Here is a 56933-nt window from a genome sequence, read left to right as displayed (position 1 = left end):
GCAGTAGTGAGGCGGTATGAAAAGAAAAGCGGCAGGGCTGGGATTTTGGGGAGTTCTGTATCTATCGATACCGTGCATTGCAGTATTGGCGGTGCCCCTCTATAACCGCGCCACCCCAGTTCTGTTTGGGATTCCGTTTTTTTACTGGTGGCAGATCCTGTGGGTGCCCCTTTCCGGTTTCTTCCTCTACCTCGCCTGGCGACGTGTGGAACGGCGGGGCTGATTCTATGCACATCACCGCCACCATCGTTTTTGTCGCTCTCTTCGTGCTGATTGCAGTGCTGGGATTCCTTTCCGCCCGCTGGCAACGCGGTGATCTCGGGCATCTGCACGAATGGGGACTGGGCGGGCGCCGCTTTGGTAACTGGATCACCTGGTTCCTCATTGGTGGCGACCTCTATACCGCCTACACCTTCGTTGCTGTACCAGCCCTGGTATTCGGCGCCGGCGCCCTGGGTTTCTTTGCCCTCCCCTACACGGTACTGGTCTACCCGCTCGTGTTTTCCGTTTTGCCCCGGCTTTGGGTCATTGCCAAACATCACAATTTCATCACCGCCGCGGACTTCGTCGCCGCCCGTTATGATAGTCCAGCACTGGCCCTGGTGATTGCCCTGACCGGCATCGTCGCCACCATGCCGTACATCGCCCTGCAATTGGTGGGTGTGGAAGTCGTGATTGGCGGCCTCGGTTTTCCCAGCCACGGTATTGTCGGGGAGCTTCCCCTGATCATCGCTTTTGTGGTCCTGGCGGCTTTCACCTACACCAGTGGTCTGCGCGCGCCGGCCTCCATTGCCGTGGTCAAGGATCTGCTGGTCTATATCACCGTGCTCGCTCTGATCATTGTCGTGCCGTGGAAGCTGGGCGGCTTTGGCAAGATCTTTGCGGCGGTTCCCGCCGAGCATCTCTATCTGCCGCCCATCCACTCCGGAAATTTTGGCACGCAGTCCTTTTATCTGACCTTGGCTCTCGGGTCTGCCCTCGCGCTGATGCTCTACCCGCATGCCACCACGGCGGTGCTCTCTGCCAAAGGCCCCAAAACCTTACGCCGCAACTGGATCTTTCTGCCGGCCTATTCGTTTGTGCTGGGTCTGATCGCTTTGCTCGGTTACATGGCCTATGCGGCAAATTTACCCGACAATCCGGCGCTCGCGCCCTACTTTCATCGATATGGACCGCAGTTCGCCATGCCCGGTCTGCTGTTACGCTATTTCCCGGATTATTTTGTCGGGATCGGCTTTGCCGCGGTGGCCATTGGCGCTCTGGTTCCGGCAGCCATCATGTCCATTGCCGCTGCCAATCTGTTCACCCGCAATATCTATCGCGCCTACCTCCGCCCCGACTGCGATGCCAGGCGCGAAACGCAAATGGCGAAGCTGGTATCGCTGATGGTGAAATTTGGGGCCCTGCTCTTCATTCTGCTACTGCCTACCCATTTTGCCATCCAGCTACAGCTCCTGGGCGGCATCCTGATTTTACAAACCCTGCCGGCCATCGTCAGCGGCATCTACACGCGCTGGTTTGATCCCCGCGCCCTACTCATCGCCTGGGCCATTGCTTTGGGTTGGGCCATCTGGGCAGCATCCTTGACGGGCTTCCAGAAATCCGGTTACGCGCTTCATTTCTTTGGCTGGACCATTCCGGGCTACATCGGTTTGTATGCCCTGCTCCTCAACTTTTTGTTTGCCATCCTCATCACCTTGCTGCTGCGCGCTATCGGGCGTCATTCGTCAGCAGATCTTACCGATGCGGCGGCATATCAAGAATGAGATTGCTAGCGCTTGACAACGCGCAGTGGGCCCCGAACAATCTCCATCAATATTGTAGATCTTACCTATAGAAGGATCCCATGGACTCCCCAACTCGTCTCTTTGCTCCGCTCCCTTCTGCTGTTACGGAGGGCAGCAAATGACGGCGATTCGGATCGATGGCAAAGCGGTTGCAGGACGACTGCGTGAGCAACTGCGCGGCGGTGTGCAGGCGTTTCAGCGCCAGTACGGCAGGGCTCCGGGACTCGCAGTCATCCTGGTGGGCGAGGATCCGGCCTCGCAGATTTATGTGCAGCACAAGAAAAACGCCTGCGCGCAGGTGGGCATCCAGTCGTTCTCCCATACCCTGGCGGCCACCAGCAGCCCGGCGGAGTTGCTGCAGCAAATCGCCCGCTGCAATGCCGATGAGCAGATCGACGGCATCCTGGTACAGCTCCCGCTCCCCGCACAATTCGACGCGGAAAGCATGATCGAAGCCATCGCCGTAGACAAAGACGTGGATGGCTTTCATCCCTACAATGTCGGGCGTCTGGCCCTACGCGTGCCTACCCTGCGCTCGTGTACACCGGCCGGGATCATGACGTTACTGCAGGAATATGAAATCCCGATCAAGGGGAAGGAAGCGGTGATCGTTGGTGCCTCCAACATTGTTGGTCGGCCCATGGCACTCGAACTGCTGCTCGCCGGCGCGACCGTGACGGTTTGTCATCGCTTCACCCAGGATCTGCAGGCGCATGTGGCACGCGCCGACATTTTGGTCGCCGCTGCCGGCAAACCCGGCCTGGTGCGCGGCACATGGATCAAACCGGGTGCCGCAGTGATCGATGTCGGCATCAATCGCCTGGAGGATGGCAGTATCGCTGGCGATGTGGAGTTTGCGCCGGCGGCGGAACGTGCCGCGTGGATTACCCCGGTTCCCGGCGGTGTCGGTCCGATGACGGTGGCCACCTTACTGCAGAATACCTTACGCGCCGCGCTGCTACGTAGGGAGGATCGCCAGCTTGTCTGATCCCGCTACTCTTCCGGCGCTCAACGACCCCAGCCTGTATTTCAATCGCGATCTCAGCATCCTCGAATTCAATCGGAGGGTGCTGGCCCTGGCCGACGACGAGCGCGTCCCTCTCCTGGAGCGTTTGCGCTTCCTGACCATCGTTTCCAGCAACCTGGATGAGTTCTTCGAGGTACGCTTCGCCGGCGTCATGCAGCGACGCAAGTATGGGGCCGGCCCTCTCGGTCTCGATGGTCTCGGTCCGGATGAAGAAATGCGGGCGGTATCGCGGGTTGCACACGAGATCATCGCCGCCCAATACTCTTGTCTCAATGACCGCCTGATCCCTGCCCTGGCCGCAGAGGGTATCCATTTGCTGCGGCGGCGAGAGTGGAAGGCAGCGCAAAGGCGTTGGGTGGCGGAGTATTTTCGCAATGAAGTCTTGCCCTTGCTGACCCCCCTCAGCCTCGATCCCGCCCATCCCTTTCCCAAGGTGCAGAACAAGGGGCTGAATTTTGCGATTGTCCTGGAAGGAGATGATGCGTACGGGCGGCACAGCCCCATCGCCATCGTCCAGGCACCACGCATCCTTCCCCGGATCATCCAGATACCCAGAGAGATCGCCGGCCCAACGGATTTCGTGTTCCTCTCTTCGGTCATTCACGAGAATATCGCTCAGCTGTTTCCCGGTCTGGAGGTAAAGGGGTTTTATCAGTTCCGGGTGACCCGCAACAGTGAACTCTTTGTTGACGAGGAAGAAGTCGACAACCTGCTCGATGCGATTGTCGATGAACTCAGCACCCGGCCGTTTGGCGAGGCAGTGCGCCTGGAGGTGGCGAATAATTGCCCGGCAAATGTCTACGAATATCTATTGCGCCATTTCGATCTGCCGGCGGAAAACCTCTATACCCTGAGTGGACCGGTCAATCTGTCGCGGATGGCGGCAATCATCGATATGGTCCCGCGTCCGGACCTGCTGTACTCTCCCTTCGTACCGGGTCTACCCGATCGCTGCCTGCGCAGTGAGGAGATCTTTGCCCAACTGCGGCGGGGGTCGTTGCTCCTGCATCATCCTTATCAAAGCTTTACCCCGATCATCGATTTCGTGCGCCAGGCCGCCGCCGATCCGCAGGTCCTGGGGATCAAACAGACCCTATATCGCACCACCAGCGATTCCGCCATCGTCCAGGCCCTGATGGACGCGGCAGTGGCTGGCAAGCAGGTGACGGCAGTCATCGAACTCAAGGCACGCTTTGATGAAGCCAACAACATCCGCCTGGCTGAAGAACTGGAAAGTGTTGGCGTGCAGGTGGTATACGGCGTCGTCAAGCACAAAGTACACGCCAAGATGATCCTCGTCCTGCGCCGCGAGGAGGATGGAATTCGCCTCTATGGGCATCTCGGTACCGGCAACTATCATCCACGCAACGCGCGCATCTATACCGACTTCAGTCTGCTCACTGCCGATCCTGGCATCACCGCCGACATGAACGCCCTGTTCATGCACATCACCGGCATCGGTCAGGCGCCCCGCCTCAAACATCTCCTGCAGAGCCCCTTCAATCTGTTCAGTGCGATGCGCGAGCGTATCGCCGCCGAAACTGCCCTCGGACCACGCGGGCGCATCATCATCCGCGTCAATGCCCTCATCGATCCCGATCTGATCCGCGATCTCTATCAGGCCTCCCAGGCCGGGGTACAGGTCAGCCTCATCGTTCGCGGCGCCTGCGCCTTACGCCCAGGCATCCCCGACGTTTCGGAAAACATCCGGGTGGTTTCCATTGTTGGGCGTTTCCTCGAACACAGCCGCGTCTTTTTCTTCGGTGGAAATGGCAACCCAGAGGTTTGGATTTCCAGTGCTGACTGGATGGGACGTAACCTGTTCCGGCGTCTGGAAGTCGCCGTTCCCATTCGCGATCCCGATCTGAAAAAGCGCATCCGCCGCGAGGCACTGGACTATTACCTGCAAGACCACTGCAATGCCTGGGAGATGCAGTCAGACGGCAGCTATCGCTCGCTGCGTCAGATGGATAGCGATTGTTTCAGTGCCCAGCAAAGCCTGCTTGACCAATATGCGCGGGGCAGTAGCGGTGACTAAGTCGCAATGTCGCGTGCTGGTACTCAACAGCAAGGGAGGATCGGGAAAGACCACGATCTCGACCAATCTTGCCAGCCTCCTCGCCCTACGGGGATCAGTTCTGCTGGCCGACCTGGATCCCCAGGGCTCGAGCCTGAGCTGGGGAAAGCGAAGACCTGAGCATTTGCCGCGTATTGACCTAATTGATGACCCCGAGCGCGACTTTCGTGGCTATCCGCCGAGCGATTATGTAGTTTTTGACGCACCTGCGGGACTCAAGCGCGGGCGTCTGGAAGACATGCTAGGCGAAGTCGAGGTCTTGTTGGTGCCCATTGCCCCCTCGCCCTTCGATATGGATGCCAGCCAGCAATATCTGCAACGCCTGGAAGAAATCAAACGGTTTCGCAAGGGCAAGGTACGGCTCGGGGTCATTGCCAACCGCGTCAAACTGCGCAGCCAGGCGGAACGGATCCTGACGGAGTTCCTGCAAGAACTGGAACTGCCTTTGGTGGCCACTCTGCACGATAGCCAGATTTATGTTCGTGCCGCCATGCAGGGACTGGGACTGGCCGATCTGCGGGCGGCCGAGGCACGTAAGGAACTACCCCAATGGGCAAGGATATTGCGCTTTGTGGAAACCGGGGAGCGCTATGGAGCGTGAGATCAAGCTCGAGGTATTGCACCCGGAGCTGTGGGAGGAAATCCTGCGTCATCCCCTGGTAGACAGTGCCGACATCGCCGCTAAAGAGATGCACGCCGTCTACTATGACAGTGCGGATGGCGCCCTGCGCGCGGCAGGAATCGCGTATCGGGTGCGTAAAGAAGGCCGGGAGTGGGTTGCCACCATCAAACTTGCAGGAAGCGCTGAGGGAGGGTTACACCAGCGTCCTGAGTGGAATCTGTCGGTGCGCAGCAAGAAGCCGGATCTGGGCGTCTTTGCGACTGACGAGACCCTGCGCACGCTGCTCGCAGCACATCTGAATCTGGCGCTCGCGCCGGTCATCGAAACCGTTTTTCAGCGTCGGGAGCACGAAATCCGCTATCAGGATGCCCGAATTTTACTCGCTGCAGATTGGGGAGAGATTCGCGCTGCCGGTCAGGCACGAGCGATTCACGAGATCGAACTGGAACTGGTGGAGGGAGATCTTGCCGATCTCCTGCAGCTGGCCAGCGCCCTTTGCGCCAGTTTACCCCTGTGCCCGGATGATGCCAGTAAGCTGGCACGCGGCAGCGCGCTGGTCGGAAAAGAGATCCCCGTAGCGAAACCCAATCCACCCACCATTCGCGGGCGGGACAATGCGGGGGACGCTATTGGCCGTCTCCTCATCCACTCCGCGCAGACCATTCTCGGTGGCTTGGCATGGCTGCAGCTCGACGAGCACGACGCCCTGCACCAGTTGCGCAAAGAGGTGCGCGCGCTGCGTGCATTGTTGCGCTTCAGCAAGGGCACAGATCCCGAAGATCAACTGCGTGGTGTACGCAACGGTCTGGCGGTGTGGTTTCACGAACAGAGCCTGCAACGGGATCTGGACGCTCTCGCCGAGCATTGGCAAAGCATCGCCCCGCGTTTTTCTCTGCCCGCGACACCATTGCAAGAGATTCTGCGCGATGCACGCAAAACGACACGTGATCCCCGTGTCGATTCCCGGGCGCGGCTTGCCGCGGAACTTCTCGCCTTGTGGTCACAGGTTCTGCGCAACCCACTGCAGAGCCAGCAGACTTTGCGCAACTACGTGGAGGAGCGCCTGCGGCGGATGGATGAGCATTTGGTTTTTGTGGAGCCGGAGCAAATTGCACAATTCCATCGGCTGCGCATTGCGCTCAAAAATCTGCGTGATGTCCTGCGTCATGTTTCCGAACTCTGGCCAAGCAAAGATGGCAAGGCGTTCACCAAACAGTTACATGCCGTATTGGATGCAGCCGGAATCATCCGTGACGCACAAGTTGCCCACCAGGACTTGCCGCAGCTCTTTCCTGCGGAACGCCGCCATGACGCGTTGGATTTCAGTGCAGGGATCCTGCTTGGCTTTCTGGAGGCGCAGAGGGAGCGGGAAAGCAAGCGCTTTTACAAACACTGGGAGCGCTTCCGTCAGGCCCCCCGCCCCTGGGACTAAAACAGAAAATCCAGGGACTACTCAGCAGTTGCCGAGCTTCTCCCGGACCCTTTCCACCCGCCGCGCCAGCAAGGCGATTTTCTGTGCGAGGCAATACTCCGCATCACTAACTTCCCATTCCCGTGCTTGTTCCGCATCGACCTGCTGATTGGCGCAGATTTTCTGCAGCGTTTCACAATTGTTGCTATCAAAGAAAAAGCCCGCCAGTTGCGTTACTTGATCGTTTTTGTTGGCCCCACCCAAGACAGCATAGGCAGCATCCAGGCATTTTTCTTCTTTCAATGCCAAAGCTTTTTGTAACAGCTCGTCCCCTTCGATACCCATCTTCAGCTCCTTTTTTCCGATCCCCCGAGCGAACGCTCGAGAATTTCTCCCAAATCCCGAGACAACCTATCCTTGCCGAGCAATTCCTCCATGACGGTTCGCATTTGCCGCTGGTGCGCTTCGTCATAGCGTGACCAGCGACTGAAGACCGTTGCCAGACGTGCTGCGGTCTGTGGATTGAGATCATCCAGATGGCGGATCTGCTCGCCGTAAAAATGATAACCGGAGCCGTCCCGCGCATGAAAGACTGGTAGATTTGCAGCAAAGGCGGAAAGCACGGCGCGCACGCGATTGGGAACCCGCCAGGAAAATGCCGGATGCTGCAACAGCTCCTGTGCCCGTTGCAAGGTCTCAGGCACGGCGCGCCCGAGCTGCAGGGAAAACCAGCGATCGATGATGAGCGGATGAGATTGCCAGCGCTGGTAAAAATCATTCAGCAGCGGCATTGCGTCATAGTCCGGGGAAAAGGCCAGGAGCTGCAAGGCGGCAAGCCGGTCGGTCATATTGTCGGCACTACGATATTGCCGCTCGGCCCAACCTTGTGTCTCCTCCGCTTGCGCCGAGCTCATGGCATAGTACAGAGCCAGGTTACGTAGACGACGGCTGCCCATCGCCCGGCCATCCCGGCGGTAGGGAGCCGCCAGATCGTGATAGAGGCGGCGCCAATCCTCGGCGAATGTGTCCCCCAGGGCGCGACGCAGCGCCTCTCGTTGTGTATGGATCCCGTCGACGTCGATGGGATCCATTTGCTGCCCGATGGATTCTTCTGTGGGGAGGCTCAGGAGCTCGGCGGAAAATGCCGGATCATCGAGGGGTCGCGAGAGCGCCGCAGCGAAGGCGGCCTGGAGTTCTGGGCCGAGCACGCTACGCCCGGGATTGGCAATGCTCGCCAGTAAGGTCTTTTGCGCCAGACGTTGCAAGCTGTCCCAGCGGTTAAAGGGGTCGTCGTCATGTTGGGCAAGAAAGCAGTCCGCTGCCTCGGCATCACCACGTTCGAGCAGTACCGGCGCGGAAAACCCCCGCAGCAGCGACGGGAGGACCGGCTTGGCAAAGGGGCCAAAGGTCCATTCGCCAGACGCCTCTTCGAGCAGCAAAACAGTCTCTTCTTGTCCGTCGGGGAGCCGTGCGGGAGTACCGTCTTCGTGGAAAAAGGCCAGACGCACCGGAATAGGTACCGGCAGCTTTTCTTCCTGGCCCGGCGTTACCGGCGTGTGCTGCTGCAGGCGCAAATGATACCGGCCACTCTGTGCAGCAAAATGTCCATCGGCCTTGAGGCGTGGTGTGCCAGCCTGGGAATACCAGCGCAGAAAGCCGCTGAGGTCGCGGCCACTGCCGGTCGCCAGCGCGTCCAGCAGTTCTTCGATGCGCACCGCCTGTCCATCGTGGCGTTGGAAATAGAGGTCGGTCCCGGCGCGGAATCCTTCCACGCCGAGCAGGGTGTGCATCATGCGGATCACCTCTGCACCCTTCTCGTAGACCGTTGCCGTGTAGAAGTTATTGATCTCCTTGTAGGATTCCGGGCGCACGGGATGCGCCAGGGCACTGGCATCCTCGGCAAACTGGGCGGCGCGCAAGCGCCGGACATCGCCGATGCGCTGCACACCGCGGGAGTTCATGTCGGCGGAAAATTCCTGGTCACGGAATACCGTCAGTCCTTCTTTGAGACTGAGCTGAAACCAGTCGCGCAGAGTAACGCGGTTACCGGTCCAGTTATGAAAATATTCGTGGGCGATTACCGATTCGATTCCCTGATAATCTGCGTCAGTGGCGGTTTCCGGGCTGGCCAAAACATACTTGGAATTGAAGATATTCAATCCCTTGTTTTCCATCGCCCCCATATTGAAACTGTCGGTAGCGACAATCAGGTAGCGATCGAGGTCGTACTCCCGCCCGTAGACCTTTTCATCCCAAGCCATCGCCTTTTGCAGACTCTGCAGGGCCTGCTCGCAGGCGTCCCGATCCCGCTCTGCGACATACAACTCCAGGCCAATTTCACGGCCAGAGCCAGTACGGTAACGATCCCTGGCGACGTGAAAACTGCCACCGACGGCGGCGAAGAGATAACAGGGCTTGGGAAACGGATCTTCCCAGCGTGCCCAGTGCCAGCCGTTATCTGCGTCACCAGTTGCGACACAATTGCCGTTGGACAGAAGGATCGGACAGGAAACCTTGGGGGCATGCAGGGTGACGGTAAAACGCGCCAGGACGTCAGGGCGGTCCAGAAACCAGGTGATGCGCCGAAAGCCCTCCGCCTCGCACTGGGTCAGAAAGACCTCATCGGCATAGTAGAGGCCGGACAGGGCGGTGTTTGCTTCCGGCTGAATGCGCACCCGGGACTCCAGGACAAAGTGTTCGGGGACGTCTTTGACGCGCAGCTTTCCCGCTTCGCGGGAATGGCGATCGCTGGATAGATCTTTGCCGTCCAGGGAGAGAGACAAGAGCTCCAGTCCCTCGCCATCGAGCAGCAGATCCTTGGCACTGGGGTTCAGGCGCTGCAGTGTGAGGCGGGACCGCACTTCCGTGTCTTGGGGTCGAAGAAAGATTTCGAGTTCCACCGTGTCGATGGCAAAATCCGGACTGCGGTAGTTTTGACGCTGCACGAGCAACGTGTTATCGGCCGTCATTCACATTTACCCTCGGCATTCATCGAGGTAATCCCCGCAACAAAGGTATCGAGCTTTTCCGGCATACCATGGCTGATCTGCGCCTTACCGTTCTTGTCACAGTAGACGATAGTGGGCGTTGCCACCTCACCACTGTCCTGCAGGAGTTGGGTGTTTTTCTGCACCTCTGCCATGACTTCGGGGCTGGGGTTGGCATCTTGGGAAATCCCACCCTCCTCGCTTTCCTCATTGAAGCCCTTCTCATTTTTTGCCATTGCCGCTGCCGGATCTTTGGCCGATAGAATTGCAGCCGCCTTCCCAGCACTCGACGGCTTCAGAAATCCCGCAACCACATAGCGGACACGCAGCTTTCCTTCGGCAATCAGAGGCTTGGCGTCCTCATAAAACTTGTGACAGAAGATGCAGTTGGGATCGACAAAGGCGATCAGCTCCGGTCCCTTGGTACCCAAGACAAAAGACTTGGCCTGACTGGCCCGCTCGGCGAGTTTTGCCGCATCCATGGGCTTCGGCAGCAGACCCGCCTCCTCGGCGTCGTGCCGAATGACGTTATCGCCTTTGCTGTTGATGATGGCCTGCGCCAGGATCAGATATTTTCCATCCGGGCTGGCATAGGCAAGCGTTTTATGTCCCTGATCGGCGATGACGAGTGCGGTCAATCCTCCCGGCCCAGGGAGAACCTTCGTCACCTGGCCCTGATCATGGGTAACGCTGCTAACCAGCTCTTGCGCCCGATCTTTGGATAACACCTTGCCGTGCCCACCATTGTCGGAAACGGGATTACTTCCCGCACAACCGGAAAGTAAAAGAGCAGCAGCAAGAACCAGCAATCGAAAACGCATAAGAACACTCCTGGGCAACAGAAAAACCGCATCAAGCGGCCATGGTAAACAATTCGCCCGGACTGACGCCAGTCTCGGGCGAATTGCAGCACTTCTGACCCATTATCCAGGCAGGAGTTCGCCGCGAAAAACGAAATCGTCTTCCTCCAGATCGACGTGCAAGAGCGTGCCTCCCGTAAACTCGCCGCGCAGGAGCTTTTGCGCCAGCGGGTTCTCGATCTCCGCCTGGATGGCACGTTTCAGGGGCCGGGCGCCATAGACGGGATCAAAACCGATCTCCGCCAGGCGGTCGATGGCCGCATCGCTGAGCACGATGTCCATGTCCCGCTCACGTAGGCGTGCCCGCAGGCCCTGCATCTGGATTTCGCAGATCGCCCGCACCTGCCGGGCATCCAGGGGATGGAAGATCACGGTTTCGTCGATACGATTCAGAAATTCCGGACGAAAGTGCCCCTGCACTACCGCCATCACCGCGCTGCGCATGGCATCCTCGTCCCCAGAACGACTGTATTCCTGAATGCGGTCGGAGCCCAGGTTCGAGGTCATGATGATGACCGTGTTCCGGAAATCCACGGTACGCCCCTGGCCATCGGTCAGGCGGCCGTCGTCCAGAACCTGCAGGAGAATGTTGAAGACCTCCGGGTGCGCCTTTTCTACCTCATCCAGAAGTACGACAGAATAAGGCTTGCGTCGTACGGCTTCGGTGAGATAGCCACCCTCTTCGTAACCCACATATCCGGGAGGGGCACCGATCAGGCGCGCCACGGAATGCTTCTCCATGAATTCACTCATGTCGATGCGCACCATCTGTTCTTCGCTATCGAAGAGGAACTCGGCCAGGGCCTTGCTGAGTTCGGTCTTACCAACACCGGTAGGACCGAGAAAGAGGAAGGAGCCGTTGGGCCGCCGCGGATCGGAGAGGCCAGCCCGCGAGCGGCGGATGGCGTTGCTGACCGCCTGCACCGCCTCGCTCTGGCCAACCACCCGGGCCTGCAAACGTTCTTCCATCTTCAGGAGTTTTTCCTTCTCCCCTTCCAGCATCTTGGCTACGGGAATGCCGGTCCAGCGGGCGATCACTTCGGCAATCTCCTCTTCTCGCACCTCCGTGCGCAGCAAGGTAGGCGCTTTGCGTGCGGCACCCTCCTCCTCTTCCTCAGCCTTTTGCAAGCGGGCCTCGAGCTCGGGAATCAGACCATACTGGATCTGCGCCATGCGGTCGTAATCGGCGGCACGGCGGGCATTTTCGAGTTCCACACGCAGGCGATCAATCTCCTTCTGGATTTGCGAGGTACCTTCAATGGCCAGCTTCTCGGCCTTCCAGACTTCCTCTAATTCCTGAAATTTACGCTCCAACTCATTGATTTGCTCCTCCAGAATCTCCAGGCGCTTGCGGCTTGCCTCGTCCTTCTCCTTGGCCAGGGCCACCTTTTCGATGTTGAGTTGAATCAGGCGCCGCTCCAGTTCATCCAGGGCTTCCGGTTTGGAGTCGATCTCCATCTTGATCCGCGAGGCCGCTTCATCGATCAGATCGATGGCCTTGTCGGGCAAGTTGCGGTCGCTGATGTAGCGATGCGAGAGTTGCGCTGCCGCGACCAGGGCGGGGTCGGTGATGCGCACCCCATGATGAACCTCGTAGCGCTCCTTCAGGCCGCGCAGAATGGCAATGGTGTCCTCCACCGAGGGTTCATCCACCAGCACACGCTGAAAACGGCGCTCCAGAGCAGCATCCTTTTCAATGTACTGGCGGTACTCATCCAGGGTCGTGGCACCAATACAGTGCAGCTCACCCCGCGCCAAGGCGGGTTTGAGCATGTTGCCGGCATCCATCGCGCCCTCGGCCTTCCCAGCACCCACCAGGGTATGTATTTCATCAATAAAAAGAAGAATCTGCCCTTGACTCTTGGCAAGATCGTTGAGCAAGGCCTTCAAGCGTTCCTCGAACTCGCCGCGGAATTTCGCACCGGCAATCAGCGCACCCAGATCCAGCCCCAGCAGACGTTTGTTACGCAAGGATTCCGGCACTTCACCATTGATGATCCGTTGCGCCAGGCCCTCGACGATGGCGGTCTTGCCGACACCCGGCTCACCGATCAGCACCGGATTGTTCTTGCTGCGCCGCAACAGCACCTGAATGGTGCGGCGAATTTCGTCATCGCGGCCGATCACCGGGTCCAGCTTGCCCTGCGCCGCCCGCTCGGTGTAGTCGATGGTGTACTTCTCCAGGGCTTGGCGTTGCTCCTCGGCATTGGCATCGTTGATCTTTTCGCCGCCATGCAGTGCGGTGATCGCCGCTTCGAGGTCCTTGCTGGTAGCACCGCTCTCCTTGAGCAGACGACCCGCCTCGCCCTTATCCTCCATCAGCGCGAGCAGAAAATGCTCCGTGGAGATATAGCCATCACCCCGCTGCTGCGCGGTCTTGTCGGCTAGATTGAGCAGGTTGATGAGATCCCGGCCAAACTGCACTTCGCCGGGCTGCCCGCCATGAACCTTCGGCAAATTGTTGAGGGCACGGCCGAGTTCGTTGCGCAGGGCATCGACGCGCACACCCGCCTTACTGAGCAGAGGACGGGCGATACCGCCGTCCTGGTCGAGGAAAGCAATGAGCAGATGGACCGGTTCCACCTGCTGCTGATCGTTGCCCAGGGCGAGACTCTGGGCCTCCTGCAGGGCTTGCTGAAACTTGGTGGTGAGTTTGTCACTGCGCATCTGGCGACTCCCATATCGGATGATGACTGGCAGATGGGCGCTTCAGACCCACTTTTCAAGGGCGGATCGGGGACGAAACATGCCCAGCAACAAGAGTGTCGCCAGGGCAGCGAGGATGCCGGCAGCAAGAAAGGTAGCGCTGCCACCAATCTGCGACCAGGCCCAACCCGCCGCCAAGGCACCGATGCCGCCTCCCAACCCGTATACCAGGCTGGCGTAGAGGGCCATGCCACGCGCGCGCAGGGCCCGCGGGAAGCGCGCAAAGACCCAGTGAATGGCAGCTAGATGAAACGCGGCATAACTGGCCGCGTGCAGTGTCTGCACCAGAACGATCCAGACGAAGCCTGGCCACAGGGCGATCACTACCCAACGCAGAGCGGTGAGCAAAAAGGCACTGACAAATACCGTCATCGTCCCCCAACGGTGCAGGATGCGGTCGCCAAACCAAAAGAACAGTACCTCGGCGACCACTGCAAGGGCCCAGAGCAGACCGACGGTGCTGCTGTTGTAGCCATGGGCCTCCACGTAGATGGAATAAAAGGCGTAATAGACCCCATGACTGGCCTGCTCCAGCATGCCGGCGGCGAGAAAGAACCACAGACGGAAATCACGCAGCTCCGGCAAAAAAGCCGGCAGTTTCTGCGCTGTCGTGCCCTGTGGATCGCTGGCAAAGGGCAGGAAACGACTGACCCACCAGGTCAGGAATAAAAAGCCGGCGATGCCAGGCAAGAAACTACGCAGCCCCCAATGACTCACCAGGATCCCCATGCCAAGGGACAGAACGATAAAACCGATGGACCCCCAGAGGCGGATACGGCCATAGCGGCGCCCCTGCCGCTCCGCCCACGCCATACTGATGTTGTCTACCAGGGGTAGGGTGGCCGCCCAGAAGAAAGAAAACAGCAGGGTGATCAGGAGCAGAGCCCAAAAGTAGCCCTTCGCCCAGAACAGCAACAGAAAACTCAGGGCAGCAGCCAAGCCGCCGCCGCGAATCAACCAGCGCATCGACGTATGGTGCAGGAGCCAGCCCCAGACATTGGGGGCGAGCACCTTGCTGAATTGTACTGCCGCAGTGAGGAGACCGATTGCCAGGGCATCCTGGCCCACACTACGCAGCCACGGCCCCCAGTAGGGCATGAAGGCGCCAAGGGCGCAAAAATAGAAAAAATAGAACGCGACGAGGGCCTGCCCCTCGTGCCGCGCCTTCAGCATTGTCTGGGGATGGGGGCTACCGGTGGCGTGACATCCGCATTTTGTGCTCGATGACGCAGATAATGATCCATCAGGGTGATGGCCAGCATCGCCTCGACGATGGGCACAGCACGAATGCCTACGCAGGGATCATGACGGCCAGTGGTGACAATCTCGATTTCCTCACCCTGCAGGTTGATACTGGGCCGGGGGATGCGAATGCTGGAGGTTGGTTTGATGGCGACCGAGGCACGCAGATCCTGACCGCTGGAGATGCCGCCAAGAACCCCACCGGCATGATTGCTGGCAAAGCCCGCAGGGGTCAGCGCGTCGCCGTGCTCGCTGCCGCGTTGTTCAACCACGGCAAAACCGTCACCAATCGCCACTGCCTTCACCGCATTGATGCTCATCAGGGCCTTGGCGACATCCGCCTCCAGGCGATCAAAGACCGGCTCACCGAGGCCCACGGGCATCCCCGTGACCTGCACGTCGACGCGCGCGCCAATGGAGTCTCCGGCCTTGCGCAAGTCATCGAGATATTCTGCCATGCGCAGGGCCGCCTGCGCGTCGGGACAGAAAAAGGGGTTCTGATCGATCTGTGCGTCGTCGAACTGGGCCGCATGAATGGGCCCCATCTGCGCCAGCCAGGCGCGGATCTCGGTGCCCAGACGTTCGCGTAGGTATTTGCGGGCAATGGCGCCGGCGGCCACGCGGGTGGCGGTCTCCCGCGCCGAAGAACGCCCCCCACCACGGTAGTCGCGCAGACCAAATTTTTGTAGATAGGTATAGTCGGCGTGCCCAGGACGAAAGCGATCCTTGATCTTGCTGTAGTCCTGCGACCGTTGATCGGTGTTCCGTATCAGCAAGCCAATCGGCGTACCGGTCGTGACGCCTGCAAAAACACCGGAAAGGATTTCGACCTGATCCGCCTCCTGGCGTTGCGTGGTGTGGCGTGACTGCCCAGGCCGACGCCTGTCGAGTTCAACTTGGATATCGGCTTCCGTGAGGGCCAAGCCAGGCGGACAGCCATCGACGACGGCGCCAATGGCCGGGCCATGACTCTCGCCAAAGGTGCTAACGCGAAACAGCTCGCCAATGCTGCTGCCCGCCACGGATCAGTTCTCCCCCTCGATGAAGGCATAGGCAGAGTGATTGTGGATCGACTCGAAGTTTTCCGAGGCCACCGAATAGCGTCGGACCCGCGAGTCCTGCTGCAAACGCAGGGCGACATCGCGCACCATATCCTCGACGAACTTGGGGTGATCGTAGGCATATTCCGTAACGTACTTCTCGTCAGGCCGCTTGAGAACGCCGTAGAGCTGCGAAGAGGCCTCGCTTTCCACCAGATCGATCAGATCCTCGATCCACAGCGGGCTCCGCGCCTCGACCTGTACGCTGACCCGCGAGCGCTGATTGTGTGCGCCATATTCGGAAATGCTCTTGGAGCAGGGACAGAGGCTGGTCACCGGCACATGCACCAGAAGTTGCGAGCGGATCTCGTCGCCCGTGATTTCGCCACTCCACTCCACTTCGTAGTCGAGATAGCTCTCCACTCCGGAGACTGGCGCTTTTTTCCGCACGAAGTAGGGGAATTGCAGTTCAATGCGGGCGCTCTCGGCTTCCAGACGCTCCTGGGTCTGCACGAGTAGCCGATCGAAATTATCGACTCGCAGGGCTTCCTCTTGCTCTTGCAAGATCTGCAGGAAGCGCGACATATGGGTGCCTTTCAGATGTGCTGGCAAGCCGACATACATGTTGCAATATGCAGCAACCTGTTGTTGATGGCCTGCACGGTCCGCGATGCGCAGGGGATGGCGAACGGCCTTGACACCAACTCGCTGAATGGGGATGGCACGCGGGTCGGCGCGCCCCTGTACATCTTCCAACGTTTCTGCAGCGCAATCTCTCACTACGTTGAACCTCGTCGAATGCTTGACTGATTTAGTCAGATATTACGCGCCGCAGCCGTTACCAGCAAGGCGGGCAAGCAGTTCCTCGCCAGCGCGACGAATTCCATCGGCGTCCAGACCCAGCTCCGCAAGCCACAAAGAAGCCTCTCCGTGTTCGATGAACTGATCGGGCAAGCCAAGAATCTTCAGTAGTGGCCGCTGCCCCTGGTCGAGCAGGTATTCGGCCACTGCGCTGCCGGCACCGCCCATGCGCACCCCCTCCTCCACCGTCAGGAAGGCTTCATGATCGACGGCAAGACGGTCAAGCAGGGCATGATCCAGCGGTTTGACGAAGCGCATATTGACCACCGTGGCATCCAGCTCCCGTCCTGCTTGCAAAGCAGCTTCGGCACGGGTGCCAAAGGCAAGGATCGCCAGGCGTTTGCCCTCGCGCAGGATTTCCGCCTTGCCGATGGGGATCTGACGCTGCAAGTCTGCGTCGCCGATCCCACCCGCTGCGGCGCCACGCGGATAGCGGACAATGGCGGGACCGGGATAGGCGTAGCCGGTGTTGAGCATCTCGCGCATTTCCTGGGCGTCTTTGGGGGCCATAATGACCAGATTGGGAATGCAGCGCGCGTAGGCCAGATCGAAAGCACCCTGATGCGTGGCACCGTCAGCGCCGACCAAACCGGCACGGTCAACGGCAAAGAGGACCGGCAGGTTTTGAATCGCCACGTCGTGCAATAGCTGATCATAGGCCCGCTGCAGAAAGGTCGAATAGATGGCCACGACGGGATGAAAGCCCTCGCAAGCCAGGCCCCCGGCAAAGGTCACCGCATGTTGCTCGGCAATCCCCACGTCGAAGTAGCGCTCGGGATAGAGCTGTTCGTAGCGCACCAGACCGGAACCCTCGCGCATGGCGGGGGTTATGGCAACCAGCTTGCTTTCTTTGCCTGCCTTGTCGCAGAGCCAGTCACCAAAAATCTTGGTGTAACTGACCGTAGACGATTTGCGCATGGCACCACTGTCGCGATCAAACGGCGTCACACCGTGATAGGTGCACGGATCCTTCTCTGCCGGCGCGTAGCCTTTGCCCTTCTTGGTGATGACGTGCAGCAGGCGCGGACCGCGGATCTTGCGCAGATTTTCCAGGGTCGGAATCAAGGTATCGAGATCGTGACCATCGATGGGTCCGTAATAGTTGAAGCCCATTTCCTCGAAAAGCAGCCCCGGGGAGACCAGACCTTTGACGCCTTCTTCTGCCTTTTTTGCCAGCTCGCGCAAGGGCGGCAGCAGACTCAAGGCCTGCCCGGCACCCTCGCGCACGGTGTTGTATACCGGATTGGAGAGGAGCCGGGTGAGGTATTGGGAAACCGCCCCCACATTGGGGGAAATCGACATCTCATTGTCGTTGAGCACAACCAACAGATCGGCATCGAGGACACCGCCGTTGTTCAACGCCTCGTAGGCTAGGCCGGCAGTCATGGCGCCGTCGCCAATGATCGCCACTACCTGCCGGTGGGTATTATCGAGGGCAGAGCCTACCGCCATCCCCAAGCCCGCACTGATCGAGGTACTGGAATGCCCAGCGCCGAAGGCGTCATACGGGCTTTCCTCGCGCTTGAGAAATCCCGATAGGCCATCTTTTTGGCGCAGGGTCGGAAATTGTGCGCCACGCCCAGTCAACACCTTGTGAGGATAGGCCTGATGCCCGACGTCCCAGATCAGACGATCCTCCGGCGTATGGAAAACGGCGTGCAGGGCAACCGATAGCTCCACCGTCCCCAACCCGGAGGACAGATGACCACCTGTCTGACTGAGGGTTTCGATAAGAAACTGGCGCAGATGTTTGGCGACCTGCTTGAGTTCGCTGCGGGACATCCCCCGCAAGGTGTCGGGACCAGGAATTTTTTGCAATAGAGGATTCATCGGTTGCGCTCGACAATCAGGCGGGCCAGGGCACGCAAATGATCGGCTTCTTTGCCCCAGGTCTCCAGCTCGCCGAGCGCCTCGTCGAGCAGACTACGTGCATAGCCCTGCGCCTGTTTCAGGCCCAGCAAGGAGACAAAGCCCGGCTTTTGCCGCTCGCGATCGGCGCCCTGCTTGGCCTTACCAGTCTGCTCGATGTCGCCGATTTCATCGAGGATGTCGTCCTGCACCTGAAACGCCAGCCCCACCCGATCGGCATAACGAATCAGTGCAGATCCCTGGCGGGATTCTTCGGCGACGCCACTGGCCGCCAGCCCAAGCTGAATGGCACAGCGGATCAGCATGCCGGTTTTCAGCAGGTGCATCTGTTCGAGCGCCGGTTGCGCCAACTCGTGGCCCACTGCCGCGAGATCCACCGCCTGCCCGCCCACCATACCGTGGGAGCCCGCCGCCTGCGCGAGGGTTACCACCATCCGCAGCTGCTGCGTAGGACTGACCCCGAAAGGTTCGGCGAGCACGCGAAAGGCGTGGGTCAGCAAGGCATCGCCCACCAGAATCGCGGTCGCCTCGTCGTAGGCCTTGTGGCAGGTTGGACGCCCGCGGCGCAGGTCGTCATTGTCCATGGCCGGAAGATCGTCATGCACCAAAGAATAGGCATGAATCATTTCCAACGCCGCCGCTGGCCGGTCGAGCAGAGATTCGTGCACACCGAGGGCTGCACCCGTAGCGTAGACGAGCAGCGGGCGCACGCGCTTGCCACCGCCGAGCACACTGTAGCGCATCGCCTCATGCAGGCGCGCGGGGAAGGCATGATCCGGTGGAAGGAAGCTCTCCAGCTTTTCTTCGCTGCGCGCTACGATCCGTTCGCGGAAGGCCGCAAAAGATTCTGGGGCATGATTCACGTTTCAGTCCTCTTCGGCATCGCTGACCATGGGAGCCACCTCAGAACCGAGGAGGATTTCCACTTTTTGGCGCGCCTCGCGTAGTTGCTTTTCTGCCCTCTGCGCTAGATCCATGCCCTGTTGAAATAGGGCAACGGACTCTTCCAGACTCAACTGGCCGCTTTCCATCTTATCGACCACCTTCTCTAACGATTGCAGGGTGTCGGAAAAAATTTCCTGCGGGGCGTGATCTTGATCTGGCTGGGAGGGATTTTTAACGTCAGTCATGACCACAATTAAACACCAGCCCCCGGTCCCGGGGCAAGCCGCCAGGGGGCTCAACAAGCAAATACCTACTGGACGGTATGCTCCCCCCCCTCGTAGACTACGCCTTTCCTTTTCTCTGAGGCCAGCATGTCCAGCATCATTCGCCAGGAATCCGCAGTCCGTCGGCAACCACAGGGGGGCACGCGCTTCGATATCCTGGGCGCCATCAGTGTGTCTCATTTTCTGAATGACAGTATTCAGTCGCTGATGCTGGCGGTCTACCCCCTGTTTCGCAGCAATTTTCATTTGAGTTTTGCGCAGATCGGGCTCATTACCCTGGCCTATCAGTTAACCGCATCGATCATTCAGCCGCTGGTGGGACGGTACACCGATCGTCACCCGCTGCCGTGGTCCTTGCCCTTGGGCATGGTCTCGACCTTTGCCGGGCTATTGTTGTTATCCATCGCACCGAATTACCTGGTTCTGCTTCTGGCTGCGGCCCTGGTAGGCCTTGGTTCCTCGGTATTTCACCCGGAATCCTCGCGCGTTGCCCGCATGGCCTCAGGTGGACGCTTTGGCCTCGCGCAGTCGATCTTTCAGGTGGGTGGGAATGTGGGCACGGCTGCGGGTCCGTTGCTCGCGGCCTTCCTCGTGATGCCCAACGGGCAAGAGAGCCTGTCGTGGTTTTCTCTTTTCGCCCTGGCAGCCATTGTCATTCTGACTTTTGTTGGACGTTGGTATCAGCAGCAACACCGCCAGCCGAAGAAGGCACAGCAAGCCGCGGGAGTGCCTTTACCCAAGGCGCTGGTACGACGAAGCATGGTCATCCTGGTAGCCTTGATGTTTTCCAAATTTATCTATCTGACCAGCATCAGCAGCTACCTGATCTTCTATCTCATGCACCGCTTCGCCATTCCTGTGCGCGAGGCGCAGTTGCATCTTTTCATTTTTTTGGCGGCGGTGGCGGCGGGCACCCTGCTCGGCGGCCCGATCGGGGACCGCGTTGGCCGCAAGCGGGTGATCTGGGTATCACTGCTGGGCATTGCCCCCTTTACCCTCGCACTACCGTATGTGGGTCTGACGCTGAGTGCCCTGCTGACGGTGGTGATTGGCTTCCTCCTTGCTTCTGCCTTTCCGGCCATTGTCGTCTATGCCCAGGAACTGGTCCCGGGAAAGGTGGGAACGATCTCTGGTCTATTCTTCGGGTTGGCCTTTGGTCTGGGTGGTATTGGCGCAGCGGTTCTCGGGCAACTGGCGGATATCTGGGGTATCGATACCGTGTATCAGATCTGTTCGTTCCTGCCGCTGCTGGGTATTCTGGCCGCTTTCCTGCCGCATCGTCCAGAAGCCTGATATACTCCGCCGGGCTTTTGCAATTGACGTGAGGAATCCATGGCTCTGGCCATTTTCGATCTCGACAATACCCTGCTCGCCGGGGACTCTGATCACGCCTGGCTGGAGTTTTTGAGCACCCTGGGCATCGTCGATGGTGAGGAATTGCGGCGCGCCAACGATCGCTATTATCGCGACTATATGAATGGCGAGCTCGACATGGGCGATTTCCTCCGCTTTGTGTTGGCACCCATGGCAGCGCACCCACGACGTCAGTTGGATGCGTGGCACTGCCAGTACATGCAAGAGCGGGTCTTGCCCATGATTACGGATGCCTCTCGCGCCCTGGTGCGCAAACATGCCGACGCTGGCGATACCCTGTTGATCATTACCGCGACGAATCGTTTCGTGACTGCGCCCATTGCGGTGGAGCTGGGCGTTCCGACCTTGCTGGCGACCGAGGCGGAATGCGATGACAACGGCGAGTTTACCGGGCGCAGTTACGGCATCCCGTGCTTTCAGGAAGGCAAGGTGGAGCGTCTGCGCCAGTGGCTGGGCGCCCGGGGCCTACCCTGGGAAGACAGTCTATCCACGGCGTATTTTTACAGCGACTCCCACAATGATCTGCCACTACTCGAGTTGGTGGGAAATCCCGTCGCCGTCGATCCGGACAAGATCCTGTTGGCTACCGCGCAGGAGCGGGGCTGGCCGGTCCTCAGCCTGCACGGGTCCTGTCATCCGGTCACGTAACCCCGTCCTCGGCAAGCAAAGCGGCAACATCCACGGGCACGATGCTGGAGATACCGGGCTCGATCATTGTCACCCCGACCAATTGCTCGGCAACCTGCAGGGTCAGTTGCCGATGGCTGATCAGGAGAAACTGGGTTTCTTTTGCGAGCTCTCGCAATAATCGGCAAAAACGCTCGATATTGGCGTCATCGAGGGGTGCATCGACCTCATCGAGGATGCAGAACGGCGCCGGATTGAGGGCAAAGATGGCAAAAACCAGGGCAATGGCAGTCAAAGCCTTTTCGCCGCCAGAGAGCTGCTGCAAGGTGCTGTTGCGCTTGCCCGGCGGCTGCGCCCGCAAGACCAGTCCAGCGTCCAACGGATCGCCGGCACCAGCCGCCAGCGCCGCCACACCACCGCCAAAGAGCTCGACAAAATATTTCTGCAGCCCACGATTCACCTGCTCCAACGTACGCTGAAAGCGCTCCAGGGTTTCCGCGTCCATGGCCGCCATGGCGCTCTCCAGGCTGAGCAGGGCTTGATCGACATCTGCCACCTGCGCAGCTAAATCGCCCTGACGCTCCTGCAGCTCGGTAAGCTCCTCCTCGGCGGCGAGGTTGACATTACCGAGCCGGGCAATGGCTGCCTGCAGACGCTGCAGCTCCGTTTGTGGGGTGCTGTTTGCGGGCATGGGTCCGGGGTTCTCGCCCAAAATCGCCGCCAGTTCCTGCGCCTTCTGCAGGAGCTCCTGGTGACGTTCCTCCAGATGTGCAAGCTTGGCCTCCTGTTTGGCCCGTTGCACTTCGCTCTGCCGTTGCTGCTGCTGTCCAGCCTGGCGTTGCTGATCCAGAGTGCGAAGCTGCTGCCGTAGCTGTTCGCCCGCTTCCTGTATTTGTGCCAGCCGCTGCTGTGCAGTAATACGGCGGGCCACTTGCAGGCTACGGCGTTCCTCGGCGCCAGGGAGATCTGCCCGCCAACGCCCCTGAGCGCCTTCGAGATCGGCCAGTGCCTGCGTCGCGCGCTCGCCCTCCTCTCTCAGACTTTGCAGGCGCTCCTCGGCCATCCGTTGTTCATTTTCCAGGCGCTGCTGCTCCAGCGCCGCGCGCTGTCCCTCATCGCGCATTCGGGCAAAACGCTGCCGCTGCTCTTGCTGCTCGCGCCGACGATCTTCGAGGCCGCGCCGCGCCTCTTCTTCCTGTTGACGTAGCCCGGACGCCCGCGTGCGCTCCCGCCGCAGCTCTTCATCCAATCCTGCATGGCGCTGTCTGAGTTGTTGCAACTCCACATCCAGATGCTCACATTCTTCACGCTCGGCGGCTGCGCGCTGCTCCGCGGCCGCAAGAGTGCTTTGCCACTCGGCAAGTTTTTCCCGTGCTTGCGCCAGTTTCGTCTGTGCCTCTTGCGCCTGCCGGCGCAGGTTCTGCCCCTGGCCGCGCGCCTGTGTCAATTCCTCGCGGCAGTTGCGCAGCACGGTTTCAGCCAGGGTCGCCTGGCACTCCAAATCCGGCAGCTGTATGCTCAGTTCTTCCAGCTCACGGCGCACGCGCAGCCAACTGGTCGTGTCCTCCTCTGTCCCCAAACGCCATAAACCCGTAGCACAGAGCAATTCGCCGTTGGGGGTCAGCCAATGCTCGCCCACTTGCAACTCCGCGATACGGGCCGTGGCGCTGGGCAAATCGGGGCAACAGCGCAGGCCCCAGAGCCAGGGCAAAAGCGCCTCTTTCCAGGGCTCGTCGAGACGCAGCCGATGCCACAAGGCATCTTCTGGCAAAGATGCGTCTGGCTTTACCGGAGAAATCCATAACCAGCTTCCCGAGCCGGATGGCAGGGTCTCCGTTTCGCTGAGTATGGCGTGCAGGCGTTCGCCCAGTACCAACTCGGTAGCCCGTTCCCATTCCGCATCTACCGCTAATATGCCACTGAGGGCCCGGTCTGCAGCGCTCGGTCCCTTCTTCTGCAGGCCCCGCGCCAAACGTTCCAGGGCATCCCGTTGGGCGCGGCGGCGCTGCAGCTCATCACGCAATTTTTGCCATTCCTCCTGAAACTGCTCGATTGTCGTCGCGAGTCGTGCCAGGTTCTGCTCCGTTGCCGCAAGCGCTGCCTCGACCCGTTCCCGTTCGCCAGTGGCCTCATCCACCCGCGCCTGACGCGTCGCCAACTCCTCTGGAGCAGGGACAGAGGGATTCCCCAGGCGAGCACGACGCTGCTCCATCTCCGCAATCCGCGGCTGCAATTCCCGCCACTGCGCTTCCCGTACTTCCACCTGACGACGCCAGTCCTGCAACTTGTCGCGCACGGCTTGCTGGGCAAGTTCGGCATCGCGGACTGCCCGATCCAGGCGCTCGCGCTCCACGCGCAACTGCTGTTCTTCCGCGCTTCGGACCCGCTCACGCTCCTGTAGGCCCTGTAAGCGGCTCTGCGCCTCCTGCAACTGACGCACTCGTCGTGCTTTCTCTTCCTCGATATGCGCGTGCCGTTCGCGCTCCTCCTTTTGCCTGCGCTGCAGACGTTTTCCTTCTTCCTGCAGACGTTGCCAGTCCTGCTCGGCCATCGTCTGCTCGGCCTGTGCGGCATATTGCTCGGCCTGCGCTTCGCGCAGCTGTTCTTCCTGCTGCGCCAGCTCGTTACGCCGGGCGTCCAGAGCCACATGCGCTCGCAGTTCCTCTTCTTGCATAGCCTGTAATAGGGCCGCAGTTGTGGCGAGCTCGTCCTGCATCTGCGCCTGCTCCGCGGCAACGGCCTCCAAGTGCAGGACCAGTTCCCACCACTGCCAACGCCGCTCTTCTTGGCGCAGTTCCCGCAATTTGCGAGCCTGCTCGGCCTGGCGGGTCAGCCGCTGATACTGCTGTTCCATTTCGCCGTAAATGTCGCGCAAGCGCTGCAAATGCTCGCGGGTCTCGGCAATGCGCTGCTCCGTTTCGCGGCGGCGCTCCTTGTAGCGACTGATTCCGCCCGCCTCTTCGAGCATGGCGCGGAGATCCTCGGGCCGACTTTCGATGATGCGCCCGATGGTTCCCTGTTCGATGATGGCGTAGCTGCTGGCACCCAGACCGGTGCCCAGAAAGAGGTCACCAACATCCCGGCGACGACAGCGGGCGTCATTGATACGGTATTGGCTGTCGCCATCGCGGGAAAGCCGCCGTTGCACGCGAATTTCCGCGCTGGCCGTCCACGGCGCGGGGGCTTTGCCGGTGGAATTATCAAAAAGCAGTTCGACGACGGCCTGTTGCGCGGCCCCGCGGCTCGTGGAGCCATTGGAGATGACATCGGCCATGGCGCCACCGCGCAGTTGCCGTGCGGAAGATTCGCCCAGTACCCAGCGAATGGCGTCGATGATGTTGGATTTGCCACAGCCATTGGGTCCGACGATGACCAGCGGGTTGCGCTGCACATCGATACGGGTGGCGTTGCGGAAGGATTTGAATCCGTGTAGGTGGATGGCGGAGAGACGCATGGGCGCCGGTTTTTGCTATGATAGTGGCCGAACGCACTATCTTGAGGAGAACTTGATGCCCAGTCAACCGAGCCGCGATTTACAGAGCTTTCCCAACCCTTGCCCGGAACGCGATTACCTGGTGCACATGGATCTACCCGAGTTCACCTGCCTCTGCCCACTGACCGGCCAGCCGGACTTCGCGCATTTTCTTCTCGACTTCGTTCCCGACCAACGCAACGTGGAGTTGAAATCCCTCAAGCTGTATCTGTGGAGCTACCGCAACGAGGGTGCCTTCCATGAAGCCCTCAGCAATCGCATCGCCAGTGATCTGGTGCAGTTGCTGGAACCCCGCTATCTGCGCCTGCTGGGACGTTGGTATGTGCGCGGTGGCATCAGCACCGATGTGCTGGTGGAGCATCGGCAACCCGACTGGGACAACCCTTCCCTGCTGATGCAGTTGGGACCGGCGCCGTGGACCCGGCATCAGCCGGGGTATTGAAGCCTGCTCAATTGTTAAAAACCGGCCCTTGTTCCCGAGGAGTTTGATGACAGGGCTCTATTCCAGGCATTTTTTGGTCAGCCCACGTGTAGTCGGCCCGAGAAGATAGAAAAATCAGAACATAATCGGCGTGACCCCAGTATCACGTGGAGATAACCCTTCATATATCTGTTCCGCAGTGGAAACACGGAAGATACGTTATCCTAATTCTTATCTAATTATTAGTTGCTAGCATAGGAATTTACGCTAGGATAAGTATCATTTAGCCAAGCCAAGACGCCCTCATCCTTCGAGCAATAAACGCATACTTTAGTTGTCATAATATTGTAATAATATTGTAATCGAAGATTCACACTAGTGTCACAAACTCCTGTTATGATGTCTAAACATCAGGAACTAGGAGTAAACAGCCATGTTCAGTCGCGGCACTGGTGATACCAACCCATCTCTCAGTAGATCTAGCTTTATTGCAATGCAAGAGAACAACCATCACCGTTTGCGCCTGGACCAGGCATCACTTCTCGGGGTTGTGGGCGAACAAAGGATCACATTCTCTCCAAAGGAATGGTTATTAATCGATTATCTTGTAGCCCGGGAGGGAATCGCTGTCTCCCATGAAAGCCTCTTGCGCGCGCTATTCCGGAATTCCGCGGGCACCAAAAATGCTCTCGCAGTCTATGTCCTCCGTGTCAATCGAAAACTGATAGAAGCGAACTGTTCGCAAAAGATTGAATCGGTTCGAAGCTTCGGATATAGATGGACTTGATGAAAAAGAAATGACACATTGCATGAGAACTAGTATGTTAAATAGAATTTTGTTAACAGTTTCTGCAAAACACACAGAATTAACAGAGAAGTTATTTAACACCATAGAATCATGTATTTTGTGCACTCTATCCAACGATTTCTGTAACACTAAAGGAGTTAACTCATGATCAGCACTTTTCAATTTAAACCGCTACATGCTGCACTGTTATCCATCGGACTGTGTAACTTATACAGCATAGCCCTCGCTAGTGACAGCCAACCAGGAGTTAATGTAGGCGAGGTGAGCAAGGCCTCAAAAGCCGTCACGGATCGGAACAGCTCAGATAGCAAACTTACTCATAAGCAGATTTTTAAATCCACACAATCCCAGGCCGTCCTTGGGAAGCGTGAAATTCAAGGCGTAGGACCCACTGCCGGAGCAGCGCAGGCTCTATCGCTTGCGCCCGGCATAGCTACTCGTGGCTACGGCGGAATAGCATCAACCGCGCGCTATGAAATCGCAGTGCGCGGCGTGAAGGTGGGCTGGTCATCTGTCAACGGTGACGTCGAGCGCAATGGCCTGACGGTATTGTTTGACGGGGTTCCCATGAACAATCTGATTTCTCATAATGGTGGATGGGACTCAAACGAAATTCCTATTCTCCAAATGATACATGGCGTCAACGTAACCTACGGGCCAGGGAATCCAGCCGATCGGTGGTTCGATAGCGTTGGTGGCACCATCAACTTTGTACCACTCCAGCCGTCATTAAAGCCAGGCGCCGAAATTGGTACCACATTTGGCAGTAACGGTACGCTTGGTTACAACTTTGATCTCAAGACAGGAATGTACGATGGATGGTCCGCAGTTCTGGCGGGAGGCTACATCAAAAACAATACGTTCCGTACGGGAACATTCAATGCGCCCTCACAGTCATTCGCCTATTTTGGTAAGGTGACAAAAGCTTTTCAGAACGGTACATTCAGTCTTGGTGGCTACGTTGACAGTTCCCGTGAGTTCAGGCCAAATTTTATCCCTATCGCTCCTATACAGGGCATCACAACCGAAGGCCTGAACGCCAACGCACCCTTGTACAGCCAAGCAACTACTGGGTTCTATTCATCACTCCCGCAGTCAGTATGGTTCAAGCAGCTGAAGGTGCAAGGATACATGCTATACGCAAAGCTCAATACCCATATGAGCAAAGATTTAACGTTGCATGACCTTGCATGGTATCGTCACGGACACAGATTGCATTATCGTATCACGAATTATCAACCAGATAATACAGCTAATTCCGAATATTATAACCCAAGCTCGGATACCTACGGAGACAAGTTGTACTTCACCTGGCATTTGCCGATGAACCTCATAAAAGCAGGAGGATCGTGGATTCAACAAAAATATTCATCGATTTATGCAGGTTATAACGAGCAGCTAGGAACCAGCAGATATTATCCTATTCAGTACAACAGCGATGTTCTTTATAACACATATCTGACTGGCTTTATCCAAGATACCATCACGCCATATGCAGGCCTTAAGATAACTCCTGGATTAGCCGCTGTGCAGTATCAAACCCAAATGTATAACAACGGTAACGAGGCGTTTCCAAATTTGCCAGCTGGCGCGCAGAATCAAACTCTCATCAATAGCTCTTCGGATACAATATCTCGTTTGGAGCCATCCGTCGGCGTGCGCTTCGCGCCGGTTAAATGGGGAGCATTATATGCTCACTATAGCGTATCCTATCAAAACCCAACTGACAATAACTTTGGCGCCTACAACAGCAATGGTGGAACTATTGATTTTAACACGCTTAAGCCTGTGAAAAGCACAGATTATGAAATTGGCGCTAAATTCTTAGTGCAAAATTGGTATTTTTAGCATGACTTCACGTTCAACATAAATTACTACCACGACAGACTAGCCAATGAAACCATTGCAACCTACCTTTCCAATATTGCCCAGACCAAGTTTGCTGCAGCAAATGCAGTAGTGAACGGTGTCACTGTGGCAATAGCAGATAATCCCTCCTGGCACTGGCATCTGTTCGCCAATCTTGGTCTCAATCATTCATATTATACGTCCTACACCCCACAGGGTGGAGGTACCACTTTGCACAATGAAAACGTATCTTATAGCCCAAATCTTACTATGAGTGCGGGCGTTGATTATCGTTATTATTATCACGGCTTTCTTTTCTCTCCGAAATTTGTTGATCAGTATACAAGCTCTCAATATCTGTTCAATAATTTAACTGGTGCGCCATCGCACCGGAAGCAGCCAGGATACAATGTATCTAATCTCATTCTTGGGATAAAAACTAATCGACTAGATTCTTTTATCCCGACGCTGAAAACTGTCAAGCTCTCTGTTGGCTTATACAACCTTTTCGATACGCGCTACAATCCTATCGAGTACATAACCAGTGGCGGATACTTCGGCGGCAACAGCGCTGGTGCCATTCTGGTAGACCCAGGTGCGCCCCGGCAATATTTTGTCACTGTATCTGCAAGATTTTAACGCGTTCATTTAGTCGGTGCACTTACTCAGTTTAACAGGCACCCCCGGCATCGCCGGGGGCTTTTTTGGACTCGTTCGGGGTTGGTAGATCATCACGTCACGAGCACTGCGAGCATCCTGAAGTTTATCGAATCACGATTTGGGCTTGAGCCGCTCAACCACCGCGATCGCAATGCGTACGACATGATGGGTGCCTTTGACTGGTAACAACAACCAGAGAAATTCCATGTGTAATTGATCCTGACAAAGCATGGAAAGCTCATTCTTCCTTGTCCGCAACGTCCGAGGCTCAAACGACTGATAAGTTGATTGATTTGAACACTAGGTCACATTTATAAAGTTATAGTTGTCTATATAATATGAGCTTTGGAGGTGTTATGCCCTACCAACGCTCCCAAGTCCTGGCCACCCTCGCACTTGCGCCACCGGCGCAGCTCAGGGAGCTCGCGACCTGGGTTCCGGACTGGCCAAGCTATGAGCTGCTGCTGGGTCCACAGCTCGGTACTCTCTTGCTACCCGCACGAGCCGATGTTGAGGGCGATCCATTTTGTCTGACGGATCTTCTCGTCACCCAAGCTCATATCCGTGATGCCCGCGGGTACGAGGGGTTGGGCTGGCTCTTGGGAGATGATGCCGAGCATGCCCTTTGGATTGCTCGCTGGGATGCATTGTTGCAGGACACATCGAGCTGGGAGAGCTGGGGGAGACTTTTGATGGAGGCTCTACAAAAGTCCATAGACGACGATAACGCGTGCCAGCACGCGCAATATCGGGCCACGCAGGTGGACTTCTTCAATCTGGAGAACATGGAATGACGCGGGTACACCAGGATCAACGAAGCTTCCGCAGTTTGCTCGCTGCGATGAGCCGGCCGGGAATCCCACAACGGTTGCCGGATGCGGACACCTTTCCTTTCGGCAGTCTTGGGCTTGTTCTTTCCTGTCTACTGGACAGCGCGACCAGCATCTGCCTCTGGCCAGGCCTCGACAAGGAATTGGAAAACTGGGTTGCTGGTCTGAATGCCCGCAGAGCGTCCAACCTGCCCGCAGATTTCGTACTGGCGCGCGCGGCCGACTGGGATTGGTCGGCCCTGGATGACCTACCTCAGGGCAGCGAGGAGGCACCAGAAAACAGCGCGACCCTGCTCTGTTGGGCACTGCGCGGTCCAGGTCAGGATTATGTACTGCAAGGGCCGGGCATTAACGGTCAACTGACGACTTGGCTACCGCTAGCACCTTCCTTTCTTATGGCCTGGGAACGCAATCACGCCCGCTATCCGCAAGGGGTGGATGTCATACTCTTGCTACCGGACGCCTGCATTGGCCTGCCGCGCAGCACACAGATAGGACTACCCTGATGAGCTATGTAGCCAGCAAAGGGGGCGAGGCAGCCATCGACCAGGCACACCGCCTGGTGGCCCAGGAGATCGAAGGAAGGATCGACGACACAGCGCGCATTACCGAGACCCTGCGCTCCCAGCGCAAAGCCATCGATCGGGTCATGGCCGAGGCTGCTCTCCACGCACCGAAACTCGCGGCGCAGGCACTCCTACAGGGACAAGGAGATGTTCTCGAAGCGGTGTTTCTGCTGCGCGCCTATGCCGCCACCTTGCCCCGACTGGGGGAGGCACTGCCAATAGCTCTCGACGACGCCCGTGCAGAGCGACGGATTTCGGCGGTATTCAAGGACCTGCCGGGAGGACAGCGCCTTGGTGCCACCTACGATTACTCGCATCGCTTGATCGGATTTTTCGCCGGGATGGAATTGCCGCAGCATGATTTGGAGTCCAACGCCAAGCATGGCGAATCCGGTAATCTCGCGGAAATCCTTACGCGCGAGGGAATACTGGAGGCCAGCAGTGCTAATGAAAAAGGGCCGGCCGTCCCGCCCGATCTACGCGAGGAGCCTCTCCAATTCCCTGCCCCGCGGGCCTTGCGCCTGCAAGCGCTGGCCCGGGCCGATGAGGGGTTTGTACTCGGTCTGGCCTATTCCACACAACGCGGCTATGGACATACCCATCCGTTTCTGGGGGAATTGCGCAGCGGTCCGGCGCGGGTCTATGTGCAACTACCGGGAATTGTCGAAGCGGTCTGCATTGGCGAAGTGCATGCCGTCGAGGCAGAAACCGTGCACCAGCCAGCGACGGAACAGGCACAGTTCACTCGCGGTTATGGCCTGCAATTGGGCGGCAACGAGCGCAAAGCCATTGCCATGGCGCTGGTGGATCGCGCCCTGCGCGGCGCCGAGCTGGGGGAGGAGTGCAACGCTCCAGCGCAGGATCAGGAGTTTGTGCTGGCCCACGGTGACAACGTGGCAGCCATGGGCTTTCTGGAACACCTGAAGCTACCCCACCATGTAGATTTTCAGAGTGAGCTGCAGACCCTGCGCAATCTGCGGCAGGAAACCCTGAAGGACCCGGCGGCAGGAGCCGATGATGCAAGTGTCGTATAATTTCGCGTATCTGGATGAGGGCAGCAAACGTGCCATCCGCCGCAAACTGCTCAAGGCGGTGGCCATACCCGGTCATCAGATCTCTTTCCCCAGCCGTAATCTTCCCCTGCCCTATGGCTGGGGGACCGGAGGCATTCAGGTCACCGCGGCCATCCTGGGTAGTGACGATATCCTCAAGGTCATCGATCAAGGGGCGGACGATACCACCAACGCCATCTCCATTGCCCGGTTTTTTGCCCGCACCGCCGGGGTAAGCCGCAGCACCCGAAGCGACGAGTCGACTATCATCCAGACTCGCCACCGTATTCCAGAAACGCCCCTGCGCGAGGGACAGATCATGGTCTATCAGGTGCCCATGCCGGAACCCTTGTTCAAACTCGAAGCCCGGCAGACGGAAACCCTCCGCCTGCACGCCTGGGGAGATTACAGCCTCATGTATTTATCTCTTTTCGACCAGGTGGCGCGCCAGGGGCGTATCACCGTGAGTTACGATTACCCGGTCCTGGTCCATGGCCGGTATTTGATGTCTCCGTCTCCGATTCCGGCCTTCGATCTCCCGAAGCTGCATCAGAGCGCGGCTTTGCACCTTTTTGGCGCGGGACGGGAGCGTCGCCTCTATGCCGTACCTCCTTACACCAACGTTGAGCCTCTGCAGTTTTCCGACCATCCCTTCTGTCCCGAGTGGGAGCAACCGCCCTGCCATCGCTGCGGCAGCACAGAATCGTATAAGGACGAGATCATTCTGGACGATGCGGGCCGAAGACAATACGTCTGCTCCGACACCGATTATTGCCAGCGGAGAATAGAGGGATGACTCCGCAAATCGAGCCCTCCCTGCGCGCGCAGGACTTGGATTTTGCCTTTGGCCAACGCAAGGTGCTTCACGACGTGCATCTCGAACTCTATCCTGGTGAGGTGCTGGCCATCGTGGGCGAAAGTGGATCGGGGAAATCCACCCTGCTGCGACTGCTGCATGGCGATCTGCGGCCGAGTCGGGGGGTGGTGGAGGCTGATGATGGTCATGGCCGACGCTGCGATCTTGCCGAACTACGACAACAGGAACTGCGTCAATTGCAGCGCAGCCGCTGGGCGCTGATGACGCAAAACTCCCGCGATTCCCTGCGCATGCAGCATAGTGCGGGGGCCAACATTATCGAGCGTCGGCTGGCGCAGGGGGAACGTTCCTACGCCCGTCTGCGGGCGGAGGCAAAGGACTGGTTAGCGCGGGTGGAGATCGATCCTGACCGCATCGATGACACGCCCCAGCAATTTTCCGGAGGCATGCTCCAGCGCCTCCAGCTTGCCCGGGTGTTGATCAGTCGGCCCAGTATCCTGTTACTGGACGAGCCCACCAGCGGTCTCGATCTTTCCGTACAGGCAGCGGTTCTCGACCTGATCCGCAAGTTGGTCCAGAGCAGTGCCATGGCCGTTGCCCTGGTCACCCACGATCTGGGCGTTGCCCGCCTCCTCGCCCAACGGCTAATCATTCTGCAGGGTGGGCGAGTGGTGGAGGCAGGCCTGGTAGACCAGGTGTTGGAGGATCCGCAACATCCCTATAGCCAACTACTGGTCGCCTCGGTTCTGACCCTATGAATCTGCTCGAAGTGGAGTCCCTGGAAAAGACTTTTACCCTGCACTTGCGTGGCGGGCAGCGCTTACCCACTCTGCGCGCCCCAGATTTCCAGTTGCAGGCCGGCGAATGCGTGGCCCTGCGCGGGCCCTCCGGTGCCGGCAAGTCGACCCTCCTGCGTTGCGTTTTCGGTAGCTACCGGGTGGATTCCGGTAGCATTTATCTACATCACCAACAGCAATGCCTGGAACTCTCTCGCGCCGACTCCCGCAGCATCCTGGATGCGCGACGCTGGAGCATGGCGTACGCCAGCCAGTTTCTGCGGGTGATCCCCCGCGTATCGACCCTGGCGATCGTCGCCGAGCCAGCGCTATTACAAGGAAAATCCGACACAGAGGCGGCGGCGCGGGCCCGCGAGTTATTACTGCGCCTGAATATTCCGCTGGCGCTGCACCATTTGCCCCCCGCCAGCTTTTCCGGCGGCGAACAACAACGGGTGAATGTCGCCCGTACCCTGATCGGCACCCATCCCCTGCTCCTGCTGGATGAACCGACGGCTTCCCTGGACCCCGCCAATGCCGCCCTGATTCTTGCTGAAATTCGGCGTGCCAAGGAGAATGGTCGTAGCATTCTGCTCATCTTGCACGACCCGCAACAGATTCGAAAGCTTGCCGACCGCGAACTTATCCTTGCCGCTGGAGATGCCTGCTCATGAAGATCCGTGGATTTCGCAACGCCCGCCTGGTTCTGCCCGATGAAGTCGTGCTTGGTTCGTTACTGCTGGATGATGACGGCAAGATCCGGATCCTGGACGAGGGACCATCGAGTAGCTCGGAACTCCTCGACTGTGCCGGCGATTTCCTGCTTCCGGGCCTGGTGGATATCCATACGGACAACCTGGAGCGGCAGGTACAGCCGCGGACGCAGGCCCGTTGGCCCTCGCGCTCGGCCTTTCTAGCGCACGATGCCCAATGCATCGCGGCAGGAATCACCAGCGTTGCCGACGCCCTCTGCGTTGGTGACGCCGGCTTCGAGGCGCAGCGGGTGCAGACCTTACGCGACGCACTGGTCGACCTGCAACAGTTGCGCGCTGGCGATCAGTTGCGCGCCGAGCATTTTCTGCATCTCCGTTGCGAATTGCCGGTGGCCAATCTGCCGCAGTTGCTGCAGGAAAGCCTGGCGGCAGGACCCGTGCAGATGCTCAGTCTGATGGATCACACGCCGGGAGTGGGACAGCACACCAATCTCGAAAAATTCCGCTCGGGGCGCCGCGCGGAGGGTTTGAGCGAAGAGGAGTTGGAGCAGCGTATCGCGGAATCACAGGAAAGGCACCATCGCTATAGCGCCCAGAATCGCGCTTTCATTCTCGAGCTGCTACGCGACCGGCCTCTACCGGTAGCGAGTCACGACGATGTCACTCCAGAAGAAATCGAACGCAACGCACGCGATGGCATTCGTATCAGCGAGTTTCCAGTAACTCTTGCCGCTGCTCGGCATGCCGTGGATCTGGGCATGGCGACGGTGGCCGGCGCCCCCAATCTGGTGCGCGGTGGCTCCCACTCCGGCAATGTGGCGGTGGCTGATCTGGTGCGGGAGGGCGTAGTCAGCGCCCTGGCCTCTGACTACTACCCGAGCTCCTTACTGGAGGCAGCTTTCCTCCTGGCCGAGCAGAAGCTCGCCTCCCTTCCGCAGGCCATAGCCATGGTCACCAGTAGTCCAGCAAGACTATTGGGTCTGGAAGATCGCGGAAGTATGACCCCCGGACAGCGCGCAGATCTGCTGCGCGGGCGCTATCAGGACGGGCTGGTGACCCTGCGCGGAGTCTGGCGTGCGGGCGAGCGCGTCGGTTGAGAACCATGCGTGTCGCTCTCTACTATTTGCCGTTGGCCGATGATCCGCTGTGGGAGTGCGGAAGTCGTTGGCTGGGCTGGGACAGCCGTACAGTGTGCGCAGTCTCCCGACCCCATCCACAGGTACCGGCGGGGCGCGCCCAAGCTTATGGTTTCCACGCCACCATCAAGGCGCCCATGCCTCTCCAGGGCACTCTCGCAGATCTCGAAGCAGCGACCCGCTCTCTGCTGCAGCAGCATGAGCCGTTTCGTCTTCCGGATTTGCGTCTGGTGCTGGACGATGCCTTCCTGAGCCTGCGTTTGACGCAATCCTGCCCGGAATTGCATGCCCTGGCCGATGCCTGCGTTCGGGAACTGGACTCTTTCCGCCGTCCCTACAATGAGGAAGAGTTGCAGCAGCGATCCCGCGCCAGCTACAGCGAGCGCCAGCGAGCGCAGTTGCGGCAATGGGGGTATCCGCATGTCTTTACCGATTTTGTCTTTCACCTGACCCTGAGCGATGCAGTTCCCAAGCCCGACGCTTGGCTGCCGCAGACACAGGAATTTTTCTCGGAGGTACTCCTCCGTCCCCGCTTTTTGCGCTCCCTTGCGCTCTTGGTGCAAGACGATGCCAAAAATCCCTTTCGGGTCATCGCGGAAATTCCTTTGGGGGCCCGCGGATGAAATCATCCTTCGTCTGGGTGGCCGGCCCCTCCGGCGCAGGGAAAGATACCCTGCTCCGCCTTGCTCAGGAGGCCTTATGCGATGATCCCCGCGTTTATTTTGCCAGACGCTTGGTGACCCGGCCGCAGCCCGCCTGGGGAGAAGAATACGTACCGCCTGAAGAACTCACGGCCCTGGAAAAACAGGGCCGGCTTGCCCTTTCCTGGCAGGCACATGGCTGGGAGTACGCGCTACCCTGGTCGGCATTACCCCAGGATGGTCGCCTGGTAGTGGTCAGTGTATCGCGCCAGACCCTGCTCAGCTTGCGCCAGACTCTGGGGGGCAGCACGATCCTCATCGATGCCGACGCGCAGATTCGTCGCGAGCGCCTGCTGGCGCGGAATCGGGAATCTACCGACGCGATTTCCGAACGCCTGGCACGCCAAGTTCCTCTTGGCCCAGACGTGGTGGATTTTCCTATCTCCAACAACGGTGCCGTGGAAGATGCCCTGACGGATCTGCTCACGATCCTGCGGAATTTGCTAGACTGACTGCCATGCCCGTACATATCACCAACTTTCAGAACGGCATCAGCATCTGGAAACAGATCGCCGACGATCTTTACGCACGCATCGAGGCCAAGGAGTGGCCGAGCGGCGAACGCTTGCCGAGTGAGCAGTTTCTGGCCGAGGAATACGGCGTCAATCGTCATACCCTGCGCCGCGCATTGCAACAGCTTTGTGAATTGGGTGCGGCAGAAACCCGGCATGGTATCGGGACTTTTGTCGCCCAACCCCAGTTTGATTACCAATTAATGCAGCGTCCGCGTTTTTCTGAATGGGTCAAGAAATACCAGAAGCCTGGACACAATCAGATACTGGAAGCACAAATTCTGGACCTGGCGGATTTGCCCGAGCTGCGCCGTATCCAGTCCTATGGCGTTTTCCCAGATTTTCCGCGGGTCGCCATGGTCAAGACCCTGGGCTTCGTCGGGAACGAACCCATCTCCGTCGCCCGTCATCTCTTCTTTGGCGAGCACTTGCTGCCACTGGTGGAGGACCTGCGTGCCGGGCGCGGGATTACCGAGTCTCTGCGCCTGCGTGGCGTGCAGGATTACACCCGCATGCGCTCCACCATCCAGTCGTCTCTAGCACAAGCCAGCGAGCGCGAGCTCCTGCAATTGGCAAAGGGCGAATGTCTGTTGCTTTGTGAAAACGTCAACGTCGATCCTGCCGGGGTCGGTATCGAGTTTTCTACCGTACTGTACCCTGCCTCCCGCGTGCGGCTGGTCTACGAACCCGGCTAATTCAAGCCCACACAGATCGACGGTGCCGTTTACGCCCGGAAACGCTCCGGACGATACGGCCAGGGATCCACAAAGGGGTGCGCGTCATTCTCCAGCATCTGCGCCACCAGGCGGCCGGTACTCGGTCCCATGGTCAGGCCCTGGTGGCAGTGCCCAAAAGCAAGAAAGATGCCTGGCTGCTCCCGCAGCGGACCGATGATAGGTAGCATGTCCCCCGTACACGGACGATGTCCCAGCCAGGGTTTGGGGTCCAGGGGACGCCCCAGACCCGGGTAGAGCTTACGCGCCGCCGCCTCCGCCAGGCTTAGCTGGCGCAACGATGGTGGGTCATCCCGCCCGGCAAATTCGGCCCCGGTGGTCAGGCGCAGACCGTGGCGCATCGGTGCGAGTACATAACCCGCCTCGCTATCCAATACCGGCAGCGGCAGTCCCGGCTCTGCGCTTTGGGTATAATGCTGATGATAGCCCCGTTTAACGAACACTGGAGCCTGATACCCCAAGCGCTTAGCCCAATCTACCGTCCAGGCGCCCATGCTGAATACCAGCCAGGGAGCTTCTCCTGATTGTTTCTCGCCGCGGATACGCCAGCCGTGCGCGGTCTTTTCCAGTTCTTTGATGCCCTCCAAGACAAATTCGCCGCCCTGCTGTTGAAAGGTCCGCAAATAGGCCTGGGACAGCGCGACCGGTTCGATCAGTGCCAAAGGCTGGGTCCAGTGAATGGCGCCAGCGAGACCAGCGCGCAGCATGGGAAGGTGCTGTTTCAGCGCATTTTCGTCCCACAAGACATATTCCACGTCAAAGTGCAGTTTTTTATAGGCGGCCGCCGCCGACTCCGCCGCCAAATGTTCCGGCTTCTGAAAGGTTTGTACCCAGCCCCCCGGCCGATACAACTCGCTGGCATCGGTCACGGCTGCCAGTGCCAGGTGGTCCTCCAGACAATGGCGAATGAGCGCTCCGTAGTCCTTGGCACTGCGTTGCAGACGATCAGGACGAGATGCGCGCCAATAGCGCAGAAAGGCGGGTGCCAGAGGCGGCAAGGCACGAAACCGGTACTGTGCACGACTGCTGCGATTGCCGGCGTAATGCCAAAGTTCATGAAGATCCCGCGGAAAGGGCTGGGGGAACACCGCCTCGCGTTGAATGAGTCCGGCATTGCCATAAGAGGTCCCCTCCCCCGCTGGCTGGCGATCCCAGAGTTGCACCTGCCAACCACGCAACTGCAACTGTAGCGCTATCGAGAGACCCACAATCCCCGCACCCGCCACCATCACGGACTTTGCCATAGCGCCGCCTCCCAGCCAATAAGCCAGAATTCAGAATAGCACAGACAGGAAGCAACGGCGGGAGTGCCCTAGCGGAAGCGCCTGAGCGGGACCTGCCGGGTGGCAGGCCCCGAATCATCACAGCGAAAAACTGCGCGGGCGCTGCCCCCAGTCGAACGCTCCGAGCATGTCGTAGGCATCGCGGTCGCGATGATTAAGTGGCGCCAAGCCAAAGCGGGTCTCAATGAACTTGAGGATACTGGCCGTACTCGCCAGATGGTGGTCCACTAGACCCTGACGCGCCCAGGGACTGATCAGCAGTGCCGGAATGCGGGTACCGAAGCCGTACTCATCTACCACCTTGGGTGGCAGCGAGTCCCAGAAACCGCCGCCCTCGTCATAGGCGATGAAAATGGCGGTCTTTTCCCAGGCTGGCCCCTCTCCTACCGAACGAACCAAGCGCTCGACCCACTCCATCCCCACTGCGGAAGCAGAATCGGCAGGATGTTCGTCATGCGCAGCACTCGCCTTGATGAAGGATACCCCAGGCAGTTTGCCCTGCCGCGCATCTTCCAGAAAGTCGTCGGCGTCGCGCATGTGCCCATCCCGAACGTAATCAAACCAGCGCGGATAATATTGGAACGGATTGTGGTGGGCGACGTAGAGCTGCGAGGTTTCCACCACAGCAGAGCCATCTCCTGGACCAAAGGCGGTTTTCAAGGCCCAGGGCTTTACCCGATTCCAGTTTTCGTTATACCAGGCCCAATCGACCTTGGCGGCGTTGAGGCGATCGCCAATGTTGTCGTAGGTCTGTGCGGCGGGAGGCGGGCTGATCTTCAATACCTTTGGCTCACCGGCGTTGGTCGGACCCTGCAGCGGCGGCAGGTCGTTCACCATCACCCGACGATGGTCGTAAGGCAGGTCGAAGAAGGCATGCTGCAGACCGGCTTCATGAGGGTCGAAGGGCGCAACATTTTCGTCTGGGACAGTCGGATTGACGCAAGAGCGGCACGCCGCCAGATACAGCGCATTTCCCGTACTCCCACCGCTCATGGCCTGATAGAAATGATCGAAGAGCACATATTCATGCGCCATGCGGTGGTAAAACGGCAGGTCCGCCGCCTCATAATAGCCCAGCACCGGGCCGCTGGGCCGGGCCAGATCAAAGGCAATCTGCGCCGGCGTCATCTTGCGAAATTCATCGCGGCTGAGGTGCGTGTGGGCGCCACCCGCCAGCGCCACGAAAAGATCCATCTTACCGTTGTTGACCTCTGCCATCATGCGGAAGAAACGGTGCTTGGGATCCCAGCGCACGTTACCATTGGCGGGGATGTACGGCGCCAGATGAAATGGCTGGTTGGGCAGACTCGCCTGAGTAAAAGCCGGAATTTCCGTGGGTAATGGCAGATTGGCGTACGGGATGCCCGCGGGATTTTTTTGCAGGTTGGTAAAGCGCGGATCGATTTTTCCGGCAGCGTCCAAAAGATTGACCACCTTTTGGCCATTACGCGGCTGAAATGTCCCGAAGTAATGATCAAAACTCCGGTTTTCCTGAAAAATCACGACGACATGCTCGATCTTGCTGCGCAGCATCTGCTCACTGCTGCCGCCAGCCGCATGGGCCACACCCAACAGATGCGGGCCAGCAACGGCGGCACCGGCACCCAGACCCAGATGCTTCAAAAATGAACGACGATTCATGGATTGCAAAATACGCTCCTTGTCTTAGGGCAAAATATGGATGAGTTTTGCGCAATTTCCCTTCCGTCCGGCCATAAACGCGCCTGGACGAGGAAACTCCTGGAGGGCATTGGCACGGATGGTGATCCATGCCTCGGTGAGGATGGTTCCCTCACCCTGCAGCTCGTGGCCGCTATGGTTGTCACTACTCTCGCAACGCAGTTCTAGAGACTCTGCATTGGGAAGATGAAATGCCGTAGTATAAGCGCGCAATAGATCGTTGCGCTTGACCCATTGCCCACGGTGATCCCGCACGTATGCCGTAAAACTGCTGGCATTGACGTCCCCCAACAAGCGCAGGGCCGTCTGAAAAAAGGGATCGGGCTTTTCCCCGAAACAGGCCTCGTGCTTGTAATATTCATGGCGATCCAGGCAGACCTTGCGCATGGGCATATTGGCGCTCAGCTCGCTGCTGACTGCGGGCGACAGTTCGAGGGAGGGCAACGAACAACTGTCGTGAGGGGCGGTACTCTGGTTCTGGAACCAAAAACAGCCGTGCTGCCACCAGGTTTTGGGCTCCATTCCACTCGCAATGAGCTGTTGCGGGCGGCTGGCCCAGAGACCGTGCAGACTCCACTGCTGGCTGGCGCGAGACGCAGGCGTCAGATCGTCACAAGCGGCGCCCACCCGTGTCCAGGTGGCACAAACGCCAGGCTGCCAGAGCATGGCGAAGGTGTAGTGTGCAAAGCGTAGGTTCGGAACAACCGGCACGACGGCTGTCTCGGCCTGGGCGCCGCCTACAAACAGACTCAACAGCGCCAAACACGCAAGCGCAAATTTTTTCACAGCTCCCTCCAGATTGCCGGCTACCCGTGCCTGAGCAATATTATGAATTGGCAGATAGATGTACTTCTACATCAAAGACTGTTGCTTTTTTCGGCATATCTTTGGTAAACGGCGGATACGCTCCGCTCTTGACCGCTTGCAAGGCAGCGCGGTCAATCGCTCCCACTCCACTCGATTGCGCCAGCCGCGCCCAAAGCAATTGGCCGGAGGGTGTCAATTCGAAGCTGATCACCGCCGTACCACTCAGGTGCATCAGCCGTACCGCTTCCGGTACATGGGCATCGGATTGCACCTGTGCGCGCACTAAGGCCGCATAGCGAGCAATAGCGGCCTGAGCCAAGGCCGGACTCGGTGCTGGCGGAGGCGGCGGTGGCGGCGTCACCGGGGGTGCTGGCGGCACGACGGGTGCCATGGGCATAGGCGTCTTGGCCACCAATGGTTTGGGCGTTGGCGCGTGATGCACCACCGGATGTGGGATTGGGTGCGGAACCGGCTTTGGCACCGGATGCGGAATGGGCTTCGGTAGCGGCTTTGGGTGTACCACCGGCTTGGGTGGTGGCGGCACCGGCTTGGGCTTGGGCGGCTGCACCATATGAATGGCAATCCGCTTGGGTTTGGGCGGTGGCGGTGGACTCTTCTGGTTGCTGACCCAGATCAGTCCTGCCACCAGCGCAAGCTCGATGACGGCACCGATGATCAACGCCCGACCGAAATACCCTTTGGGCTGAGGCGCCGGGGAACGCGGAGACAGTACAGCGCTCATCTCAGCTCGCCTTGGCCGCCAGGCCGATATCGCTGGCGCCCGCCTTCTGGCAGGTATCCATGACGTTGATGAACTTCTGGTAGGCCACGGCCTTGTCCGCGGCAATGGTAATCACAGTCTTGCCCGGATCGCCGTCCCCGCGGATAAGATTCTCGAGCCCCGCCAGATCATAGTGCTGATTTTTGACCACTACCGTACCATCCTCTTGAATGTTGATGGTCATGTGAGGGCGCGGCAACTGCTTCGCCTCGCTCGACTGCGGCAGCTGCAGATTGAGGCCCTGGTCCGGAATCATCTGGATCGTGATCATGATAAAGAACACCAGCAGAAACAGCATGATGTCAATCATCGGGATGATCTCGACGCGCCCCTTCTTGCGTTCGAAATAACGCCGCTCCATCAGCCGGCCCTCGCCATGGCTACTGGCTGCACTGAAGATTCACTGGGATCGGCATCGGGATGCAGCATGGGCTGTCCATCCATGCGATTGAGCAGCATGGTCTTCACCGAATCGAGCTGCAACAAGATCATGCGTACCTGATTGTTGAAGGCATTGAAGGTGAGCAGGCCCAGAATGGCAATAAAAAGACCAGAGGCCGTGGCCACCAGGGCATCGGCGACGCCCGCGGTAACTTCCGTGGGTGCATGACCTGGCGCTGCCAGCACATGGAAAGCGTGGAACATGCCGATAATCGTACCAAAGAGACCGAGCAGCGGTGCCAAGGTGATGATGGTATCGAGCAACCAGAGACGGCGATCAAGTTGGGGAGCGAGCACGATCACCGCTTCTTCCAGACGATTGGCCAGGGCATCGCCCTTGACCTGGCCGGCATGGCTGGCCGCCATGCGCAACAGGCTCGCTTCCGGCAGACCGCCAGCCTGTTCGGCGAGACGGTCGAGTACGGCACGGTCCAGTCGACCATGACCGGCCAGTTCGTGAACGATAGCGTCACCGCGCGCCAAGGTGCGGCGCAGGTACCAGAAGCGGTCGACCATGACGGCCAGTTCGATCAGTAACAGAGCCATCAGGAAATATAGGATGCCATCGGAATAGTTGGCCAGATGTACGAGGTAAGCGATGTTCACGAAAATACTCTCCTGTTTTGCGAAGGCCTCAACGTATCAGAATCATGTGACACTATGATGAAGCCTAGATGACAAAAATATGACACTTGAAAGCCCTTATTTCGCCCGCGGAATGCTTAGGCGATAACCAAATCCGTGCACGGTCTGCAACCAGCTGGAGGCATCGACCTCCTCCATCCGTTTGCGTAGACGGTGAATCTGCGCCGCCACGGTGTTCTGTTGCACCTGCCTCTTGCTCATCGTCAGGTGCTGCGCGATCTCCGTCGGCGAAAAGGCACGTTCCGACTGCTGCGCCATGTAGTGAAACAAGTGGAACAGCCGTTTGGTCAGGTGCAATTCCTTGTCAAAGATATATACGCGACGACTTTCCGGATCGACACGCAGGATCCCCGGAATATCGATCGCCATTTGTTCCCAAGCGTGTCCATGCCGCAGCAGCGCAGTCGCTTGGGCCAGCACTAGTGCCTCGCTGGCAGGCGTTCCCACGTAGACATTGACACCGGCGTCGAGGGCGATCATCGCCTCCTCGTCGCCCTCAGGACCGAGCGCCATAACCGCTGTGCCACAATGGAGAAGTTGTTCCTGACTCTCCTGCAAGGTGGCAGCTAGCTGGCTGCCCCAGTCAGCGAAAATCAGCAGCTGCGGCGACCACTGCCGCAACTGTGTACCGAGCGCCGCAACATTCTGTACCTGCCTGGGCACGGCCCGCTGGCTACGCAACCGCTTCTCCAGAGAATCGGTGAAGGGTCCATCGCCATGCAGCATCACGCGTGCATGGTACAGTGGATCGATCTCCTCCCAGCGGGTGGCGGCAAGCAGGGTCAAGAGATCACGCAGGTGTATGGCGTGATGCATGCTTTCAGCGATGAGGGCATAGATCATGGTGATCCCCTGTGCGTTTTTGCGTACAAATGAGGCTTTCTGACGCAGTAGTGTAACGTTTTTATGTGACGTTTTTATGAATCTTTTATGACACTTTTGTGACAGTATGCTGACTACGGACGATATCGCGAAAATGCGAGACAAAACTTTCACGACCTGGCTATAATTCGCCGAGATCCTCGGCCAAAACATCCTGCATGACCGAATTGCAGCAAGCCTTACTCCCCAAAACCTGGCGCGGCAACTGCCGGGCCATCTTTGTTTCCGACATCCACCTGGGTAGCAAGGGCTGTCAGGCCGAGGCATTACTGGATTTTCTTCGCCACTACGAAGCCGAGTACCTCTATCTGGTGGGCGACATCATTGATTTCTGGGCCCTGAAACGGCGCTGGTACTGGCCCGTTGCCCACAGCACCGTCATTCAGAAGGTGCTGCGTCAGGCCCGGGCAGGGGTGCAGGTCACCTACGTACAGGGCAATCACGATCCCGTTCTGGGTCTGCTGGACTCCTTTCTGGAGGGCGACGAGCACCGACTCGCTGTGGGAGAAATCCGGATTGTTCCGCATTGTGTCCACCAAACCGCCAACGGACGGCGCTTGTGGATCACCCACGGCGACCAATTCGACCTCAGCATGCACTATGCCCGCTGGCTCACGCATCTGGGCGACCGCGGCTACAGCCTGTTGCTGACTCTAAACCGATGGCATCAGCGCCTCAACCGACTGCTGGGGATCCGCAGTCATTGGTCCTTGAGCGCCTTTATCAAACATCGTATCAAGCGTGCCGTCCAGTTCATCAGCCAGTACGAGGAATTCGTCGCCCGGGAATGCCGCCGGGGCGGTTATGACGGTGTGGTCTGCGGCCATATCCATCACGCCGAAATCAAGCAGATGAACGGCATTGAATACTACAACGATGGCGACTGGGTGGAGAGCTGCACCGCCTTGGTCGAGGACTTTGACGGCACCCTACGGCTGGTTCGTTGGCCGGATCTGGAGACAGAATGAAAATCGCCTTGGTTACCGATGCCTGGTCCCCCCAGGTGAATGGAGTCGTCCGCGCCTTACAGGCGACGGTACAGGAACTGCAAAGGCTCGGGTACGAAGTGCGGGTGCTTCATAGCGGTGCGGGTGCCACCATACCCTGTCCCAGCTATCCAGAAATCCCTCTTGCTACCCAGCCTTTCGCCCTGGTCCGACAGACTTTCCAGGAATACCGCCCAGATGCGATACACATCGCTACCGAAGGGCCTCTCGGCCTTGCCGCACGGCTATGGTGCGCAGGCCACCAATGGCAGTTCACCACGTCCTTCCATACCCGCTTTGCGGAATATCTAGCCGCCAGATCCCCCGTACCCCTCGCCTGGAGCTATGCTTTCCTGCGCAGGTTCCATAACGGCGCCGCACACACCATGGTGTCCAATGTCGCTTTGGCCGACGAGTTGCGGGGCTGGGGTTTCCGCAATCTGGTGCAGTGGAGCCGCGGCGTCGATAGCGATCTCTTTCGTCCCTGGCCAGATCAGGATCCGGCCGCCTTGCTTCCGGGAAAGCGTCCAGCCTTCGTGTATTTTGGTCGGGTGGCCATCGAAAAGAATGTGGAAGATTTTCTTCGCCTCGAACTGCCGGGCAGCAAGCACATCATTGGCGACGGACCGCAGGCTGCGGAGTTGCGTGAACAATACCCGGATGTGCATTGGCATGGCATGCAGCACGGCGAGGAGCTGAGCCGCCATGTGGCAGCTGCCGATGTCATGGTCTTTCCCAGCCGTACCGACACCCTCGGTCTCGTGATACGCGAGGCGAATGCCTGCGGCGTGCCCGTGGCGGCTTATCCGGTCACAGGTCCGCAAGCGAGTATTGTCGATGGGATCAACGGCTTTCTGCGTGATGACCTGCGGGAGGCAGCCATTCTTGCGCTGGACCTGCGCCGCGACGACTGTCGCAACGCCGCCCTGCAGTATAGCTGGGACAAATGTACGGCGGATTTTCTCCGCCACCTGGTTCCGGTGCAGGGGACGTAATCAGGCCGCTTCCCGGGCAATCACCTCGGGATCCGGCTTGCCACCCGTCTCCGGTAAGGTCTCGCCCGCCATCTCTACCCCCAGGATCTGCGTCAGCACTGCGCCCAACAGGCCCGCGGAAGCCAGGATGAGCAGCAAGCCACCGATGCCAAAATGTGCCTGGAGAATGGGCAACAAAAAGACACTGGTGGCAGCGCCGACCCGACTGAATGCCGTACTGAAACCATGACCGCTGGCGCGTAGCTCGGTCGGATAGAGCTCGGTAGGAATGATCCAGGTAGTGTTGCCGGGCCCGAAACTGTTGGCGACCTGAAAAAGGATCAGGCCCACGGCGACGATGGCGAAGGGCGGTTGCCCCGTTAGGGCGAAGGCACCAACCAGTGCCAGACCGACGGCGTCCCCAAGAAAACCCCAGATCTGCGTCTTGCGCCGACCGATCCGGTCAATGAGCAGGGCCAGAGGTACCCAGCCGAAGACAAAGCTTGCCGTGAAAAGCGCATTCCCGATCACCGCCTGCTCCTGCGTGTGTAGCCCCAGATGCAACAGCATGATAGGCAGGAAGATGGCCATGGCGTATCCCATCACGTCCATCAGAAACCAGGGGATGGCGGCATAGAGGGTGCGGCGAAGATAGGTTTTGCCGAACAGATCGAACCAATTGTGTTGCTTTGCCCCATCCATGCTGGCGGCCAGCTCTTGTAACGCGGCGTGCCGCTCGGATTCACTGAGCTGCGGCGCGAGCCAGGTGACGACCTCGCTGGCCTCCTGCAGGCGGCCACGACGGATGAACCAACGCGGTGACTCCGGCAAATTACGCCGGAGCCACAGCACCAGCACCGCCGGTACTGCGCCGGAAACCAGCATCCATCGCCAGGCGTCGGGACCGGTGTGCAGAAGAAGGAGCCCAACGATACTTGATACCAGCGCCCCTCCCATCCACAGCCCGAAAATCCAGGTCATTGCCGCACCACGTGATTTTTTGGGGAGGAATTCGGCCATGTAGGTGGAGCTCAGGGGGTAGTCTGCTCCCACCCCGAGCCCCAGGAAAAAACGCAAAACGATCAGTGAGGTGGCATCCCAGGCAAAGCCGGAGAGCAATGCCGCGAAGAAAAATGCAGCGATATCGATCAGGTAGATCGTTTTACGCCCCCAGCGATCGGCAATCGGTCCACCGAATAATCCTCCCACCAGCGCGCCCACCAGCGCCGCTGTACCCAGCCCCCCTAATTCGGATGGCGTCAGATGCCATTGCTCCTTGAGCAGAATGAGGGCGATCGCCATGATGCTGAGGTCATAGCCATCGAGAAAAATGCCCAAACCTGAGGCCCACAATATGCGCCGATGTTTCCGCGTGACCGCCTGCCGATCGAGAGCGTTGACCGCATCCATGAATGCACCTGCGTGTTCTGACGAAACTCGAAGCGTAGCATATTATTATGACACTTTTATGAACGTGGCATATCGGCCGGACAAGGCTCCTATTTGTAATAATCTTGTCATATTCCCTGACAATCCGCTGAGCATTGCCATGACGCCCGACTCTCGCCTACTCTTCCACAAGCAATGATAGGAACGACTCATGATGCAAAAACGAATTCTGGTATTGGGTGGTGATGGTTTTTGTGGTTGGCCAACGACCCTGCACCTCTCAGCCCGGGGCCACGAGCTACATATTGTCGATAATTTTGTGCGCCGTCGCCAGGACGAGGAACTGGGGGTGCAGTCGCTGACGCCGATCCGCCCGCTTTCGGAGCGCATCGAAGCCTGGCGCGACGTCAGCGGACACGATCTCGGTCTCAGCACGCTGGACATCGCCCGTGATTATGCTGAACTCAAGAACCTGATCGGGCAGTGGCGCCCGGATGCCATTGTCCATTTTGCCGAGCAACGATCGGCACCCTATTCCATGAAGTCTTCCTGGCACAAACGTTTCACGGTCGATAACAATCTCAATGCCACCCATAACGTCCTCTGCGCCATTGTCGAAAATGGTCTGGAGGAGTATACCCACTTGGTTCATTTGGGAACGATGGGAGTATATGGCTATAAAACTTCGCGATTCAAATTGCCGGAGGGATATCAGCGCGTACGGATTTTGTCCCACGAAAACCAAGAAGAAGGAGAAGAGACAGAAATTCTCTATCCACCAGATCCCGGCTCCATTTACCACATGACCAAAACCCAGGATCAATTATTTTTCTATTACTACAACAAGAACGACGGGCTGCGGATTACGGATCTGCACCAGGGGATCGTCTGGGGTACGGAGACTGCGGAGACTCTGTACGATGAGCGTTTGATCAATCGCTTTGACTACGATGGCGATTTTGGCACCGTTCTCAACCGCTTCATTTTGCAAGCGGCGGTCGGCCACCCCCTTACGGTGCACGGGACCGGGGGCCAGACTCGCGCCTTTATTCACATTCGCGATACCGTACAGTGCATTCGCTTGGCCATCGAGCACCCACCCGCGACCGGAGAGCGCGTTCGGGTATTTAACCAAACCACGGAAACCCATCGCGTGCGCGACCTGGCCCGTCTGATTCATGAACTCACCGGCGCGGAAATGCAATTCGTTGACAACCCCCGCAATGAACAAGTAGAAAACGAGCTCCAAGTGGAAAACCAGGGGTTGCAAAACCTGGGATTGCAGCCCATTACTCTTTCTGCCGGGCTTTTGGCCGAAGTATCTGAAGTTGCGGGAAAGTATCAGCATCGCTGTCAAAGCAGCAAAATTCCGGCACGTTCCCGCTGGCGCACACAAAATTAAATTCAGCAGGCCATCCTGAGCCACGTACTGGTGCATCCAACAGGAAATAATATACTTACTTATATTAAGTATAATGATGTATATTTTTACGTTTATAATAACCTGAAATATTATAATACATCAATATAAGACTCTTTTTTTATATAACCGCACAAACAAAGCATAGAAAATTCGACGTTGTGCATGTAGCGACTTGTAAGCTATAAAGATCAATGTTCAGACTAAGTTATCTCTGGATACGCTAGGAGAAATTACATGCTATTCCGCAAATTCACTCGTCGGGGGAAGTATGCGCTGGCCCCCGCACTTACCCTACCGTTGGCCGGCTGCGCCAAGGGTTCGCCCTGGTGGATCTTCGACCCGAAAGGCGTCGGAGCGCATGCCAGCTTTATCTATATGATGATTGATGTAGGAGTCATGCTCGCCATTGTCGGTGTCACGGCACTACTTATCGTCTGGTTCATGTGGAAGTACCGTAAAGGCAGTAATCGGGGTGCTTACGACGGCAAATGGGCACATTCCAATACACTGGAAGTCGCCTTTTGGGGCATTCCCATCATCGCCGTAGGCTTTCTCGCCTGGGCGGTTTCAGTTAATGGCAGCTTTGCCGTCAATCCCTACAATCCCACAGCGGTCACCAAACATCTGAAGCCCAATGGTGATCCCATCGACATCGACGTAATCGCCACCGACTGGCAGTGGCTTTTCATTTATCCGCAGTATCATCACATAGCCATTGCCAACAAACTGGTAATTCCCGCCCATACACCGGTGTTTTTCCGCCTGACATCAACCGCCGTTACGACGGATTTCTTCGTCCCTCAACTCATCGGCATGATCGACGTAATGCCCGGTATGCGCACCAAAGACGCCTTGATGAGCGATCACCTGGGCAGCTATCAAGGAATCGCCGCCGATTACTGTGGTGCAGGTATGTCGTGGATGCTCTTCAAAACACACGTGGTCAGCAAAGCGGATTTTGATCGCTGGACCCAGATGATGGAAAACAATCCTGATACCATGAGCTACCAGCAATTCAACCGCTTTGCCGAACCCTATATCAACGTGCATGAAAAAACACCGGCATGGGGTCGTGTAGAACCTGGCCTGTTTGATCATGTGATGCTGGAGGTCATGAATGGCAAGAAGTGGCCGTTGCCTATGTTCATGACCGAAAACATGTTCCATTACCTGAAAATTCAAGCCGCAGAACATCGCGCATAAGTCGCAGACAGCATGGAGATTCGCTATGTTGGTTAACGTACCTGGACCTTGGAGTCCATTATTGGGACGCTTGGCGCTGTCCGAAATCCCCTACACCAATCCTATCCTGGCACCACTCTTTATAGTAATTGTACTCGCCGGCATTGCTTTGATTGCTGGAGTAACGTATTACGGTAAGTGGGGCTATTTGTGGAAAGAATGGTTCACCACCGTCGACCATAAAAAACTAGGCATCATGTATATCATCCTGGGGCTTATCATGCTGTTTCGCGGCTTCATCGATGGTTTGATGATGCGCACCCAGCAAGCCCTCGGCGACGGCCCCGGCGATAATGGCATGAAGCTCATGGGGGCAATTCATGGCTATCTGGCACCATTCCATTTTGGCCAGATCTATAGTGCCCACGGGTTGATCATGATTCTATTAGCGGCAACACCGCTATTGGTAGGCCTCATGAATATCATCGTACCGTTACAGATCGGCGCCCGCGATATGGCCTATCCGTACCTCAATGCCCTAGGTCTATGGATCACCACCGCAGCGGTTTTCCTGATCATGATATCGCTCTTCGTGGGCGACTTCTCCCACAATGGCTGGTTCGGCTATGCGCCGATTTTTGAAATGGCGTACAGCCCGGGCGTTGGGGTGGATTACTGGATCTGGACTTTGGAGTTGGTTGCCCTCGGGACCACGCTAGGAAGCATCAACTTTCTCGCCACGGTGGTGAAAATGCGAGCGCCGGGAATGACCTGGGGCCGTTTACCGGTATTCACCTGGACAGCGGTTTCTGCAAACATCATCGCCCTGACCTCCTTTCCCTGTCTGCAGGTGGCCCTGGCCTTGGTAGGCGCCGATCGCTATCTGGGCACCCACTTCTTTACCGCCGGATTCGGTGGCAATCTGATGCTCTATACCAATCTCTTTTGGCTCTGGGGCCATCCAGAAGTCTATTTCGTTATCCTTCCCGCCTTCGGCATGCTCTCCGAGGTAATCCCGGCATTTTCCGAGAAGCCTATATTTGGCTACATCACTATGGTGTTGGCCTCCTTTGCCATCGCGGGCGTATCGTGGATCGTTTGGTTGCACCATTTCTTTACCATGGGAATGGGCCCGTATGTCAGTACGGAATTCAGTATCGCAACCATGCTGGTGGGCATACCAACGGGCGTCAAAGTCTTCAACTGGGCCTTTACGCTATATCGCGGTCGCCTGACTTTCTCGGCTGCCATGTTGTGGTCCATCGGGGCACTTTTCCTGCTGCTCATCGGCGGTCTGACCGGTATGATGCTGGCCATTCCAGCCATCAACTATATGGTACACAACAGCGTCTTTGTTGTTGCACATTTCCACATGATGCTGCTGTGTATCGTCTACGCGGTATTTAGCGCCATCATTTTCTGGTTCCCCAAGATCTATGGCTTCAAACTCAACGAGGTCTGGGGAAAGATCATGTTCTGGCTCTTTTCCGCTGGAACCTTCCTGGTATTCTTCCCCATGTTTATGCTGGGTTTCATGGGCGAAACGCGGCGTCTGGACTGGCCATTCAACCCCCAGTGGGGAGCTTGGTTCGATGTGCAGGAAATTGGCATCTTTGTCTATGTACTATCGGTCCTTGCGTTCCTCTGGATGTTGTATGTGAGTATTCGCGATCGTCACGCTAATCGCGTACACACCGCCGACGCTTGGGGTACTTCCCGCAGCCTGGAATGGCTAACCGACACACCTGTGCCTTTCTATAACTTTGCCATGGTGCCGCATATCAATGCGTTGGATGAAGTCGCATGGCGTCGTGAACATGGCTTCATGGATAAGAAGCCAGATCACTTCAAGGCGATCCACATGCCGAACAACACACCTATCGCTTTGTACATTGGTGCGTTGACCTTCTTGGTAGGCTTTGGGCTTACTTGGCGTGTTTGGTGGCTGACCCTCGCGTCTTTGATTCTTGCGGTCATTCTCATGATTTATCGCTCCAACAAAGGCGATCCCGGCTACATCATTCCTGCCGAGAAAATGGAGGAAATGGATCGCGAATCCAAGGCACGCATGCTGAGTGACGATAGTCACCAGGTTCCGCACGGTGGCGGCTTCTCCGGCGGTACGGTGACTGCGTATGCAGCGCTCGATCGCGATGCCTCCGGACCGCTGACTCCACCGAGCGATTCCCGACATCTGTAAGCACCACTTGGGGCTGATCGCGAATTTCGCCATCGGCCCCGGTTTCGAATACTAAGGAGTTATTATGCATGCTCAAGACAAGGTGGTGGATCCCAATGAGGTAGTGCTGTGGTCTGACGACTACGAAGGGCACGACGTCATTTCCACCAGAACTTTCGGCTTTTGGATGTATGTACTGAGTGATGGCATGCTGTTTGCCACTCTTTTTGCCGCCTACGGCGTTCTCAGCTACAGCCACAGCTATTACACTGGCCCCACTCCGGCACAGTTTGTCGCACCCTGGTATACTTTCATCCAAACCATGGCGCTGTTTCTGAGTGTTCTGGCCTATGGTTTTGCGATGACCGCACTCAAAAGTGGCAGCAAGGCCGGAGTAGTAAACGGTATCATTGCCTCCATGCTGCTGGGTGGGGTATTTCTGGGCTTGAATGTCCATGACGTGCTGCGCATGATCAGTATCGGCGTCACTCCGGAGACCAGTGGCGGATTATCCGCCTTTTACGCCCTGACTCAGGTGCATGCAGCGCACATTTTTGTCGGTCTGATCTGGATGCTCGTCATGCTTTACCAAATCATGCGCCAGGGTTTCACGGAGGATACCGTAGGCCGTCTCATTAGTCTGCGCATGTTCTGGCAATTCCAGGCCGTCATGTGGGTGTTCATTTATATATTTGTTTACCTCTGGGGGTATATGTCATGAGTCATGGACACAGCGATCCCATTCATCATCCTGAAGTACAGATGGCTACGAACCGTAATTATATCACGGGATTCGTGGTTTCCTCTCTACTGATGCTCGCCGCTACGATTCTGGTAAAAGATCACGTTCTGCCATCTTTCGGCCTACTGTTGGCCATTATTGGTTGCGCGGGTATTGCCATCATTGCCCAAGTCTATTTCCTTCTGCATATCGATATCTCCGAACACAACATCTGGAACACCGTAGCTTTGGTAATGTTTATTCCGTTGTTCATCATCACGATTGGTCTCACCTGGTGGATGTTCTCACAACTGTACATGCGGACCATGCCCATGATGCCGGGCATGCCAGGAATGCACTGAGCAAAAACGCGGTCGGGGCCCTCGTAAGGCGGGTGCCCTACTGCAAAACGGAGGCAAAGTATGAGCCCAGAAATCACAATCGGTCTCGCCGTTTTGTTGGCGCTATTCGTTTTTGCTCTCGTGGCAGGAATGATCATCCTCCGCCGCATCCTGAAGCTCGATCAGGATCGGAAAACGCCCGGAACAGCTCAAGACATGCCGATCAGGGACGCCCTGACGAAGTGATCCTGAGCTGCAAGCCAGGCTTGGTGAACCTGCAACAACCCCCTATAATGCGCATCGAATGCCGGCATAGCTCAGCAGGTAGAGCAGCTGATTTGTAATCAGAAGGTCACGAGTTCGATTCTTGTTGCCGGCACCAAATAAAACAGTTACTTAGGTAGATCGCCCAAGTGTCTTTTTGTTTTCATGTAAGCACTATGTAAGCACTAGAGAGCAAAACCGGGGCAGATCGCGCCTCGGTGATGGTGTCACGGTTATAGGTCCGGGGTGGTGCCGTTACGGCACAAAAAAGCGCCAGCAGGGCGATTGCTGGGGTGGCTGGAAGAGATGTCAGCGCAGTTCGTTGAGTTTCGGTGCGCGGGTGATGTGTTCGTACTGTTGCGCAAATGAGCGACAGAGACCACCGCTCGAGAAATAAACGACATGTCCATCTGGTGCTATGCGAAAATCTACCATCAAGCCGCCATCGAGGTGGCGAACCCTCATACCTTCATACCTGGCAGACTCATGTAGCTTGAGCCATTCCCTCTAGCTGTAAGGCGTTGCAAAGGCAAGAAAGTCCTTGGCGCTGGCTAATGCGGCCGCTGCGCGACAGGAGTGCGTCATTCCATTGTATACATACCAATCAGCGGCCCCGGCAATTGTCGGTGCCAGTAGCACAGCAACGGCTATCACAAGCGTCTTTATCAAGTTCTCTCCCCAGAGCTTCGAGTGACCATAACGCCATGATAAGCGCAGACCGGCCCCACGGATTCCGTGCGGCAATCGGTGGCGGGGATGACAACGTACTCTCCAGACAATCCAGCGGCAACATAATCGCTCTGATTGCCTTTCTGGATTTTGCCAACAATGCGCAGAGACTTGGACGTGGGCACCGTCTGCGTTCCCGCCATGGAATGAATTCTTGATTCGGCTTGCTTGGCGCCAGCGAGGATGCCGGAGCGCAAGTCGGTGATCGCTGAGTGCATCTCATGAAAGTAGAGGGCCAGACCGCCAATCAACACGAGCGCGGCGACGAATAGGATGGCGACTTTGTCGGCTGGATTCCTGATCTTTGCCATGAGGTTCTCACTGAAGTTTGCCGATGTGAGAATGGAGCAACCGTCCCCAGTTGGCAAGCAAAAGCGCGGAAACAGACAACGCTGTTTGCGGATTTTGACGGCGGAGATATCGATCTCAGTGACGAGATGCCAATCCATGCGATGTTTCGGCGGCGCGGGCGCGGCGGTCGGCCGTCACGAGCAAAGCGGGATCGCGAGGCAGAACAGCAGACAAGCCTGACCTTGTGGGACTGAGAGATATTGTCAAAACTGGTGTATGAGCAATTTCTGACATGATTCAGGCGGCGTCCTGTTGGGGGTCCAACTGGGTTTCGCTGGCCGGTATCCCGTCGACAAAAATCACTCCGGCAAAGAAGCTCTTTCTCTCTTTTGGCTCTCCGGCTCCGCAGTTCTGGATGTCGTAGACAGGCAAGGGCATGACGGTATCCCGATGGGGCCACCTGCAAAACGCGGCAGATGGGCTCTACCCCATAGTCTCCCCGATATAGGTCTATGAAAGTCCTTGCCTTTTGCATCGGCGGTCGAGCTCCGCCTGGGCAAAAAACGTGCTGGCTAGTTTCAGAATCTCATTTGCACGACGGAGCTCTTTGACCTCTCGCTCCAGCTCCTGGATTCGTTGCCGCTCCGACGCCATCATGCCGGGCCGCTTACCAGCCTCTACTGCCGCCTTATTCACCCACTCTCGCAGCGTCTTGGGAGTACACCCGAACTTCGGAGCAATCGATTGCAACGCCGCCGCAAGCGAAGGGTATTCCCCTCGATGCTCATCCACCAATCGAACTGCGCGAGGCCGAACCTCTTCCGAAAACTTGTGACCTGATTTCATCGTATCCATGGCTCCATTCTGTCACGTTACAGAGCCGCCGAAGAAATCGGAGGGATTCAGGTTTCCAACAGTCTTGATGCGGGTTTCTGCGTAGAGGCCCTGAAAGAGGCCATACGCCGCTATGGCACCCCCGAGATCTTCAACACGGATCAGGGTGCTCAGTTCACCGCGGAGTCCTTCCTCTCTGTACTCCGCCAGCACGGCATTCGAATCAGTATGGACGGCAAAGGCCGGGCCCTAGATAACGTCTTTGTCGAACGGCTTTGGCGCACCGTCAAATACGAGTACGTCTACCTGTGGCCAGCAGAAACTGGAACCGAGCTGAAAGCTGGCCTCAGGACCTACTTCGACTGGTATAATGCCGAAAGACCGCACTCCTCTCTGGGAGACAGAACACCCGATGTGGTCTATGCAGAAGGTTTACAAAGGCTGGTGGCCTGACCTGCCATGGAAACAGGTTCAGAGCTTAATCACCACAGCAGGCTGTCCAATCCAGGGGGACCACCTCACGCTTCAACCTTCTCCTGCTCAATTTCCTGCTGAATCTGGGAGATATGGGTGGCACTCTCCAGGGCGAACAAAGAATTGTTGAGACCGTGCTGCTGTCGTTGTTTTGAGACGCCATCGATTCGCTCTAAGAGCGAGTGCTCTCGACGCAACTGAACGAGGACCGTCTCGCTACCATGATGAGTCGGAGGAGTCGATCCTTGGGGCAGGATGTTTCGGGGGAACGTTGGCTCAATGGTTACTCTTTAGTACCTACTTTACAAAAGAAGATTACTCCTACTCTAATACCGATGTCGATTAAGTTCGCCCACAAGGGGTTTCCCGAATGAGCAGGATACTGGTTCTGTACCATAGCGTGTGGGGTCATATAGAAGAGATGGCCCGAGCGGAAGCGGAAGGAGCACGTTCCCTAGCCGGTACTACCGTGGATATCAAGCGGGTACCGGAGAGTATGTCGCCGGAAACCCTGGCTCAAATCCACGCCAAGGCCCAGCAGGCAGCCCCGGAGGCGCATCCCGACGAGCTCGCGGAGTACGACGCCATCATCTTTGGCACCCCCACCCGCTTCGGCAACATGAGCGGCCAGATGCGCAATTTTCTCGACCGCACCGGCAATCTTTGGCAAAAAGGTGCCTTGGTCGGCAAGGTCGGCAGCGTGTTCGTGAGCACCGCAACGCAGCATGGCGGCCAGGAGACCACCATCACTTCTTTCCACACCTTTTTGTTTCATCAGGGAATGATCGTAGTTGGCGTGCCCTACAGCTGCCAAGAGCTCGTCAACATGGACGAAATCAGTGGCGGCACGCCCTATGGTGCCAGCACTCTGGCCAACGGTGACGGCAGTCGGATGCCCTCTGCCAATGAACTTGCCATTGCTCGCTTTCAAGGTAAGCACGTGGCAGAAATTACCCTAAGACTCATTACTGGAAACTAGGAGCTTCTCATGCGTAACAGAATCCCACAAAGCATCCTGCTTGCCGCCGGACTATGTCTTGCCGGTCCGGTATTTGCCGCTACTATGACCTATACCCCCCTCTCTGGAAACCCGAGTGGGACCTATCGCATCGATCCGCAGCATACCAATGTCTTTTTCACCATTGGTCACGTCGGCATTGGCCAGTTCACTGGCCGCTTTGACAAAATCACTGGCACCTACACCTTTAACGCCCAAAATCCTGCCCAGGACAAGGTAGATATCACCATCCCCGCCGCGAGCATCAACACCGACTTCGCCTTGCGCGATCAACATTTGCGCAGCAAGGAGTTCTTCGATGTCAAACGCTATCCCAACGTCACCTTTGTCAGCAGCAAATACGTCCCGAACGGCCCCAAAAAGGGGGAGCTATACGGCAATTTGACCCTGCATGGGGTGACGAAGCCAGTAGTCTTCCAGGTCCAGGAGATTGGGGCAGGCAACGTTCCCTACCTTCCCAAACCTTGGGGTGGATACCTTTCGGGATTCGTCGCCACCACCGTCATTCATCGCTCCGACTTTGGGATGGATGCCTACCTGCCTGAGGGACTATCCAACGCGATAGCCGTCAAAGTCGAGGTCGAGGGCGTTAAGAAGTAACCACGCAGGGTGTTGTCGCTACCGATGGCGTTTTCTCCAATAATCTAGGAAGGATTCCAATATGCGGCAACCCTGTTTGTATATTCCGCACGGCGCTGGTCCTTGTTTTTTCATGGACTGGAATCCTCTGGATACCTGGGAAAGACTGCGACATTTCTTGGCTTCCCTCCCGGAATTATTGCCACAGCGTCCCCGTGCCATTCTCATTATCTCAGCCCATTGGGAGGCAGCAGAGTTTACCGTACAGACCCATCCCTCCCCTGGGCTCCTCTATGATTACCTT

At 57.7% G+C, this 56933-nt stretch carries 54 protein-coding genes, 1 tRNA gene, 1 pseudogene and 1 other annotated feature; of the genes and pseudogenes, 34 read left to right on the top strand and 22 right to left on the bottom strand.

The features are described 5' to 3' along the window. Window positions 1-16 precede the first annotated feature (16 nt). The 6 genes from ACQAYK_RS05740 (at window position 17) to ACQAYK_RS05715 (ending at window position 6945) form a co-directional block, all read left to right on the top strand. Window positions 17-223 (top strand): DUF3311 domain-containing protein, encoded by a 207-nt coding sequence (locus tag ACQAYK_RS05740; protein WP_215871428.1) that lies wholly within the window; start codon window positions 17-19, stop codon window positions 221-223. Between the two features lie 4 nt (window positions 224-227). Then, window positions 228-1766 carry a monocarboxylate uptake permease MctP gene (gene mctP / locus ACQAYK_RS05735; RefSeq protein WP_215871427.1) on the top strand — a complete coding sequence of 513 codons (1539 nt, stop codon included), beginning with the start codon at window positions 228-230 and terminating at the stop codon, window positions 1764-1766. A 139-nt stretch (window positions 1767-1905) separates the two neighbouring features. After that, a complete protein-coding gene (gene folD, locus ACQAYK_RS05730; RefSeq protein ID WP_215871426.1) occupies window positions 1906-2775 on the top strand; it encodes a bifunctional methylenetetrahydrofolate dehydrogenase/methenyltetrahydrofolate cyclohydrolase FolD in 870 nt (289 codons plus the stop codon). After that, the gene (gene ppk1 / locus ACQAYK_RS05725; RefSeq protein ID WP_226827150.1) at window positions 2768-4852 is read left to right on the top strand and encodes a polyphosphate kinase 1; all 2085 of its coding nucleotides are present in this window, start codon (window positions 2768-2770) and stop codon (window positions 4850-4852) included. The genes folD and ppk1 overlap by 8 nt, the downstream gene beginning before the upstream one ends. Then, a complete protein-coding gene (locus ACQAYK_RS05720) occupies window positions 4845-5492 on the top strand; it encodes a ParA family protein (RefSeq protein WP_255790248.1) in 648 nt (215 codons plus the stop codon). Before ppk1 ends, ACQAYK_RS05720 begins: the two co-directional genes overlap by 8 nt. After that, on the top strand, window positions 5482-6945 hold the full coding sequence (locus ACQAYK_RS05715) for a CYTH and CHAD domain-containing protein (RefSeq protein WP_215871425.1): 1464 nt from the start codon (window positions 5482-5484) through the stop codon (window positions 6943-6945). The genes ACQAYK_RS05720 and ACQAYK_RS05715 overlap by 11 nt, the downstream gene beginning before the upstream one ends. A gap of 21 nt (window positions 6946-6966) precedes the next feature. Here the strand turns inward: ACQAYK_RS05715 and ACQAYK_RS05710 are convergent, their stop codons facing one another. The 10 genes from ACQAYK_RS05710 to xseB form a co-directional block, all read right to left on the bottom strand. Then, on the bottom strand, window positions 6967-7269 hold the full coding sequence (locus tag ACQAYK_RS05710; RefSeq protein WP_215871424.1) for a hypothetical protein: 303 nt from the start codon (window positions 7267-7269) through the stop codon (window positions 6967-6969). A 2-nt stretch (window positions 7270-7271) separates the two neighbouring features. Further along, window positions 7272-9893, bottom strand: a complete 2622-nt coding sequence (pepN, locus tag ACQAYK_RS05705; protein ID WP_215871423.1) for an aminopeptidase N — start codon at window positions 9891-9893, stop codon at window positions 7272-7274. Continuing rightward, on the bottom strand, window positions 9890-10732 hold the full coding sequence (dsbG, locus tag ACQAYK_RS05700; protein ID WP_215871422.1) for a thiol:disulfide interchange protein DsbG: 843 nt from the start codon (window positions 10730-10732) through the stop codon (window positions 9890-9892). The genes pepN and dsbG overlap by 4 nt, the downstream gene beginning before the upstream one ends. A gap of 102 nt (window positions 10733-10834) precedes the next feature. After that, window positions 10835-13438, bottom strand: coding sequence for an ATP-dependent chaperone ClpB (gene clpB / locus ACQAYK_RS05695; RefSeq protein ID WP_215871421.1), 2604 nt, complete (start codon window positions 13436-13438; stop codon window positions 10835-10837). A gap of 42 nt (window positions 13439-13480) precedes the next feature. Continuing rightward, complete coding sequence (locus ACQAYK_RS05690) at window positions 13481-14650, bottom strand: MFS transporter (RefSeq protein ID WP_215871420.1); 1170 nt, start codon at window positions 14648-14650, stop codon at window positions 13481-13483. Next, window positions 14644-15741, bottom strand: coding sequence for a chorismate synthase (gene aroC / locus ACQAYK_RS05685; protein WP_215871419.1), 1098 nt, complete (start codon window positions 15739-15741; stop codon window positions 14644-14646). The genes ACQAYK_RS05690 and aroC overlap by 7 nt, the downstream gene beginning before the upstream one ends. Window positions 15742-15744: 3 nt before the next feature. Then, window positions 15745-16515, bottom strand: coding sequence for a GTP cyclohydrolase FolE2 (gene folE2 / locus ACQAYK_RS05680; protein WP_226827147.1), 771 nt, complete (start codon window positions 16513-16515; stop codon window positions 15745-15747). A gap of 66 nt (window positions 16516-16581) precedes the next feature. Further along, on the bottom strand, window positions 16582-18450 hold the full coding sequence (gene dxs / locus ACQAYK_RS05675) for a 1-deoxy-D-xylulose-5-phosphate synthase (protein ID WP_215871417.1): 1869 nt from the start codon (window positions 18448-18450) through the stop codon (window positions 16582-16584). After that, on the bottom strand, window positions 18447-19352 hold the full coding sequence (locus ACQAYK_RS05670) for a polyprenyl synthetase family protein (RefSeq protein WP_215871416.1): 906 nt from the start codon (window positions 19350-19352) through the stop codon (window positions 18447-18449). Before ACQAYK_RS05670 ends, dxs begins: the two co-directional genes overlap by 4 nt. 3 nt (window positions 19353-19355) lie before the next feature. Next, entirely contained in the window at window positions 19356-19619 is a 264-nt protein-coding gene (xseB, locus tag ACQAYK_RS05665; RefSeq protein ID WP_215871415.1) for an exodeoxyribonuclease VII small subunit, read from the bottom strand. Between the two features lie 126 nt (window positions 19620-19745). Here xseB and ACQAYK_RS05660 point away from each other — a divergent pair, with 126 nt between their 5' ends. Then, a complete protein-coding gene (locus ACQAYK_RS05660) occupies window positions 19746-20951 on the top strand; it encodes an MFS transporter (protein ID WP_215871414.1) in 1206 nt (401 codons plus the stop codon). Between the two features lie 39 nt (window positions 20952-20990). Continuing rightward, window positions 20991-21680, top strand: coding sequence for a histidinol-phosphatase (locus ACQAYK_RS05655; protein WP_215871413.1), 690 nt, complete (start codon window positions 20991-20993; stop codon window positions 21678-21680). Here ACQAYK_RS05655 and smc read toward each other — a convergent pair. Further along, window positions 21673-25113 carry a chromosome segregation protein SMC gene (gene smc / locus ACQAYK_RS05650; RefSeq protein WP_215871412.1) on the bottom strand — a complete coding sequence of 1147 codons (3441 nt, stop codon included), beginning with the start codon at window positions 25111-25113 and terminating at the stop codon, window positions 21673-21675. The two genes, ACQAYK_RS05655 and smc, sit on opposite strands and share 8 nt — an antisense overlap. Window positions 25114-25168: 55 nt before the next feature. Between smc and queF the strand changes: the two genes are divergently transcribed. From queF to ACQAYK_RS05580, 14 genes are all read left to right on the top strand, one after another. Continuing rightward, window positions 25169-25594 (top strand): preQ(1) synthase, encoded by a 426-nt coding sequence (gene queF / locus ACQAYK_RS05645; RefSeq protein ID WP_215871411.1) that lies wholly within the window; start codon window positions 25169-25171, stop codon window positions 25592-25594. Window positions 25595-26006: 412 nt separating this feature from the next. Then, window positions 26007-26360 (top strand): winged helix-turn-helix domain-containing protein, encoded by a 354-nt coding sequence (locus tag ACQAYK_RS05640; RefSeq protein ID WP_215873337.1) that lies wholly within the window; start codon window positions 26007-26009, stop codon window positions 26358-26360. Between the two features lie 165 nt (window positions 26361-26525). Then, window positions 26526-28229, top strand: coding sequence for a TonB-dependent receptor (locus tag ACQAYK_RS05635; protein ID WP_483168012.1), 1704 nt, complete (start codon window positions 26526-26528; stop codon window positions 28227-28229). 126 nt (window positions 28230-28355) lie between these two features. Continuing rightward, window positions 28356-28868, top strand: a complete 513-nt coding sequence (locus ACQAYK_RS05630; RefSeq protein ID WP_483168011.1) for a hypothetical protein — start codon at window positions 28356-28358, stop codon at window positions 28866-28868. Window positions 28869-29245: 377 nt separating this feature from the next. Further along, entirely contained in the window at window positions 29246-29683 is a 438-nt protein-coding gene (gene phnG, locus ACQAYK_RS05625) for a phosphonate C-P lyase system protein PhnG (RefSeq protein WP_215885784.1), read from the top strand. Then, the gene (gene phnH, locus ACQAYK_RS05620) at window positions 29680-30225 is read left to right on the top strand and encodes a phosphonate C-P lyase system protein PhnH (RefSeq protein WP_215873334.1); all 546 of its coding nucleotides are present in this window, start codon (window positions 29680-29682) and stop codon (window positions 30223-30225) included. Before phnG ends, phnH begins: the two co-directional genes overlap by 4 nt. After that, window positions 30225-31319 (top strand): carbon-phosphorus lyase complex subunit PhnI, encoded by a 1095-nt coding sequence (locus ACQAYK_RS05615; protein WP_215873333.1) that lies wholly within the window; start codon window positions 30225-30227, stop codon window positions 31317-31319. Before phnH ends, ACQAYK_RS05615 begins: the two co-directional genes overlap by 1 nt. Next, window positions 31300-32133 (top strand): alpha-D-ribose 1-methylphosphonate 5-phosphate C-P-lyase PhnJ, encoded by an 834-nt coding sequence (locus ACQAYK_RS05610; protein ID WP_215873332.1) that lies wholly within the window; start codon window positions 31300-31302, stop codon window positions 32131-32133. The genes ACQAYK_RS05615 and ACQAYK_RS05610 overlap by 20 nt, the downstream gene beginning before the upstream one ends. Then, window positions 32130-32912, top strand: coding sequence for an ATP-binding cassette domain-containing protein (locus ACQAYK_RS05605; RefSeq protein ID WP_215873331.1), 783 nt, complete (start codon window positions 32130-32132; stop codon window positions 32910-32912). The genes ACQAYK_RS05610 and ACQAYK_RS05605 overlap by 4 nt, the downstream gene beginning before the upstream one ends. Continuing rightward, the gene (phnL, locus tag ACQAYK_RS05600; RefSeq protein ID WP_215873330.1) at window positions 32909-33604 is read left to right on the top strand and encodes a phosphonate C-P lyase system protein PhnL; all 696 of its coding nucleotides are present in this window, start codon (window positions 32909-32911) and stop codon (window positions 33602-33604) included. Before ACQAYK_RS05605 ends, phnL begins: the two co-directional genes overlap by 4 nt. Beyond that, on the top strand, window positions 33601-34740 hold the full coding sequence (locus ACQAYK_RS05595; RefSeq protein ID WP_215873329.1) for an alpha-D-ribose 1-methylphosphonate 5-triphosphate diphosphatase: 1140 nt from the start codon (window positions 33601-33603) through the stop codon (window positions 34738-34740). The genes phnL and ACQAYK_RS05595 overlap by 4 nt, the downstream gene beginning before the upstream one ends. A gap of 5 nt (window positions 34741-34745) precedes the next feature. After that, on the top strand, window positions 34746-35402 hold the full coding sequence (locus tag ACQAYK_RS05590) for a DUF1045 domain-containing protein (RefSeq protein ID WP_226827176.1): 657 nt from the start codon (window positions 34746-34748) through the stop codon (window positions 35400-35402). Further along, the gene (locus ACQAYK_RS05585) at window positions 35399-35932 is read left to right on the top strand and encodes an AAA family ATPase (protein ID WP_215873327.1); all 534 of its coding nucleotides are present in this window, start codon (window positions 35399-35401) and stop codon (window positions 35930-35932) included. The genes ACQAYK_RS05590 and ACQAYK_RS05585 overlap by 4 nt, the downstream gene beginning before the upstream one ends. A gap of 5 nt (window positions 35933-35937) precedes the next feature. Continuing rightward, entirely contained in the window at window positions 35938-36687 is a 750-nt protein-coding gene (locus tag ACQAYK_RS05580; RefSeq protein WP_215873326.1) for a GntR family transcriptional regulator, read from the top strand. A 29-nt stretch (window positions 36688-36716) separates the two neighbouring features. Here ACQAYK_RS05580 and ACQAYK_RS05575 read toward each other — a convergent pair whose 3' ends face one another. The 7 genes from ACQAYK_RS05575 to ACQAYK_RS05545 all read right to left on the bottom strand — a co-directional run bounded on the left by ACQAYK_RS05575 (window position 36717) and on the right by ACQAYK_RS05545 (window position 43206). Next, the gene (locus ACQAYK_RS05575) at window positions 36717-37970 is read right to left on the bottom strand and encodes an NAD(P)/FAD-dependent oxidoreductase (RefSeq protein ID WP_215873325.1); all 1254 of its coding nucleotides are present in this window, start codon (window positions 37968-37970) and stop codon (window positions 36717-36719) included. Between the two features lie 117 nt (window positions 37971-38087). After that, window positions 38088-39650: an alkaline phosphatase family protein gene (locus ACQAYK_RS05570; RefSeq protein ID WP_226827144.1), complete on the bottom strand. Its 1563-nt coding sequence runs from the start codon at window positions 39648-39650 to the stop codon at window positions 38088-38090. Window positions 39651-39674: 24 nt separating this feature from the next. Then, complete coding sequence (locus ACQAYK_RS05565; RefSeq protein ID WP_255790240.1) at window positions 39675-40475, bottom strand: ribonuclease T2 family protein; 801 nt, start codon at window positions 40473-40475, stop codon at window positions 39675-39677. A 40-nt stretch (window positions 40476-40515) separates the two neighbouring features. Next, entirely contained in the window at window positions 40516-41238 is a 723-nt protein-coding gene (locus tag ACQAYK_RS05560) for an energy transducer TonB (protein ID WP_215873323.1), read from the bottom strand. Window position 41239: 1 nt separating this feature from the next. Then, window positions 41240-41638, bottom strand: coding sequence for an ExbD/TolR family protein (locus ACQAYK_RS05555; RefSeq protein ID WP_215873322.1), 399 nt, complete (start codon window positions 41636-41638; stop codon window positions 41240-41242). After that, window positions 41638-42324 carry a MotA/TolQ/ExbB proton channel family protein gene (locus ACQAYK_RS05550; protein WP_215873321.1) on the bottom strand — a complete coding sequence of 229 codons (687 nt, stop codon included), beginning with the start codon at window positions 42322-42324 and terminating at the stop codon, window positions 41638-41640. The genes ACQAYK_RS05555 and ACQAYK_RS05550 overlap by 1 nt, the downstream gene beginning before the upstream one ends. Window positions 42325-42420: 96 nt before the next feature. Beyond that, window positions 42421-43206, bottom strand: a complete 786-nt coding sequence (locus tag ACQAYK_RS05545; protein WP_215873320.1) for a winged helix-turn-helix transcriptional regulator — start codon at window positions 43204-43206, stop codon at window positions 42421-42423. Between the two features lie 197 nt (window positions 43207-43403). On the opposite strand from ACQAYK_RS05545, the gene ACQAYK_RS05540 reads away from it, so the two are divergent. Beyond that, window positions 43404-44213, top strand: coding sequence for a UDP-2,3-diacylglucosamine diphosphatase (locus ACQAYK_RS05540; protein ID WP_215873319.1), 810 nt, complete (start codon window positions 43404-43406; stop codon window positions 44211-44213). Then, complete coding sequence (locus tag ACQAYK_RS05535; protein ID WP_215873318.1) at window positions 44210-45226, top strand: glycosyltransferase family 4 protein; 1017 nt, start codon at window positions 44210-44212, stop codon at window positions 45224-45226. The genes ACQAYK_RS05540 and ACQAYK_RS05535 overlap by 4 nt, the downstream gene beginning before the upstream one ends. On the opposite strand, the gene ACQAYK_RS05530 is transcribed toward ACQAYK_RS05535, so the two are convergent. Beyond that, window positions 45227-46615 carry an MFS transporter gene (locus ACQAYK_RS05530; RefSeq protein ID WP_215873317.1) on the bottom strand — a complete coding sequence of 463 codons (1389 nt, stop codon included), beginning with the start codon at window positions 46613-46615 and terminating at the stop codon, window positions 45227-45229. It lies immediately after the preceding gene. Between the two features lie 190 nt (window positions 46616-46805). Between ACQAYK_RS05530 and ACQAYK_RS05525 the strand changes: the two genes are divergently transcribed. The 7 genes from ACQAYK_RS05525 to ACQAYK_RS05495 all read left to right on the top strand — a co-directional run bounded on the left by ACQAYK_RS05525 (window position 46806) and on the right by ACQAYK_RS05495 (window position 52822). Next, window positions 46806-47996: an NAD-dependent epimerase/dehydratase family protein gene (locus ACQAYK_RS05525; protein WP_226827141.1), complete on the top strand. Its 1191-nt coding sequence runs from the start codon at window positions 46806-46808 to the stop codon at window positions 47994-47996. A gap of 255 nt (window positions 47997-48251) precedes the next feature. Continuing rightward, a complete protein-coding gene (locus ACQAYK_RS05520; protein ID WP_215872589.1) occupies window positions 48252-49220 on the top strand; it encodes a ubiquinol oxidase subunit II in 969 nt (322 codons plus the stop codon). Window positions 49221-49245: 25 nt separating this feature from the next. Beyond that, the gene (locus tag ACQAYK_RS05515) at window positions 49246-51399 is read left to right on the top strand and encodes a cbb3-type cytochrome c oxidase subunit I (protein WP_215872590.1); all 2154 of its coding nucleotides are present in this window, start codon (window positions 49246-49248) and stop codon (window positions 51397-51399) included. Between the two features lie 64 nt (window positions 51400-51463). Continuing rightward, on the top strand, window positions 51464-52099 hold the full coding sequence (locus tag ACQAYK_RS05510; RefSeq protein ID WP_215872591.1) for a cytochrome c oxidase subunit 3: 636 nt from the start codon (window positions 51464-51466) through the stop codon (window positions 52097-52099). After that, a complete protein-coding gene (locus ACQAYK_RS05505) occupies window positions 52096-52461 on the top strand; it encodes a cytochrome o ubiquinol oxidase subunit IV (RefSeq protein WP_215872592.1) in 366 nt (121 codons plus the stop codon). The genes ACQAYK_RS05510 and ACQAYK_RS05505 overlap by 4 nt, the downstream gene beginning before the upstream one ends. Before the next feature lie 60 nt (window positions 52462-52521). After that, window positions 52522-52686 carry a hypothetical protein gene (locus ACQAYK_RS05500; RefSeq protein ID WP_215872593.1) on the top strand — a complete coding sequence of 55 codons (165 nt, stop codon included), beginning with the start codon at window positions 52522-52524 and terminating at the stop codon, window positions 52684-52686. 60 nt (window positions 52687-52746) lie between these two features. Beyond that, window positions 52747-52822 (top strand) — tRNA-Thr (locus tag ACQAYK_RS05495). A 547-nt stretch (window positions 52823-53369) separates the two neighbouring features. Here ACQAYK_RS05495 and ACQAYK_RS05490 read toward each other — a convergent pair. The 3 genes and pseudogenes from ACQAYK_RS05490 to ACQAYK_RS05480 all read right to left on the bottom strand — a co-directional run. Continuing rightward, window positions 53370-53882 carry a hypothetical protein gene (locus ACQAYK_RS05490; protein ID WP_483168010.1) on the bottom strand — a complete coding sequence of 171 codons (513 nt, stop codon included), beginning with the start codon at window positions 53880-53882 and terminating at the stop codon, window positions 53370-53372. A 139-nt stretch (window positions 53883-54021) separates the two neighbouring features. Next, window positions 54022-54162, bottom strand: a complete 141-nt coding sequence (locus ACQAYK_RS05485; RefSeq protein ID WP_215872586.1) for a hypothetical protein — start codon at window positions 54160-54162, stop codon at window positions 54022-54024. Next, window positions 54095-54570 (bottom strand): annotated as a pseudogene (locus tag ACQAYK_RS05480) (transposase); the annotation flags it as partial. The gene ACQAYK_RS05485 and the pseudogene ACQAYK_RS05480, both read right to left, overlap by 68 nt. Continuing rightward, window positions 54176-54292 (bottom strand) — a sequence feature (AL1L pseudoknot). Its footprint overlaps the pseudogene before it by 117 nt. Window positions 54571-54573: 3 nt before the next feature. On the opposite strand from ACQAYK_RS05480, the gene ACQAYK_RS05475 reads away from it, so the two are divergent. The 3 genes from ACQAYK_RS05475 (at window position 54574) to ACQAYK_RS05465 (ending at window position 56650) form a co-directional block, all read left to right on the top strand. Beyond that, window positions 54574-55011, top strand: coding sequence for an integrase core domain-containing protein (locus tag ACQAYK_RS05475; protein WP_215873460.1), 438 nt, complete (start codon window positions 54574-54576; stop codon window positions 55009-55011). 391 nt (window positions 55012-55402) lie between these two features. Beyond that, a complete protein-coding gene (gene wrbA, locus ACQAYK_RS05470; protein WP_215871288.1) occupies window positions 55403-56011 on the top strand; it encodes an NAD(P)H:quinone oxidoreductase in 609 nt (202 codons plus the stop codon). Between the two features lie 9 nt (window positions 56012-56020). Beyond that, the gene (locus ACQAYK_RS05465; protein ID WP_215871287.1) at window positions 56021-56650 is read left to right on the top strand and encodes a YceI family protein; all 630 of its coding nucleotides are present in this window, start codon (window positions 56021-56023) and stop codon (window positions 56648-56650) included. The last annotated feature ends 283 nt before the right edge of the window (window positions 56651-56933 follow it).

The sequence above is a fragment of the Acidithiobacillus sp. AC3 genome, assembly GCF_050261095.1.
GTDB lineage: Bacteria > Pseudomonadota > Gammaproteobacteria > Acidithiobacillales > Acidithiobacillaceae > Igneacidithiobacillus > Igneacidithiobacillus copahuensis.
This window is presented reverse-complemented; position numbering and strand designations above follow the sequence as displayed.

What these genes read in the sequence shown, in the direction of transcription:
- ACQAYK_RS05530 (WP_215873317.1), bottom strand. Translation starts at nt 46,615, where the DNA reads ATGGATGCGGTCAACGCTCTCGATCGGCAGGCGGTCACGCGGAAACAT.
- folD (WP_215871426.1), top strand. Translation starts at nt 1,906, where the DNA reads ATGACGGCGATTCGGATCGATGGCAAAGCGGTTGCAGGACGACTGCGT.
- ACQAYK_RS05515 (WP_215872590.1), top strand. Translation starts at nt 49,246, where the DNA reads ATGTTGGTTAACGTACCTGGACCTTGGAGTCCATTATTGGGACGCTTG.
- ACQAYK_RS05505 (WP_215872592.1), top strand. Translation starts at nt 52,096, where the DNA reads ATGAGTCATGGACACAGCGATCCCATTCATCATCCTGAAGTACAGATG.
- ACQAYK_RS05605 (WP_215873331.1), top strand. Translation starts at nt 32,130, where the DNA reads ATGACTCCGCAAATCGAGCCCTCCCTGCGCGCGCAGGACTTGGATTTT.
- ACQAYK_RS05500 (WP_215872593.1), top strand. Translation starts at nt 52,522, where the DNA reads ATGAGCCCAGAAATCACAATCGGTCTCGCCGTTTTGTTGGCGCTATTC.
- ACQAYK_RS05690 (WP_215871420.1), bottom strand. Translation starts at nt 14,650, where the DNA reads ATGCTGAAGGCGCGGCACGAGGGGCAGGCCCTCGTCGCGTTCTATTTT.
- ACQAYK_RS05715 (WP_215871425.1), top strand. Translation starts at nt 5,482, where the DNA reads ATGGAGCGTGAGATCAAGCTCGAGGTATTGCACCCGGAGCTGTGGGAG.
- ACQAYK_RS05490 (WP_483168010.1), bottom strand. Translation starts at nt 53,882, where the DNA reads ATGGATTGGCATCTCGTCACTGAGATCGATATCTCCGCCGTCAAAATC.
- ACQAYK_RS05655 (WP_215871413.1), top strand. Translation starts at nt 20,991, where the DNA reads ATGGCTCTGGCCATTTTCGATCTCGACAATACCCTGCTCGCCGGGGAC.
- dxs (WP_215871417.1), bottom strand. Translation starts at nt 18,450, where the DNA reads ATGAATCCTCTATTGCAAAAAATTCCTGGTCCCGACACCTTGCGGGGG.
- ACQAYK_RS05560 (WP_215873323.1), bottom strand. Translation starts at nt 41,238, where the DNA reads ATGAGCGCTGTACTGTCTCCGCGTTCCCCGGCGCCTCAGCCCAAAGGG.
- ACQAYK_RS05615 (WP_215873333.1), top strand. Translation starts at nt 30,225, where the DNA reads ATGAGCTATGTAGCCAGCAAAGGGGGCGAGGCAGCCATCGACCAGGCA.
- ACQAYK_RS05585 (WP_215873327.1), top strand. Translation starts at nt 35,399, where the DNA reads ATGAAATCATCCTTCGTCTGGGTGGCCGGCCCCTCCGGCGCAGGGAAA.
- ACQAYK_RS05740 (WP_215871428.1), top strand. Translation starts at nt 17, where the DNA reads ATGAAAAGAAAAGCGGCAGGGCTGGGATTTTGGGGAGTTCTGTATCTA.
- mctP (WP_215871427.1), top strand. Translation starts at nt 228, where the DNA reads ATGCACATCACCGCCACCATCGTTTTTGTCGCTCTCTTCGTGCTGATT.
- ACQAYK_RS05640 (WP_215873337.1), top strand. Translation starts at nt 26,007, where the DNA reads ATGTTCAGTCGCGGCACTGGTGATACCAACCCATCTCTCAGTAGATCT.
- ACQAYK_RS05525 (WP_226827141.1), top strand. Translation starts at nt 46,806, where the DNA reads ATGATGCAAAAACGAATTCTGGTATTGGGTGGTGATGGTTTTTGTGGT.
- ACQAYK_RS05555 (WP_215873322.1), bottom strand. Translation starts at nt 41,638, where the DNA reads ATGGAGCGGCGTTATTTCGAACGCAAGAAGGGGCGCGTCGAGATCATC.
- ACQAYK_RS05465 (WP_215871287.1), top strand. Translation starts at nt 56,021, where the DNA reads ATGCGTAACAGAATCCCACAAAGCATCCTGCTTGCCGCCGGACTATGT.
- ACQAYK_RS05590 (WP_226827176.1), top strand. Translation starts at nt 34,746, where the DNA reads ATGCGTGTCGCTCTCTACTATTTGCCGTTGGCCGATGATCCGCTGTGG.
- pepN (WP_215871423.1), bottom strand. Translation starts at nt 9,893, where the DNA reads ATGACGGCCGATAACACGTTGCTCGTGCAGCGTCAAAACTACCGCAGT.
- ACQAYK_RS05635 (WP_483168012.1), top strand. Translation starts at nt 26,526, where the DNA reads ATGATCAGCACTTTTCAATTTAAACCGCTACATGCTGCACTGTTATCC.
- ACQAYK_RS05575 (WP_215873325.1), bottom strand. Translation starts at nt 37,970, where the DNA reads ATGGCAAAGTCCGTGATGGTGGCGGGTGCGGGGATTGTGGGTCTCTCG.
- ACQAYK_RS05580 (WP_215873326.1), top strand. Translation starts at nt 35,938, where the DNA reads ATGCCCGTACATATCACCAACTTTCAGAACGGCATCAGCATCTGGAAA.
- smc (WP_215871412.1), bottom strand. Translation starts at nt 25,113, where the DNA reads ATGCGTCTCTCCGCCATCCACCTACACGGATTCAAATCCTTCCGCAAC.
- ACQAYK_RS05710 (WP_215871424.1), bottom strand. Translation starts at nt 7,269, where the DNA reads ATGGGTATCGAAGGGGACGAGCTGTTACAAAAAGCTTTGGCATTGAAA.
- ACQAYK_RS05535 (WP_215873318.1), top strand. Translation starts at nt 44,210, where the DNA reads ATGAAAATCGCCTTGGTTACCGATGCCTGGTCCCCCCAGGTGAATGGA.
- ACQAYK_RS05595 (WP_215873329.1), top strand. Translation starts at nt 33,601, where the DNA reads ATGAAGATCCGTGGATTTCGCAACGCCCGCCTGGTTCTGCCCGATGAA.
- ACQAYK_RS05510 (WP_215872591.1), top strand. Translation starts at nt 51,464, where the DNA reads ATGCATGCTCAAGACAAGGTGGTGGATCCCAATGAGGTAGTGCTGTGG.
- queF (WP_215871411.1), top strand. Translation starts at nt 25,169, where the DNA reads ATGCCCAGTCAACCGAGCCGCGATTTACAGAGCTTTCCCAACCCTTGC.
- phnG (WP_215885784.1), top strand. Translation starts at nt 29,246, where the DNA reads ATGCCCTACCAACGCTCCCAAGTCCTGGCCACCCTCGCACTTGCGCCA.
- wrbA (WP_215871288.1), top strand. Translation starts at nt 55,403, where the DNA reads ATGAGCAGGATACTGGTTCTGTACCATAGCGTGTGGGGTCATATAGAA.
- xseB (WP_215871415.1), bottom strand. Translation starts at nt 19,619, where the DNA reads ATGACTGACGTTAAAAATCCCTCCCAGCCAGATCAAGATCACGCCCCG.
- phnH (WP_215873334.1), top strand. Translation starts at nt 29,680, where the DNA reads ATGACGCGGGTACACCAGGATCAACGAAGCTTCCGCAGTTTGCTCGCT.
- ACQAYK_RS05545 (WP_215873320.1), bottom strand. Translation starts at nt 43,206, where the DNA reads ATGATCTATGCCCTCATCGCTGAAAGCATGCATCACGCCATACACCTG.
- phnL (WP_215873330.1), top strand. Translation starts at nt 32,909, where the DNA reads ATGAATCTGCTCGAAGTGGAGTCCCTGGAAAAGACTTTTACCCTGCAC.
- ACQAYK_RS05540 (WP_215873319.1), top strand. Translation starts at nt 43,404, where the DNA reads ATGACCGAATTGCAGCAAGCCTTACTCCCCAAAACCTGGCGCGGCAAC.
- ACQAYK_RS05520 (WP_215872589.1), top strand. Translation starts at nt 48,252, where the DNA reads ATGCTATTCCGCAAATTCACTCGTCGGGGGAAGTATGCGCTGGCCCCC.
- ACQAYK_RS05485 (WP_215872586.1), bottom strand. Translation starts at nt 54,162, where the DNA reads ATGCCCTTGCCTGTCTACGACATCCAGAACTGCGGAGCCGGAGAGCCA.
- dsbG (WP_215871422.1), bottom strand. Translation starts at nt 10,732, where the DNA reads ATGCGTTTTCGATTGCTGGTTCTTGCTGCTGCTCTTTTACTTTCCGGT.
- clpB (WP_215871421.1), bottom strand. Translation starts at nt 13,438, where the DNA reads ATGCGCAGTGACAAACTCACCACCAAGTTTCAGCAAGCCCTGCAGGAG.
- ACQAYK_RS05570 (WP_226827144.1), bottom strand. Translation starts at nt 39,650, where the DNA reads ATGAATCGTCGTTCATTTTTGAAGCATCTGGGTCTGGGTGCCGGTGCC.
- ACQAYK_RS05610 (WP_215873332.1), top strand. Translation starts at nt 31,300, where the DNA reads ATGATGCAAGTGTCGTATAATTTCGCGTATCTGGATGAGGGCAGCAAA.
- ACQAYK_RS05660 (WP_215871414.1), top strand. Translation starts at nt 19,746, where the DNA reads ATGTCCAGCATCATTCGCCAGGAATCCGCAGTCCGTCGGCAACCACAG.